Genomic DNA, 57,671 nt, shown 5'->3' on the forward strand with positions numbered 1-57,671 from the left:
ATGCTCACCATGACCGACAACGCCGTGCTCGTCATCCGTGACCTCGCCAACCAGCAGGACGTCGCCCAGGACGGCGGCGTACGCATCGCCGCCGACACCGAGGCCGGCTCGCTGAGCGTGGAGTTGGTGCCCGAGCCGGTGCAGGGCGACCGGGTGATCGACAATCAGGGCGCCCGAATATTCCTGGACGAAGATGCCGCCGAGTTGCTCGGCGACGCCTCGGTGGACGCCACAGTCGACGACGAGGGCATCATCCAGTTCGGCTTCACCGAGCGGCAGTAGGCTCGTCCGCCCGGGGGTCGGAATTCGACTGCACCGGCGTCGGCTCGGTGACTACGCTGCTCCGATGCTCACGCCGGCGCACCGCTACCGTTCCGACGACGAGGACAGCGCCCGCTGGGTCGGCTTCCCGTTCCGGGACGGCGACATCGTGATCAGCACCCGGTCCAAGAGCGGCACCACCTGGATGCAGATGATCTGCGCCCTCCTGGTGCTGGGCACTGCGGAGTTGCCGGCGCCGTTGAGCGTGCTGTCGCCGTGGCTGGACTGGTTGGTCGAGCCACGCGACGTGGTGTTCGACCGGCTGGCCGCCCAACCGCACCGGCGGTTCATCAAGACGCACACCCCGCTGGACGGGGTGCCGCTCGACGCGCGGGTGCACTACGTGGTGGTGGCCCGGCACCCACTGGACCTGGCGGTCTCGCTCTATCACCAGGCCGGCAACCTCGATCGGGTACGCCTCGCCGAGCTGACCGGCCAGCCGGCACCAACCGGGCCGCCGCGGCCCCGCCAACCGCTGGAGCGGTGGCTGGCGAGCTGGGTCGACCGGGAGGTGGATCCTCGTGCCGCGTTGGACTCGCTGCCCGGGGTGCTGATGCACCTGAGCGACGCCTGGGCCCGCCGGCACGAGCCGAACGTCGAGCTGGTGCACTATGACGACCTGTTGGCCGACCTGGGTGGTGAGATGCGCCGGCTCGCCGAACTGTGGCGTATCCAGGTCGCTCCCGAACGCTGGCCGGAACTCGTCGAGGCGGCCACCTTCGGGCGGATGCGGGAGCGCGCGGACCGGCTCGCCCCGGACACCCTCGGCGTGCTGCGCGACCGGCGGCAATTCTTCCGCCAGGGCGCCTCCGGCCAGGGCCGCAACCTGCTGGACGAGTCCGCGATGACCCGCTACCGAAAGCGAGCGGCGGAGCTGGCCCCGCCCGACCTGCTGCGCTGGCTACACCGCTGACCCCCCACCCTCACCCGCGACGATCTTGCAGTTTCGGTCGCCGAAACGCGTGAGATATCCCCTGTGCGGCGACAGTAGGTGCACGATCGCGGCGGGAAAGGGGTCGCACAACAGAGCGCGCGGCGCCGCTTCGACAGGTGTCGGAACGTCGCCGCGCTCTGGCCGTCTCCCACCATCGCAGCCGTTCGGCGGTACGCCGGCGGGGACCTGGCTCGACCGGCCGTTCGTGCCGGTCCGGTGTGACGATCCCCGGTCCGCTGGGATCCAAACCCGCGGACCGTCGGGAATTCCGTCATTCACGAGTCCCGGCGTCGTGCGGCGCAGGCCACCAGCGCCATCCGTCATACCCGGCGTGGCGCGCTGCCCGACGGGGTATGAGCCTGGTCATGGAGCATTTCACGATCGCGACCGAAGCCGAGAAGAGCCCGGATTTCCGGCGGGTGCTGTGGACCGGTGAGCACACCCAGTTGGTCGTCATGACCATCCCCGAGGGTGGGGAGATCGGCGAAGAGGTGCACGAGGACGTCGACCAGATCCTGACCTTCGTCAGTGGCGTCGGTGAGGCCCGGGTCGCCGGTTCGAAGCGAAAGGTCGTGTCCGGTGACCTGGTGGTCGTGCCGGCCGGGACCAAGCACAACTTCGTCAACACCGGCCCCAACCCGCTGGTGCTGTACACCGTCTACGGCCCGCCGGAGCACGCCGACAAGGCCGTACACCGGACCAAGGAGGAGGCCGACGCGGCGGAGGCGGCCGGCAAGGACGAGCCACCGACCTCGTGACCGCTCGGGCAGCGGTCTGATCCGGGCCGATGCGGGTACCCCCGGCGGGTGGAGCAGCAGCCGGCGATCTCCGACTACGGATTCCTCTCGGACTCCCGTTCGGGTGCGCTCGTCGGCAGGGACGGCTCGATCGACTGGTGGTGCCCGCACCGGTTCGACGGGGCCTCCGTGTTCGGGCGGCTGCTCGACCCGACCGCCGGGCACTTCCGGCTCGCCCCGGTCGGCGTCGGCGGCCCGGGGCACCGGGTGGAGCGCGCGTACCGGCCGGGCACGTTGGTGCTGCGCACTGTGCACCACACGCCGCACGGCAGCGTGGCGGTCACCGACGCGCTCGCCGCCGAGGCCGGCGCCCGCGCCCACGAGCTGGGGATGAACTCGCCCGCCGTGCTGATCCGGGTGGTCGAGGGGCTGTCCGGGCGGGTCCGGATGGGCCTGGATTTCGCGCCCCGACCGGAGTACGGCCTGCTCACGCCGTACCTGCACGAGCAGCCGGACGGCGGGGTGCTGGCCGGCGCCGGCCCGGTGGTGCTGGTGCTGCGCGTGCCGGGCCTGCGCCTGCGGGCGGGCCGCGACCGGGTGACGCACGAGTTCGAGGTGTCCGGCGGTCAGGTGGTCGGGATGGACGTGGCGTACGGTGCCGCCTACGGTGACCCACCGGCCCGACTGGACCCGGTGGCCACGCTCGCCGAGACGGGCCAGGCGTGGGACGCGTACCGGGACGTGCACACGTACTCCGGCCGGTACCCCGATCTTGTCCGGCAGAGCGCGACGGTCCTGACCGGCCTCACGTACGCCCGCAGCGGCGCGGTCGCCGCCGCACTGACCACGTCGCTGCCGGAGCAGATCGGCGGCGACCGCAACTACGACTACCGCTACTCCTGGCTGCGGGACTTCTCGTTCACCATGCGGGCGCTGTGGGTGGCGGCCTGCCCCGACGAGGCGTCCCGGCTGTTCGCCTGGGCGTCGCGCTCGATCGGCCGGATCGGCGACCAACCGGTGCCGGTGCTCTTCGGCCTGGAGGGCGAGCGTGACCTCTCCGAGCACCACTGTCACCATCTGCGCGGATACCGCGACAGCAGGCCGGTCCGGATCGGCAACGACGCGTGGCGGCAGCGGCAGCTCGACGTGCCGGGTGAGGTGATGTCGGCGGTGTGGCGGCTGCGCGACTATCTCGGCACGCCGTTCGAGGGCGAGCTGCGCGAGATGGTGCTCGGGTTGACCGAGCAGGTGGCGGAGACGTGGCACCTGCCGGACCGGGGCATGTGGGAGACCCGGGACGAGGAGCGTCACTACCTGTCGTCCAAGGTGATCTGCTGGCTGACGCTGGACCGGGCGGTGGGTCTCGCCGACCGGCTCGGGGAGAGGGCCGACCCGCGCCGCTGGGCCGGCGTACGCGACGAGATCCGCGAGACAGTGCTGCGCGAGGGCTGGAACGAGCGGATCGGGGCGTTCACCGGCGCCTTCGGTTCGGCGGAGCTGGACGCCTCGGCGCTGACCCTGCCCGTGGCACACTTCCTGCCCGCGACCGACCCGCGGATGCGGTCGACGATCGCGATGGTGGAGCGGGAGCTGGGCACCGAGGACGGACTGCTGCGGCGGTGGACGACCGATCCGGGCGGATTCCTGCTGTGCTCGTTCTGGTTGGTGGAGTGCCTGGTCATGGCGGGTGAGACGCCGCGGGCCGAGGCGCTGTTCGAGCGGGTGGTGGGGTACGCCAACGACGTGGGGCTGTTCAGCGAGCAGGTCGACCTGGCCACCGGGGAGCAGCTCGGCAACACCCCGCAGGCGCTCTCCCACGTGGGGCTGATCAACGCGGCCTGGCGGTTGACCAACCCGGACAGCTACTGAGTCACCCCACCACGGGTACGCCGGACACGTCGACGGTGTCCGGATACTTCAGCCCGGCACCGGTGTTGAGCACGACCACCCGCTCGCCGGCCCGGATCCACCCGCCGGCGCGCAGTTGCCGTGCCGCCGTGAGGCAGGCGGCACCCTCCGGGCAGAGCAGCAGCCCCTCGCGGGCCGCGAAGTCCCGGAGGTCGGCCAGGATGTCCGCGTCGTCGACGGCGACGGCGGTGCCGGAGGACTCCCGCAGCGCCGCGAGGATCAGCTCGTCGCCCAGCGGGGCCGGCACGGTGATGCCGAACGCCACGGTGTGCGCGTCCGCCCACGGCTGCGCCCGGTCCTCACCGGCGGCGAACGCCCGCACGATCGGTGCGCAGCCGGTCGACTGCACCGCCACCAGCCGGGGCAGCTTGTCGCCGACCCAGCCCAGCTCACGCAGCTCGTGCAGTGCCTTGTGGATGCCGATGAGCCCGACCCCGCCGCCGGTCGGGTAGATGATCACGTCGGGCGTCTGCCAGCCGAGCTGCTCGACGATCTCGTACCCCATTGTCTTCTTGCCCTCCAGCCGGTAGGGCTCGCGCAGCGTGCCGGCGTCGAAGATCGCCCCGTTCGACTCCGCGACCAGCTCGGCGACCCACCGGCCGGCGTCACTGATCAGCCCGTCGATCAGGCGCAGGTCGGCCCCCGCGGCGACGCACTCGCGCCGGCAGATGGCCGGGGCCTCCAGCGGCATGACGATTGTCGCGCCCATCCCGGCCCGCGCGGCGTACGTGGCCCAGGCCGACCCGGCGTTGCCGTTGGTGGGCATCGCGATCCGTTCGACGCCCAGCTCGCGGGCCCGGCTCACGCCCACCGCCGCGCCGCGCGCCTTGAACGACCCGGTCGGGACCAACCCCTCGTCCTTGACCATCAGGTCCGCGATGCCGATCTCGGCGCCGTACGCCGGGGCCCGCAGCAGCGGAGTCCAGCCCTCGCCGAGCGTCGTGACGTGCCGCGGGTCGCCGACCGGCAGGAGCTCCCGGTAGCGCCACAGGTCGGCCGGGCGCAGTCCGAAGCGTTCCGGGGTGAGGACCTCCGCCACCGCCGGCAGGTCGTAGCGGGCCAGCAGCGGGGACCCGCACTCGCAGAGGTTGTGCAGCGCGTCGGCGGCGTACTCCTTGCCGCAGCGCGGGCAGTCCAGATGGGTCAGGTACACGTCGCTCCTCGCCGTCAGACCGCGTCGATGCTCAACCAGCGCCGGCCGCGCCCCGGCACGCAATCCGGGTCCGACCGGTAGGTCACACCCGCATTCTGCGGCAAACCGGATCGGTGCGCTGGATGCCGGAGTGTCCGGTTCGCTCGCGGCCGGGGGCTCGGCGGGGTAGAACGGACCTCATGGACCTCACCGACCAGCCCACAGTTCTGCTTCCGGGCGACGTACGGATGCCCCTGCTCGGCTTCGGCACCTGGCAGGCCACCGGCCAGGCCGGTTACGACGCGGTGCTGGCCGCGCTCGACACCGGCTACCGGCACGTCGACACCGCCACCGTGTACGGCAACGAGCGCGAGGTCGGTCGGGCGGTGCAGGAGAGTGGGCTGCGCCGGGAGGACGTCTTCCTCACCACCAAGCTCCCGCCGAACCGGGTGGGCCAGGAGCGCGCGACGTTGGAGGCCAGCCTGGAGGCGCTCGGCGTCGACCAGATCGACCTGTGGTTGATCCACTGGCCGCCGTCGTCGCCGTCGGACAGCATCCCGCTGTGGCGTGAGCTGCTGGCCGCCCGGGACGAGAATCTGGTCCGGGCGGTCGGTGTCAGCAACTACAGCACGGGGCAGATCGACGAGCTGATCCAGTCGACCGAGGAGAATCCGGCGGTCAACCAGATCGAGTGGAGCCCGGCGCTGTACGACCGGCAGCGACACGCCGAGCACCGGGACCGGGGTGTGGTGCTTGAGGGTTACAGCCCGTTCAAGACCAGCGACCTCAGTGATCCGGTGTTGACCAGGATCGCTGCCGCCCACGGGGTCTCGCCCGCGCAGGTGGTGCTGCGGTGGCACATCGACCACGAGATCGTGGCGATCCCGAAGTCGGTGACGCCGGAGCGGATCACCGCCAACTTCGACGTCTTCCACTTCTCGTTGACGGCGGAGGAGATGCGCGACATCGACGCCCTCGGCGAGGTCTGACTTGGCGGTTTCCTTCAGAGGCTGATTCGGTGCTGAAGGGCATCGACATCGACGTTTATGACGGTATAACGTGCCCGTCATCACGTTCGTCGATGCGTTAGCACCCGCCGTCGCTGGAGGATCGTCATGGCCCGATCACCATCCATCCGTCTGCGCCGCCGCGGCGTGCTCGGCATCCCCGCCCTGGTGGCTGCCGCGCTGACCGTCGTCGCCCGGCCCACCCCGGCGAACGCCGCACCGAAGGCCGAGTGCCTGGCCGACCTGCTCCGCGAAGCCTGATGGCGACGATCGGATGGCTCGTCGACGTCCTGCGTGGCGCCGGGGTCCAGGTCGTCGTCGAGGGCGACTGGCTCAACCGGATGCGGCCCGGCTCGTTCGACCCGATCGGGGTGCTCTGGCACCACACCGCCTCGACCTCCAGCGCCAGCAACCCGCGCCCGGCGCTCGGCGTCTGCGTCAACGGCCGCTCCGACCTGCCCGGGCCGCTGTGCCAGGCCCTCGTCGACTACCACGGCGTCTTCCACGTCATCTCCGCCGGCCGCTGCAACCACGCCGGGGTCAGCGGCGGCAGCGGGCCGATCCCCGCCGGGGACGGCAACACGCTCATGATCGGGTGGGAGATCGACTACAACGGCGTCAGCCAGGAGATGACCGCCGCCCAGTACAACGCGTCGCTCGCCGCCACCGCCGCCGTGCTCACCCGGCTCGGCCGGGACGGCAGCCACGCCCGGGGCCACCGGGAGACCAGCACCACCGGCAAGATCGACCCGTCGTTCATCGACCTGAACGTCATGCGGGCCGACGTCGCGGCGCGGATGGCCGGCGGCACGGCATGGTCCTCCACCGTGGACAACACCACCACCGGTCGGTTCACCGCCAGCGCCAACTGGGGCGTGTCCACGTTCTCCAGCCAGCGGTACGGCGCCGACTACCGCTACGCCGAGCCGGTCGCGGCCAGCGACCCCGCCTGGTACCGGTTCAACGTGCCGGCGGCGGGCAGTTACCGGGTCGAGGCCTGGTGGCCGACGAACTCGGGCTACAACAGCGCCACCCCGTCATCGCCGACGCCGTCCGGCTCACCCGGGCCTGACCTCGGCCGCCCGCGCCTGACCTCGACCGCCCGGGCTTGATCGACTCGACTTTCTGAAAGTCGGGGAGTCCCGGGCGCGATGATGCCCCGACTTCAGGTAACCCGAGTGAATCATGACGGTGGCTGATGTCCAGTACCAGGATTTGTCGGACGAGAAGCCGAGGTGGGGCACTGTCCCTCCTGGTACTGCTGGTGACCGCGTGGTCAACCCCGCTGGGGTGACGTTCTCCGCCGGCCTTGGGCAATGGCGACGAGAGCGTCCACTATTCGGGATTGGCGGCGGTCGGCTTGTCATCGATATGAGCGCCTTCGCAGGTGGGAGGCGTGTCGACTCGTCAATTCGCAGACCTGTGAGTAGTCGAGCGGCCCGGGTCCGATCGGTGTGGGGCTGCTTTCGCCGCCGACGGCACTGGGGACCGCACGAGGCCGTGTGGCCCGAATGGAGTGCCGGGTGCGGTCTACTGTGGTGGTTGGATCTCCGCCTGCCGGGCAAATGTTTTTGGCCTTCGATTGTCGGGCAAATGGCGATTGACCAGGGCTGGCGGAGGGCCGCCGGTCAACCCGGTCTGAACAGGGAAGACTCCACTGTGTCACCGACAATGGCGAAATCGGTGGATTGCCACCTTCGTCCTCACTGTTTGTGACGCTACTTGTGCGTAGAGCGGACTTCTACCTACAGTCCCGATCGATATCAGGGACACACGGGGGAGGGGTTCGTGGCAGGTCGAAAGACTGCCACCGTTCGTTCATGCCTTGCGGCAGGTGTTGCCGTGCTGACGGCGGTCGCATTGGCTGGCATATCGGGCGAACCGGCGGAGTACCTCGCCGCCGGGCCCGATGGCGTAACGGGTGGCGTACAGAACAGGTCCGACGAGGCGGTCGCCGCACAGACCGCGCGAAGTACCGGCAAACCGGTGTGGGTCAAGAGCCTCACCTCCGAGACCACCGAGGTGTTCGCCCTGCCCGACGGGCAGTTCCGGGCAGAGCTGTCCCTCGGACCGACCCGGGTCCGCCGTGGTGACGACTGGGTTCCGGTCGACCTCACCCTCCGTCGCGATGCCGACGGCACCGTCCGCCCCGCGGCACACCCTTTCGACCTCACGATCTCCGGCCCTCGGCCGGACGGCACCCACGAGCTGGCAGTGGTCGGCAAGGGCGACGACCGGGTGGCGGTCAACTGGGCCGGTGCGTTGCCCGAGCCGCAACTGCGCGAGGACCGCGCCACCTACGTGGACGCGCTTCCCGGCGTCGACCTCGTTGTCCGGGCGAGCCGGGTCGGCCAGGAGACGCTGTTCGTGGTGAAGACCCGTGACGCCCTGAGTCGGGTTGCGAGGATGTCGCTGCCGGTGACGGGTCCCAACGTGGCGGACATCCAGCGCGGCGTGGGCGGCGACCTCGCCATCAAGGACGCGACGGGCCGCACCATCGCGAAGACCCCGGCGCTGAAGATGTGGGACGCGCGGGTCGACGCGCAGGGTGAGCCCACCAGCAAAGTGCCGGTCACCTCCGCCGTCGCCAAGGTCGCCGGAGCCGCCACGCGGGGTGGCCTCGCGCTGACCCTCACGCCGGACCAGAAGTGGCTCGCGGCACCGGAGCGGAAGTATCCGATCACCATCGACCCGCAGATCAACCCCCTCTCCACCACCTTCGACACCTTCGTGCAGGCCAACGAGAGCGTCGACCAGGACGGCGAGAAGGACCTGCGGCTCGGCAAGCTCGGCACGACCGGCCCGATCACCCGGTCGTTTGCCCGCTGGGACACGGCCGCCCTGGTCGGCAAGCAGATCAACTCGGCAACCATCTCGCTGTGGAACTGGTGGACGGTGGATTGCGCCGCACGGTCCTGGGAGCTGTGGACGACCGGCTCGATCGCCGACGACATCGTGTGGAGCAGCCAGCCGGCCTGGAACCAGTTGGAGAGCACCTCCACGGCGTCGGCCGGCTACGACGCGTCGTGCGACGACAACTGGGTCGGCATAACCGCCACCAGTTTCTTCCAACGGGCGGCCAACGCGGGCGACACCCGCGCGGACATGGGCCTACGGGCGACCGATGAGACCGAATCCAAGGCATTCAAGCAGTTCGGGTCCCGCAACTCCGGCGCCACGAGCGTGCCGAAGGCCGTCGTGACGTACAACTCGTACCCGGCGGTGACCGCGAGGTCGACGGCGCCGGCCACCAGTTGCGTGACCGGCTCCGGTCGCCCCACTGTCAACACGGTGACCCCGCAGCTCAAGGCCACCGTCTCCGACGCGGAGGGGACCGCCATGTCGGTCACCTTCGAGTGGTGGGCGATGAACGCCGACACACCGATCGGCTCGGCCGTCCTTAGCGGTGTCGGCAACGGGGCCACCGCCGCGACGACGGTCCCGGCCGGCGCCTTCGCCGACGGCGGCATCTACCGCTGGCGGGTCAAGGCGTCCGACGGCGTGACCGGCAGCGACCGCTGGTCGTCGTTCTGCGAGATGCAGGTCTACACCACAGCTCCACCGGCGATCGGCTGCACCAGCGGCACGGAGAGTGACTTCAACGGCGACGGCGTCGCGGACGTCGCGATCGCCGACCCCGAGGCCACGGCGAACAGCCAGATCCGCGCCGGGCAGGTGCACGTCAGCTATGGCGGCAGCTCCACGGTGCAGACCCTCCAGGAGGGCGTCGACAAGGTGCCTGGCGCGCCCGAGCCTGGTGACCGCTTCGGCACCTCGATCTCCTCGTACGACGCCAACAACGACGGCTGCACCGACCTCGCGGTGGGTGTCCCGTTCCAGGATGTCTCCGGCCTGCAGGACGCCGGCGTCGTGCTCGTTCTGCTCGGCTCGCCGGCAGGGCTGGCCAAGGGGCCGGACTCGCTGACCTATCACCAGGACGTCACGAACGTGCCGGACGCGGCCGAGGCCCACGACTGGTTCGGCTACGCGGTAGCCGGCAGTCGGACGGCCAGTGGCCAGTCGTACCTGGTCATCGGCGCGCCCGGTGAAGGCCTCGCCGCCCCGGTCACCGGCATCGTCCACTACATCCGGGGCGACGTGAACGTGGCGCTCAGTCAGGGTGCGGGCATCCCCGGCGTCGCCGAGACCGACGACCGCACCGGGTACGCGGTGGCGGCCTCCACGTACCACTGGGGCGTCAGCTCGCCGGGTGAGGCGATCGGCACCGAGGCGTTCGCCGGCACCGTGAACGTCTTCAGCCACATCCTGACCGGTGGGCTGCCCACGCACGCCGTCGAGCTCAACCAGGGCTCGCCGGGTTGGAATGCTGCCGAGGCGAACGACAACTTCGGTAAGTCGATCGCCATCGCACCGTATCGGCCAGTCGGATCACCGCAGGGCACCCCGGATTCGCTGGTGGTAGTTGGCGCGCCTGGTGAGGATGTTGAGCGCAACCCACCATACCGGCCGATATCGGACGTCGGCACGGCGGAGGTCTACCACGTCACCGCAGCCAACTCCATTGAGCTGGCCAGGTTGGTCAGGTTCGATCCACGGCAGCCAAACTTGGACTCCGGCGATTACCTGGGCGAGAAGGTCATGGTGGTGAACACCAACCCGGCAGTCGAGAGCACCAATTCGACGATGTTCATCGCGCTGGGCGTTCCAGGTTGGGACGGTTACGTCCCAACTGAGGACGGGCGCGTCGCCGTACGCGACGTCGGCCAGGTGTGGGTCCTTCCCGCGCTGTCCTCGACGAGCGCTCCGGTGAAGATCGAACGCAACGGGACGAGCCTGCCGGGCAACCCCCGCGTGAGCGAGATCGTCGGCACGTCGCTCGGGGCCACGTCGAAGCGGCTCCTGGTGGCAACCCCGTACGGCACCGACGCCGTCTACGGCTTCACCTGGTCGAACCTGGCCGGCGGGTCGACGGCGCCCACCGACACCTGGCAGCCCGGCGTGAACGGCTTCCCGGCCAACGTGAGCACGTTCGGGGCGGCGGTCAACTGATGAAGAACATGAATGTGCGCAGTTCAACGGGGGAGGACCTGACGGTGGCGCGTCGTACGAGAAAGCGGGGTCGGCTCTTCACGCTCGGCCTCACGGTCGGCCTCGCCGGCCTGCTGGCCGGCACCGCCTACGTGGCCGCTCCCGAGCCGGCCCCACCGACCACGCCGGTGGCCGCCCTGGAGACCGACCCGGTGCGCGACACCGAAGCCGAAGCACTGATCGCGGCGGCGGACCTCAACCAGCCCGTCGAGGTGCTCGCACAGCGCGGCGAGTACCGGGACGTCTTCGCCCAGCCGGACGGGACGCTCATCGCCAACGAGTACAACCAGGCGGTGCGAGTCCTTCGGGGTGACGCCTGGGTGCCGGCCAGCGCGGCGCTCGTGGTTCAGGCGGACGGGACGATCACTCCAACTGCCGCGCTGCTCGACATGCGTCTGTCCGGCGGTGGCACCACGCCCCTCATGGTGGTCCAGCGCGACTTCCGGGTCATGACGCTCACCTGGCCCAACTCCCTGCCCACCCCGACCATCTCGGGCGACCAGGCCACCTACCCGGAGGTCTTCCCCGACGTTGACCTGGTGGCCAACGTCACGGTCGAGGGCTTCTCCCACGTTCTGGTGCTGAAGACCCCCGAGGCCGCGAACCTGCCCGAGTTGCGGGACCTCCGGCTGGGAGTGACAGGGGAAGGGCTCGACATCGAAGAGACCGAGGAAGGTGGCGTGGTCGCTCTCGATCCCGCCACCGGCAACCCGGTGATGGAGGCCGACGCCCCGACGATGTGGGACAGCGGCAACCAGGAAGGCGGCGGCGAGGCCCAGCGCGGTTCCGCCGTAACCACCGAGCCCGCGGACCCGGGCGACGCTTCGGCCCGGGGTCCCGGGGAGGACTCGCGGGTGGCGAAGGTCGGCCTCGACTACACCCAGGGAACGCTGAGCCTCACTCCGGACGCCGCGATGCTCGCCAGCCCGGACACCACCTACCCGGTGTACGTGGACCCGGTGTGGCAGAGCAGCACCAACAGCGCCTGGGCGATGGTCGACAGCGGCTATCCGTCCGAGGAGTACTGGAAGTTCGACACCAACCGACACGAGCGCATCGGTCTCTGCCCGAGCTTGTGCAACAACTCCAAGGTCAAGCGCATCTTCTACCAGTTGGCCACACCGTACGCCGGCAAGGCCATCCTGGAGGCCAAGTTCCGGGTGACCCTGCAGCACGTCTACAACACCACCGCCCGCGCGGCGGCGCTCTACCTCATGCCGTCCGGGATCAAGTCCAGCACGAACTGGGGCAACCAGCCCGGCGGGTCGGGGTGGTCGGGTGCCACGCACCTGGCCAACAACTCGCCGACCAAGGTGCAGTCGTCGTGCACCTCGACGAACCAGAACACCGAATGGGAAGCCAAGGCCGCGGTCCAAACGGCGGTGAGTAAGGGCTGGAGCAGTGTCACGCTCGGTCTCCGGTCGGTCAACGAGAGCGACTCCACGCACACGAAGCGGTTCTGCGACAACGGCGTGCTCTCCGTCCGCTACAACCGGGCGCCGGTGATCGCGAACGAGTCCGAGCTGACGATGTCGCCCGGCGGCGGCTGCGTGTACGGCTCGGCCGCGCCCTACTCGGACGTTCCGCCGCGGCTCAACGCCGTCCTGCGGGACCCGGACCACTCGTCCGCGCACACCGAGCAGGTCAAGGCCGAGTTCAAGGTCACCTGGACGCCGGACGGTGGAAGTCTGCAGACCCGCAGCTACACCACGCCGTTGAAGGCCAGCGGCTCGGTGTTCAGCTACTACGTGCCGTCCGACATCGCGCAGAACGTGCCGATCTCCTGGGAGGTCCGGGCGAGTGACGGTGTGAGTTGGGGGCCCTGGAGTTCCGACGGCGCGCGTAACGTCTGCCAGTTCCTGTACGACACCACCAGCCCGAGCGCCCCGGATGTGGACTCGCCGGAGTATCTGCCCGATGACGCGGCCGACACCACTGCCGACTGTCTCGACGACGACCAGTGGCGCGGCTCCATCGGGGTCCAGGGCAGCTTCACCTTCGACTCGGCTGCCACCGACGTCGTGGAGTACCAGTACAACTTCAACGACAGCGCCACGGTGTCGGTCAAGCCGGCGACGAGCGGTGGCCCGGTGACGATCAAGTGGACGCCCGACAAGGAAGGGCCGCGCCAGCTCTTCGTGAAGGCGATCGACGTGGCGAAACGATCCAGCACTATCGCCACCTGCACCTTCCGGGTGGGTAAGCGTCCACCGATTGCGCAGTGGCCACTGTCGGACATCGCCACCGCCAAGGTGGCGAGCGACCAACTCGGCTCGCACGATGCCAAGATCGGTAGTGGCGTCACGTTCGGCGTGGCGGGGTCACTCGGCCCGTGGGACACGGCTGCCACCTTCGACGGCACGTCCAACGCGTACCTCGTCACCGAGAACTCGGTGGTGGGCACCGCCCGCAGCTTCTCTCTCACCGGCTGGTTCCGGGTGGACGATCCCAACCGGCGCCAGGTGGCGGTCAGTCAGGACGCCACCGGCGAGCCGGGCTTCAGCCTGGGTGTCGACCAGGGCAGCTGGTTCTTCCGGATGCCGACGAACGATGTCATCAACCTGGGTGAGTGGAGGGTGAACGCGGGTCCGGCGACCACCGCCTGGACCTTCGTCACGGCTGTCTTCGACGGCACGAACAACAAGATCTCCCTCCAGGTCGGTACGGGTGCCCCCGTGGTCAAGGACCGACGTTCACTCGTGGAGTCCCGTGGCGCCCTCCAGTTCGGCCGACACACCTACAAGGGCGGCGGATACTCCGACTTCTGGAAGGGCGCGATGGCGGACGTCTCCGTCTTCGACCGTCCGGTCGTCAGCGAGGACACGGCTGGCCTGGAGAAGCACAAGCTGGACCGGAAGGGCTACTGGCAGCTGAGCACCCAGGCCAACAAGTCCAGCCCAAACTATGACGCCGGTGGTGAGGCGCTGCGCCTCGGGCAGGAGAACACCCTCGTCCAGAGCAATCCGATCACCGGCATGATGGGCTCGGGTTACCTGCAGTTCCAGGGTCTCGCCGGCCAGTACGCCGAGACGACCACCCCGGTCGTCGACGCGGCGGGAAGTTTCACCATCTCCGCTCGCGTGCGGTTCACCAGCGGTTCGCAGAACCATCCGATGACGGCGATCTCCATCAAGGGTGCCAACAACAACAGCGTCGTGGTCCTTCGGGGTAATAACGATGGTCGCTGGGAGATGGCTGCCACCACCGACACCGGCAGCTCAGCGGTGTACGAGGCGACTCAGCACGAGAGTGCCCCTACCAAGATCGGAAAGGGCGACCACGTCGCGCTGGTCTACAACGGGTACAGCCGCGAGCTGCTGTTCTATCTCAACGGTCAGGCCCTTGGCTTCCAACTGGACAAGCCGCTGCCCGCCCTCGGCAACGTGCAGTTCGGCCGGTCCTTCGTGAACGGCGCCGAGCGGGAGAACCTGTCCGGGGCGATCGACGACATTCGGATCTACAACGGCGTCGCCGACAAGGTCAAGATCGACCGGACTCGCCTGATCGTCGAGCAGCCCAACCTCTGACACCACAAGCGTTGGGGCCGTCCTTGCGAGGGCGGCCCCGACGCCTCATGCCTTTTGTCCGACAACCCTGGGGAGGGTGGATGTTCTCCCGACTTCTGGGCACGTCCGGCGCGGTGCAGCGCCGGACAGTGCGACAGGTGTCCTGGGCGATGACCGTCGTGATGTGCGCGAGCGTCATCCAGGTCGTCAACGCCCCCGCATCGGCTGCCGCCGAGCGCAAACGTCCGACGGCGACCGACGTCGGCAAGACCGTTCCGAACCGTGCGCCCCTCGGCGTGAAACCGCGTACGGCCAACCCGGCCGCGGCGCCCGCCACGACCACGCCCGCCAAGGTCACCTGGCCGGCCGCGGGAGCCACCGAGATCGCGGTACCCGCCGCGCCCGCCCGCGCAGCCGAGCAGGCCGGCGCGCGTACCGCCGCTGGGTCGACGGCACGCGGACCGGCCGCGACCGGCAGGGCCGGCGGCCTCGCGGTCTCGGTGTCGGCCGGCGCCAACCCGGCGAAGAAGGCCGGCACGTCGCCGGCTTCCGCACCGGCGAAGGTACGCGTCGAGGTGCTCGACCGCGCGGCCTCCGAGCGGGCAAGGGTCGACGGCCCGCTGGTGCGGGTGAATCGCGCCGACGGCCAGCAGGGTGCCGGCGACATCCAACTCGGCGTCGGCTACGACGGCCTGGCCGGCGCTTTCGGCGGCGACTTCGGGTCGCGCCTGAAGCTGGTGAAGCTGCCGGACTGTGCGTTGACCACCCCGGAGAAGACCGGCTGTGCGGCGGAACCGGTGCCGACCGTCAACGACAGCGAGTCGCGTACGGTGTTCGCCACGGTGAGCGCGGCCGCGACGGGCGCGACCTTCGCGTTGGCCGCGACCGAGTCCTCCTCGCAGGGCGACTACGGGGCGACGAAGCTCGCCCCGTCGTCGAAGTGGTCGGTGGCGCCGTCCACCGGCGGGTTCTCCTGGAGCTACCCGCTACGAACACCCCCGGTTCCCGGTGGCGGCGCTCCGGGCATCAACCTCGCGTACTCGTCGCAGTCGGTCGACGGCCGCACCGCCACGACCAACAACCAGGGCTCCTGGCTGGGTGAGGGCTTCAACTACGAGCCCGGGCACATCGAGCGTCGTTACAAGTCCTGCGCCGAGGACGGCCAGGACCAGTACGCCGACCAGTGCTGGGCGTACGACAACGCCACCATCCTGCTCAACGGCAAGTCCACCGAGTTGGTCAAGAGCGGCGACACCTGGAGGTTCGCCACCGATGACGGCTCGAAGGTGGAGCGGTTCACCGGTGCGGACAACGGCGACGATGACGGTGAGCACTGGAAGGTCACCACGACCGACGGCACGGAGTACTACTTCGGCCTGAACAAGCTGCCGGGCTGGACCGCCAACAAAGAGGTCACCGGGTCGACCTGGACGTTGCCGGTCTACGGTGACGACGCCAAGGAACCGTGCAACAGCCCGAAGGACGGCTTCACCGCCTCGCACTGTAACCAGGCGTGGCGGTGGAGCCTCGACTACGTCAAGGACCGCTACGGCAACGTCAGTTCCTACTTCTACACCCCAGAGACGAACTACTACGCCCGGGGCAAGCGCACCGATGTCAACGGTGTGCCCTACCACCGCGGCGGCTACCTCAAGCGGATCGACTACGGGCAGCGACACAACGCGGTCTACACCACGAACGCTCCGGCCCGGGTGCGGTTCGACGTCAAGGAGCGGTGTCTGGCGACCGGCTCCATCGACTGCGACCCGCAGGATCTGAACACGACCACCGCGCCGTACTGGCCGGACGTGCCCTTCGACCGCAACTGCACCAAAGACACCAGGTGCAAGCCGGACCAGATCACGCCGACCTTCTGGACCCGGGCCCGGCTGACCGACATCACCACCGAGATCCGTGAGGGCAGCGGCTGGGCCCCCGTCGACACCTGGAAGCTCGACCACCAGCTCCTCGACAACGGTGACGCCTCCCGCACCCTCTGGCTGCACAAGATCACCCACACCGGCCTGTACGGCGCCGACATCGCCATGCCGTCGGTGGAACTGGGCAATCTCCAGCTGCCGAACCGGGTCGACCGGGACAACGACAATATCGGTCCGCTGGTCCGGCCCCGTCTCGCGACCGTCTGGACGGACACCGGTGGCCAGATCGACGTCAACTACGCAGATCCGGACTGCACCAAGAGCACGCTGCCGACCGAGGGCAACAGCACGCAGCGCTGCTACCCGGTCAAGTGGAACCCGTACGGCAGCGGCGATCCGATCACCGACTGGTTCTTCAAGTACGTGGTCTCCGCGGTCGTCGAGACCGACCGCACCGGTGGCGCACCGGACATGGTCACCAAGTACGACTACCGGGACGGCGCCGCCTGGCGGAAGGCCGAACCCGACGGGATCTCCGACCCGAAGGACCTCACCTGGAGCGAGTGGCGGGGCTATGGCAAGGTCATCGTCACCGTCGGCAACGGCCAGACCCAGACCACCAGGACCGAGTACCGCTATCTGCGCGGCATGCACGGCGACAAGATTCCGAACAGCACCGACACCCGGGACATCCGGGTGGAGGACTCCGCTGGCGTCACGCACATCGACTACGACGAGTTCTCCGGCCACCAGTTGGAGAGCACCGTCTACGACGGCGCCTCGGTGGTCAGCCGCAGCATCGCCACCCCGTGGCGGCACAACACCGCCACCGAGTCGCACAGCTGGGGTGCCAATAAGGCGTGGTTCACCAACACCTCGGTGACCCAGAACTTCGTGGCGCTCGCCACCGGTGGCTGGCGGCAGACCAAGAACATCTCGTCCTTCGACACGGATTTCGGTCGGGTCACCACGACCGAGAACCTCGGCGACGTCGACGTAACGGGCGACGAGGCGTGCAACACCACCACCTACGCGGACAACCCCAGCATCCACCTGTACAGCCTGGTGGCGCAGACCGAGTCGTTGTCGGTGGCCTGTGGCACCTCGCCGGTGGACCGGAAGACCCAGGTCATCTCCGACACCCGGACCCTCTACGACGGCAATGCCTTCGGGGTGGCGCCGACGCTGGGCAACCCCACGTCTTCGGAACGGCTGGCGAGCCACAACGGCACCACGGCCACCTTCATCACCGCCGCGTCGGGGACCTTCGACGCGTACGGTCGACCGCTCACCGCGACCGACGCGATGGGCAAGACCACCACCACCGAGTACACCGAGACGAACGGCCTCACCACCAAGGTGGTCGAAACCAACCCGCTCGGTCACGTCACCACCACCGAGTACGCCCCGGCCTGGGGCAGCCCGATCAAGCAGACTGACCCGAACAACCTGGTCAGCCAGTTGGAGTACGACGCGCTAGGTCGAATGGCCAAGGTGTGGATGCCGGACCGTACCGGCGCGACGGGGCTGAGCCCGAGCATCAAGTACAACTACCTGATCCGCACCGACAAGCCGGTCGCGGTCAAGACTGAGAAGCGGCAGAACGACGGTTCGTACAGCGTCGAGTACAAGCTGCACGACGGCCTGCTGCGGCCACGCCAGGTGCAGACCGAGGGGCCGAACGGCACCCGGATGATCGCGGATACCTTCTACACCGCGACCGGAAATCTGGACAAGACGTATGCGACCTACAACGCGGCCGGTGCTCCGACCGACGCCATCTTCCCTGCACGTAACGGCGAGGTCGACGGCCAGACGCTCTATGTCTACGACGGGGCCGACCGGGTCAAGGCGGAGATCTTCGCGGTAGCGGGCAACGAGAAGTGGCGCACCAGCACCACGTACGGCGGCGACCGCGTGTCGGTCGACCCGCCGGAGGGTGGCACCCCCACCACGACGATCTCCAACGCCATCGGCCAGAAGACTCAGCTGCTCCAATACAAGGGCGCCGGGCCAGCGGGGGCCTTCGACAAGACGGACTACACCTACAACCGCTCCGGCCAGCTCGCGACGGTCACCGATCCCGCCGGCAACGTCTGGAAGCACGAGTACGACCAGCTCGGCCGCAAGGTCAAGTCGATCGACCCGGATGCGGGTACGTCGACGATGAGCTACGACAATCTGGACCGCCTCACCAGCACCACAAATGGTGTGCAGCAGACGATCAGCACCACCTACGACGCGATCGGCCGGACGACCGCCACCTACCAGGGGGCGGCCGAGACCGGCGTACTCCTCAGCAGTTGGACCTACGACCTGGAGATGCTCGGGCAGCTCTCCATGACGAGCCGGTGGATCGACGGCGCCGAGTACGCCACCTACCACACCGGCTACGACGAGTTCTACCGGCCGCACGCCACTTTCTACCAGGTGCCCGAGCACGCCGGCGCCGAACTCGCCGGGATGTACAGCTTCGCGGCCGAGTACAACCTGGATGGCACCGTCGCAGCGACGGGCATGTCCGACGGTGGAGGCCTGCCGATCGAGAGCATCGCCTACACGTACGACGGCATGGAGCGGTTGATCGCGACCGAGGGCGACGTGCCGTACCTGACGGACGTCGACTACTCGACCACCAGTGAGGTCATCCAGACCGAGGCGAAGCTCGGCGCCAACAAGGTCTGGTCGACCTACGGGTACGAGCAGGGCTCCAAGCGCCTGACCAACCAGCGGTTGGACCGTAGCGGCGCGCCGGTCATCGACATCGACGCCCGCTACAGCTACGACGCGTCGGGCAACATCACCCAGATCGCCGACACTCCGTCGGGCACCCGGGACGTGCAGTGCTTCACCTACGACTACCTGCGCCGGATGGATCGGGCGTGGACGTCGGCAAGCACCGCCACCGACCCGTGCGCCGGAGGCCCGTCGACGACGGGTGTGGGCGGAGTGGCCCCGTACCACCACGCCTATACCTACGACGTGGTCGGCAACCGCAAGACCGAGTCGCAGTTCGCCGCCAACGGCACCTCGATCAAGGAGCGCGCCTACACCTACCCGGCCGCGGGCCAGCCGCAGCCGCACACCCTGCGCTCGATGACCGAGACGACGTCGGCGGGGTCGAAGCTCCACGAGTACGGCTACGACGCCGCGGGCAACACGACGCGTCGAACGAAGGTCGGCGAGGACCAGACCCTGAAGTGGGACGCCGAGGGCAACCTGGAGTCCGTCACCGACGCCGCAGGTAAGAAGACCAGCTTCCTGTACGACGTCGACGGCTCCCGGATGCTCCGCAAGGAGCCGACGGCGACGACTCTCTACCTGCCGGGCATGGAGATCCGGCTCGACCACACCACCAAGGCGACCGACGGCACCCGCTACTACTCCCTGCCGGGCGGCGGCACGATCGTCCGGAAGATCAACGGCCTGCACTACGTCGCGTCCGACCACCATGGCACGGGCCAGGCGACGGTCGACGAGAACGGTGCCATCGTGCACCGGCGGACCACGCCATTCGGTGAGGCCCGTGGCGGGAGCCCGGCACCGGGGCAGTGGCCGACGGAGAAGGGTTTCGTCAACGGCAACCAGGACTCGACCACGGGCCTGGTGAACATCGGCGCCCGCGAGTACGACACGGTCACCGGTCGGTTCATCTCCGTCGACCCGATCATCGACAACAGCGACCCGCAGCAGATGCACGGGTACGCGTACGCCAACAACAACCCGATCTCGTTCTCCGACCCCGACGGCCTCAAGGCGTGCTCCGACGACGCCTGCGGTCCCGGTGCCGACTACGAGGACATGTACGGCAACTACCACGACGTCAAGGGTCACAACGACGGTTGTGGTGGGTGCTCGGGGGCGTACGACCCGGACGAGCCGACCAAGAACGCCTGGAACAACCCCCGGGCCAGCGACGAGGACCGCCGGGCGGCGGCGGCTGCCGCAGCAGAGAAGGAGCGGCAGGCCCGCATCGCGCGGGCGAAGCAGAAGGTCCTGAACGCCGCCAAGGCTCTCGCCAAGATCATGATGGACGAGCTGGGCATAACCGATGCTCTGGACTGCTTCGTCAAGGGCGACATGGGTGGCTGCGTCAGCACTGCCATCAATATCGCTAGCTCCGCCATCGGTGGGGCACTCGGGAAACTCGCCGCGCGATACGGTGCGCCATGGAAGTGGAAGAAGTTCGCTAATCTCGCCACTCGCGCTAAGGGTCTCCTTGGTGAGTTAATTGACGGAGCGAAGACGCTCCTCAAGAAGGGTTGCCACAGCTTCGGGCCGGGCACGCTGGTGTTGCTTGCCGACGGGTCCGTGAAGCGTATCGAAGACATTGGCTTGAATGACCGCGTAATAGCTGCGGACCCCTTGACTGGGCGGGCAGGGTCAAGAAGTGTCGTAGCGACCCATGTGAACATTGACATGGATTTGACTGACCTTGCATTGAAAATGGCGGGTGGTCGTAGGGAAATTGTCCGGACCACTCAACACCATCCGTTCTGGAGCAGCGACCGACAGGGCTGGGTAGACGCCGGAGATCTTAGGCCGGGCGAGCGCCTCCTAAGCGTTAATGACCAAGCCGTAACGGTAGTGACTGTCAACTCTTACTCGGGCAAGAAGCGCATGTATGACCTGACGATCAAGGGCATGCACACGTACTTCGTGCTCGCGGGTAGCGCGCCTGTGCTGGTGCATAACTCGGGTGGAGACGACTACCTCTACCGTGGGGTACCGTGGGGCCACCCAGGTTATGACAACGCAAAGCAAGGCATCGCCCTACCCGTTGGTGGCCACGATGACCCCGCTCGCCACAATGGCGGCAACACTAATAGCGAGTTCACTTCGTGGTCCAAGGAACTCTCGATCGCGGATGATATTAGCCAGGAAGGTGGCGGTCCGGGCGTTACGATGCGAATCAAGTCTGGTAATTACGCAAGCCAACTGGTCGACAGTCCCGACATCTATGAGGAGGCCGAGGTCTTGGTGAAGGGTCCTCTCAGTGGGGCAGACGTCAAGATCAGCATGCTGGGCGAGTTCGGTCCTGCTTGTTCAGCGTAGAACGCCGAGGAGTTGCGCAGGTGGAAGATGATCCGGTCGGAGAAATCGTCTCAGCGCTCCGGCGATTCGGTGAGGCGCGTCTGGCTGACTCCGTCTCGAAAGGCTTAGTGGAGTACGAAAGTTCGAGCGTGAGCATCGAAGATCTTAGGCGAACGTACAGGAGGCGTGTGGAAAGGTTGCCGGATTCAAGTCCATCCGGCATAAAGGCCCGGGAAATACTGGATGCTGTCTCTGGGTCGGACTCCGAATCCGTCCAGATGATTCGCTTGAAGTCGCATGAAGGGCTCGACTCGATATTCCTTTATGATGAGTTGAACCAGCGCGTCATGTGCATATTGCCGGTTTCGGCTGAAGAGATGCGCTAACCCCCATCCCTCTGGGAGGCGGTGGCGGTAGTCCGAGCGTTTAAGCATTCCGCAGTCCGCATGCAAAGGGGCGAGCTGACGTCGACCGGTCATGAGTGAGCAGTAGGGGTGTGGCCAGACGGCACACCCCTACTTCTCATTTCCGGCATGGCCAGACACGCGATGAGGTGACCGCTTGGCGTCCAGCAGGAGGGTGCGTGGAGATCACTGGAGTGGACGAGCATTCGAAGGAGCGCGGATATGCGTTATTCGGACGGCTCCGGGCCAGTGGCGCTCTTATTTGAGCTTCGCTGAAATTGGTGGCAGAGGCAGGCGTTGCCGGCGAGGGTGGCGTGGGCGACTGTCCGCCGTCAGGCTGAAACCCAGGGGCTAGCGGGGACCGGTGACTGAATAAGGTCGGTGACGTTGGTCGGGGTCCTGCACCACCGGCTATTCTGGCCGTACTTCATCAACCGGGTGTGACCAACGAGAATGGGGGCGTGACCTGGTGGTCACGCCCCCGCTGTCACTGGCGGAGCCGGTTAGTTCCGGGAGCAGCTTGCCCCGTTGAGCGAGAAGTTGGTCGGGGACGAGTACGACCCGCTCAGCGTGCCCTGGTAGCCGAAGCTGGCCGTGCCGCCGGGCGCGATGGACCCGTTGTGGCTGATGTTGCGGGCGGTCACCGCAGACCCGCTCTGGCTCACCGTGGCGTTCCAGGCGTTGGTGACCTGCTGCCCGCCGGGCAGGCTGTAGTTCAGCGTCCAACCGTTGATCGCGCTCGACCCGGTGTTGCTGATCAGCACGTCGGCGGTGAAGCCGTTGTTCCACGAGTTGGCCGTGTACTTCACCGCGCACCGGGCGCCGCCCGGCGGGTTGGTCGGCGGCTGGCCGCCGCCGTTGACCGCGGCCGAGAACGACGTCACCGCGAGGCCGACGCCGCCCTGCCACGGCTCGAAGCCGGCCTGGATGCTGGTCAGGTACCAGGAATTGCTGATCGCGCCCCGGTTGCGGGTGTCGTTGATGAAGTCCAGCACGCTGAAGTTCAGGCTGGAGACCGCCGACGACGCGACGTAGGAGATGACGTTGTTGGAGCCGTTGCTGCCCCGCCAGACCTCCCAGGTGCGGCCGGCCAGGTTCGTGGTCCCGACGACCGAGCCGATGGGCTGGATCGGACCCTGCCGGTTGAGCCAGATCATGATCTCCATCTGGTTCACCCCGTCGCGCTTGGGCGACGGGTCCAGCCAGATGTCGTACGACGCGTTGTAGGTCGCCCCGCCGACGTAGCGGTAGGAGATGCTGCTGGTGGCACTGCTGATCTGGCTCACCTGCATCGGCAGGTTCGTGCCGGGGGAGCAGTTGGTGTAGTGACAACCGAAGAAGATCGAGGGGTACGCCGTCGGCGCGCCGTTGGTGGGGCTGCTGCCGTTCAGGGTGGTGATCTCGAAGCCGTTGCTGGTGGCGTTGATGCACTGCTGGGCGGTGGTGCCCCAGCGGTTGTTCTGCACCACGTACCGCCCCTGGATGACCGTCGAGCCGTACTGCTCGCAGATCTGGGTGTCGGCGGAGGCGGTGCCGCCGAAGGCCACTGCTACCAGCGAGCCGGCGAGCAGCAGGCCGGCGGCGGCCAGGGCACGAAGTTGACGTTTCATGACGCTCCTTGACTCGGCGCATGCCGGGCGCCGGATGTGGTGGGGTGGTGCGGGAGCGCTCCCACGCTCAAAGACACATTTACATGCCTGAAACTACTGCGCAACCGCACGCGGCAAAGTGAGGAATCGTGCGGATTGCCGTGCCCCACCGGACGGCTGTCGACGGGCTACCTGCTCACGGTCTCGACACGCCGGCGAGCGGCTCCGGACGGCCGATCGGCCCTGGCGTGCGTCGATCGCTCCGAGTAGCGTGTTGCCTCCAACGCGTTCCGCTCCCCCTCCGGAGGCGTACACCACCATGGGTGGCTCCCCCCTGCGCATTCTCGTCGTCGGCGCGGGCATCGCCGGCCTGGCCGTGGCCCGGGCCCTGCGCCTCGCCGGCTTCCGGCCCGACGTCACCGAGAAGCTGCCACCGGGGGAGTGCACCGAAGCCGGCCTCTACCTGCCCGGCAACGCCGCCCGCGCGCTGCACCGGCTCGGCCTGCACCACCCGGTCCGCCCGCTCGGGCAGGTGATCCACCGGCAGCGGTTCTTCGACGCCACCGGAGCGCGACTCTGCGAGGTCGACCTCGACACCCTGTGGGCCGGCGTCGGCGAGTGCCGGGCGCTACCCCGGTCCGACCTGCACCGGGTGCTGCTCAGCGGCGCCGGCGGCGCCGTCCGGCACGGTGCCGAGGTCCGCACCCTGGAACTGCTGCCGGGGGCGGTCGGGGTCACCTTCACCGACGGCACCACCACCGAGTACGACCTGGTCATCGGCGCCGACGGGCCACGCTCCTCGGTGCGCGCGCTGGCCGCGCTCGGCGGGCCGCCCCGCCCGGTCGGTCAGGTGGTCTACCGGGCGGTGCTGCGCGACGGCCCGCCCGTCACCGAGTGGACCGCCCTGCTCGGCCAGCGCTCCGGGTTCCTCATGGCGCCGATCGGCGCCGGGCGACTGCACCTCTACGCCGACGAGGCCGGCACGGCGGCACCTGCCGACCCACTGGCCCGGCTGCGCGACCTCTTCGCCGACTACCGCGGCCCGGTGCCGGAGGTGCTGGCGGCACTCGACCGGGTGCACGTCGGGATCACCGACGAGGTCGAGTTGGGCCGCTGGCACCGGGGGAGAGTGCTCCTGGTCGGGGACGCCGCCCACGCCACCGCGCCCACGCTGTCCCAGGGTGCGGCAATGGCGCTGGAGGATGCGGTGGTGCTGGCGGAGTCGCTGCGCGCCGCCGGCAGTGTGGAGGCGGCCCTGGTGGCGTACGAGAGTCGTCGTCGTCCGCGTACCCGATGGGTGCGGGACCGGACCCGGGACCGCAACCGGACCAGGGACGTGCCGCCGGCGCTGCGCGACCCGCTGCTGCGCGGGCGCGGCGGCCGAATCTTCGGGGAGCACTACCGGCTACTGCTCGGCCCTCTGTAGGCCCGTAGTAGATCGTGTCACGCCACCCCACGCGGCGCTGCGACCTGCCGGGGACTATCCTCCTTGCGGATGACGGCCCGCCGATAACCAGCGTGTGCCGAGCGGGACAACCGAGAACCGGAGGCCACTCGTGACCACCGTCGCACCCAAGCCGGTCGTGACCCGGCCCTGGCCGGTCCGGGAGCCGGTCAAGGGGTCGGCCATCGCGCGGCTGCTGCGAACCACGGACGCGAAGCAAATCGGGATCATGTATATGGTCACCGCGTTCGTGTTCTTCATGATCGGTGGCCTGATGGCCCTGATCATGCGTGCTGAGCTGGCCCGGCCCGGGCTGCAGTTCCTGTCGCCCGAGCAGTACAACCAGCTCTTCACGATGCACGGCACGATCATGTTGCTGTTCTTCGCGACGCCGATCGTGTTCGCCTTCGCGAACTACATCGTGCCGATCCAGATCGGCGCGCCCGACGTCTCCTTCCCCCGCCTGAACAGCTTCGCCTACTGGCTGTACCTGTTCGGCGGCACGATGGCGACCGCCGGGTTCCTCACCCCGGGTGGCGCCGCCGACTTCGGCTGGTTCGCGTACGCGCCGCTGAGCAGCGCCGAGCACTCGCCCGGCGTTGGCGCCAACATGTGGATCATGGGTCTGGCCATCTCCGGTCTGGGCACCATCCTCGGCGCGGTGAACATGATCACCACGGTGCTCACCCTGCGCGCGCCCGGCATGACCATGTTCCGGATGCCGATCTTCACGTGGAACATCCTGGTCACCAGCCTCCTGGTGATCCTGGTCTTCCCGCTGCTGGCCGCCGCGCTCTTCGCGCTCGCCGCGGACCGCATCCTCGGCGCCCACGTGTACGACCCGGCAACCGGCGGGCCGATGCTCTGGCAGCACCTGTTCTGGTTCTTCGGGCACCCCGAGGTCTACATCGTCGCGCTGCCGTTCTTCGGCATCATCAGCGAGGTCATCCCGGTCTTCTCCCGCAAGCCGATCTTCGGCTACAAGGGTCTGGTCGCCGCGACCGTCGCGATCGCCGCGCTCTCCATGAGCGTCTGGGCGCACCACATGTTCGCCACCGGCCAGGTGCTGCTGCCGTTCTTCAGCTTCCTGAGCTACCTGATCGCCGTGCCGACCGGTATGAAGTTCTTCAACTGGATCGGCACCATGTGGCGGGGCCAGGTCAGCTTCGAGACGCCAATGCTCTGGGCGATCGGCTTCCTGGTGACCTTCCTCTTCGGTGGTCTCACCGGTGTGCTGCTGGCCAGCCCGCCGATCGACTTCCACGTGTCGGACTCGTACTTCGTGGTGGCGCACTTCCACTACGTGCTCTTCGGCACGATCGTGTTCGCGGTCTTCGCCGGCATCTACTTCTGGTTCCCGAAGATGTTCGGCCGGATGCTCGACGAGCGCCTGGGCAAGGTGCACTTCTGGCTCACCATGATCGGTTTCCACACCACGTTCCTGGTGCAGCACTGGCTCGGCAACGAGGGCATGCCCCGCCGGTACGCCGACTACCTGCCCGGCGACGGCTTCACCACGCTGAACACGATCTCCACGATCGGCGCGTTCATCACCGGTATCTCCACGCTGCCGTTCCTCTACAACTGCTGGAAGTCGTACAAGACCGGTCCGGTGGTCGAGGTGAACGACCCCTGGGGTCACGGCAACTCGCTGGAGTGGGCGACCAGCAGCCCGCCGCCGCTGCGTAACTTCGACCGGATGCCCCGCATCCGCTCCGAGCGGCCGGCGTTCGACGAGAAGTTCCCGGAGTTGGCTGCCGGCGGCCAGAGCCTGGCCGGCCCGCCGGAGGGTGGCTCGAAGCCGCTCACCAGCGAGTCGGACGGCGGTGCCAGCTACCGCGAGGACACCGCAAGCGACATCGACCGGCACTGACGAGCAAGCCCAGCCGTACGACGGGCGCCGCCCCCGGAACCACCGGGAGCGGCGCCCGTCGCCCTGTCCGCCCCCGCGTCCGCGCGCCCGCGCGCCCGCGCGCCCCGCGCCCCGCGCCCCGCGCCAAGATCCGAGCAACTTCCCGGATATTGCTGCCTGCGGCGCGCGGGAGGCAGCAATATCCCTGATGTTGCTTGGATCTTGGCGCGGCCCTGCCGGCGGCCCGGCCCGGCCCCGAAAGGGCTAGGTGCCCGGAGTGACTGATGCCGGTGAGTCATCAAGATGACTGACCGGCATCATGCTCTTCACCATGCAGGTGGGCCGGATGCCGGCGGACATCCGACTAGCCGACGCCGCGCGGCACGCCTGGGCCTGACCAGGTCGGTGCGCCTCCGCCCGTCGACGCGCCGGCGGGAGATCTCTCGGGGCGGCGCGGTCAGCGGGCGGTGGGGGTGAGGTCGGCCTCGACGGGCGGCGTGGCGGCGGCCGCGGATGCGACCGCGTCGGCGGTGCGGCGGCGGCGTAGCTCGATCGGGAGCACCACCAGGGTGACGAGTGCGCCGAGTGCGCCGGTGACCACGAAGCCCCAGAGCGGCGCGGTGGCGTCGATGACCGCGCCGGCGAGTGGCGCGCCGATCGCGATGCCGACGGTGACCGCCGATCCGTGTAGGCCCATGGCCTCACCGCGGACGGCGGCCGGGACCAGGCGGCTGACCGCGTCGGAGGACGCCGCGATGGTCGGCGCGCAGAGGGCGCCGGCCGGGATCAGCGACAGGCACAGCAGCCACCAGTGCGCGCCGCCCAGTCCGACCGGGATGGTGCACAGGGCGAGTGCGGCGGTCAGTGCCAGCGGGGAGAACGAACGGCGCACGGCCCCGTAGGCGAACCCGCCGACCAGCGAGGCGACCGCCCAGATGGCCAGCACCGCGCCGGTCCAGCCGACCTCACCGCTGGCCCGCAGGACGGCGACCACCGCCACGTCGGTGCCGCCGAGCACCAGGGTCGCGGCGGCGCTGAGCGCCAGCACGGCGAGCAGTCGCGGCGTCAGCCACTCCCGGCGAGGCACCCGGCGTTGCGGACCGGTGGCCTCGGCGGCACCGCGGGTCGGCGGGTTGACCACCCACAGGGCGATCCCGGCGGCGACGATTCCGCCCCCGACCAGGTACATGGTGGTCTGCGCGGAGATCGCGGTGACCAGGGCCACCGCCAACGCCGGGCCGATCATGAAGGACAGTTCCACGGACATCGAGTCCAGCGCGTACGCGGGGCGGCGTTGATCCTCCGGAACCAGCGTGGCGATCGACTGCCGGACCACGGAGAAGATCGGCAGGGCCAGGCAGCCGGCCACGAAGGCCGCCGGCAGCAGCAGAGGGTACGGCAGGCCGGGCGCGGTGGACCAGAAGATCGCCTCGGCGACGGCGGTGAGCACCAGGACCGGGCGCAGGCCACGCCGGTCCACCAGTCGGCCCAGTAGCGGCCCGCCGATCGCCGCGCCCACGGTGACGGCGGTGCCCACCAGGCCGGCGGCCCCATAACCTCGATCGAGGTCGAGCACCACGTGGAAGGTCAGCGTCACCCCGGTCGCGGTGAGCGGGATGCGGGCGAGCACGGCGACCAGGAGCAGCGACCGCAGGCCGGGCAGGGCGAGCGCCTGCCGGTAAGGTTTCATGTTCACGTGGGTCCGTACCTCCGGCGACATCCTCGACCGGCGGCGGCCCGATGACCAACGAATTACGGTCTTATGCGGCAGTGATCACAGGCTCGCCGTGCAGGGTCACCCCGGCGCCGTCCATGGCACGCAGTGCCACGTCGGTGGTCGCCGGAGCGACGGCGGCGGTGAGTTCCAGCAGCACTGTGGTGGCGAACCCCTCCCGGGCGGCGTCCAGCGCGGTCGCCCGGACGCAGTGGTCGGTGGCGATGCCGACCACGTCCACCCGGTCCACGTCGTGCCGGCGCAGCCAGTCGGCCAGGCACTCGCCGTCGTCGGCGTGCCCCTCGAAACCGGAGTACGCCGCCGCGTGCTCGCCCTTGTGGAAGATCGCCTCGACCCGACCGGTGTGCAGCTCGGGGTGGAACTCCGACCCGCTGGTGCCGACCACGCAGTGCCGCGGCCAGGACTCCACGAAATCCGGCGGATCGCCGAAGTGCGCACCCGGGTCGACGTGGTAGTCCTTCGTGGCGACCACGTGCGACCAGCGGTCCGGCTCGGAGGCGAGCAGCCGGGAGATGCCGGCTGCCACGCCCGCGCCGCCCGCGACGGCCAGCGAGCCACCCTCACAGAAGTCGTTCTGCACGTCCACGATGATCAGAGCGTTTGCCATCGGGGGTCTCCCTTCGAGATCGGATCGAGCGGAAGGCTCAGTCGGCGGGTACGACGGAGACCGGCACCGCGGGGTCGCCGGCCGAGAGCTTCAGCCCTTCCCACGGGATGGAGATCAGGCATTCGCGCAGGTGCTCGCGCGACTGGTCGAGGGTGGGCAGCGACACCGGCTCACCCGCGACCACGAACGAGTGTTGGAGCATGCGGTCGTTGGGCTGCCGGTCCGGTACGCCCTGCGGCACGATGATCTCCTCGGTGGCGGTGCCGGTCGGCTTGTGCCGGCGGACCGCGACCTTCCGGCCGCCGATTGTCGCCTTGTGCTCGGAGCGCTTCACCACCGGCCGTCCCTCGACCTCGACGAGCTTGTAGACCAGCCCGGCGGTCGGCGCACCGGAGCCGGTCACCACTGCCGTGCCGGCACCGTACATGTCCACCGGTTCGGCGGCCAGTGCGGCGATCGAGTACTCGTCCAGGTCGCCGGAAACAATGATCTTGGTTTCGGTGGCGCCCAACGAGTCGAGCAGTTCCCGGGACTGTTGGGCGATCACCGCGAGGTCGCCCGAGTCGATCCGTACCGCCCGCAGCTCCGGCCCCGCGACCGCTATCGCGTTGCGGATGCCCTGGCTGATGTCGTACGTGTCGACAAGCAGCGTGGTGTCCTTGCCCAGCGTGGCGACCTGCGAGGCGAACGCCGCCCGCTCGTCGTCGTGCAACAGGGTGAAGGCGTGCGCCGCCGTGCCGGCCGTCGGGATGCCGTAGCGCGCACCAGCGGCGAGGTTGGACGTGAACCGGAAGCCGGCCAGGTACGCGGCCCGCGCCGCGGCCACTGCGGCCTCCTCGTGGGCCCGACGCGACCCCATCTCGATGAGCGCCCGACCCCGCGCTGCGGTCACCATCCGCGCGGCCGCCGCGGCCACCGCGCTGTCGTGGTTGAGCACGGAGAGCGCAAGCGTCTCCAGCACCACACACTCGGCGAAACCGCCGGAGACGGTGAGGATCGGTGAACCGGGGAAGAACAGCTCACCCTCGGCGTACCCGTCGATGTCGCCGGTGAAGCGGTAGTCGGTGAGCCAGGCCGCCGCCGCGTCGTCGACCACCCCGGTGCGCAGCAGGAAGTCGACCTCGGTGGGGTCGAACCTGAAGTCGCGGATCAGCTCGATCAGCCGGGCCGTCCCGGCGACCACGCCGTAGCGGCGGCCGCTGGGCAGCCGGCGGCTGAACACCTCGAAGACGCACCGGCGGTCGGCGGTGCCGTCCTTCAGTGCCGCACTGACCATGGTCAGCTCGTAGTGGTCGGTCAGCAGTGCGGGGCGGTTGATGCTCACGGCCCCAGCCTAAGGTTCAGGTCGCGTCGCCGCCCTCGTGGCCCGGGATCGCGCGCAGCGCGGCCCCCAGCTCGGCTCGGCCGGCCACGCCGAGCTTCGCGTAGATCCGCTGGAGGTGGTTCTCCACGGTGCGCGCCGAGAGGTAGAGCCGTTCCGCGATGGCGCGGCTGGGCGCGCCGTGGGCGGCGAGGCGGGCAACCTGCCACTCGCGTTCGGTGAGCACCGGTGCGCCCGCGTGCAGCGCCGGCGTCCGGATCAGGTCACAACCGCCGAGCAGACCCGCCAGGCGTTCCCGGGCGTCGTTGGCCGCCGTGGAGTGCTGCCGGCGCAACCGCTGCACGGCCTGGGAGGTGGCCTCGGCGGCATACACGGCCAACTCCAGAGCGGCGTAGTCCTCGGCGACCGCGAGCAGATCCGCGGCGGAGTCGGTCACCGCCGCGCGGGCGTGCCGGGCCAGCAGCGGCGGAAGCACCCCGTCGACCCGCTCGGAGAGCTCGGCCAGGCGCTGCGCCACAGTGCGCCGGCCACCATCGGAGCAGGTGGGCCCGACCGGCATGCCGGCCTGATCCAGCCGGACGAGATCGTGCAGGACGTGCACCTCGTGGCCGGCGAAGCCGTCCGCGCGCAGCCGGTCCACCAGGTCGCTGAGATGTTTGACCGCGCCCGGCAGGTCGCCCGACGCGGCGAGCGTCGCGCCGCGGGCCTGCTCCAGCCACGGGTAGAGCACCGCCATGCCCGGTGCGTGGGTGCGGTCCGCCTCGGCCATCGCCACGGCGGCCTGCGTGGCGTCACCGCGCAGTGCGGCCGACTGGGCTCGCTCGGCCTGGGCGAGACCGGCGTAGACCCGGCTGGTGGCCAACACCGCGCAGGCGCCCAGCGAGGCCCGGATCGCGGCGTCGCTCTGCCCGCGCAGCCGGGCCGCGTACGACTGGAGGATGGCCAGGTAGCCGGTGCCGAGCCGGAAGTCACCGGCGCCGGCGAGGTCGGCGAACTCGTCGGCCACTATCGCGTCGATCCCGGCCAGGTCTCCGGTCAACATGAGCCGGGTGCCGCGGGCCAGCTCCAGAGCCAGTTGCAGGTACGGCATGTCGGTGCGCCAGTTGGCGACGGCGGAGTGCACCTGGGCGATCGCCGTACCGCTGCGGGTCAGCTGGCCCTGTGCGGCCTGGACGTACGCGATGGTGCAGCGGGCCAGCTCGCGGGCGGCGACACCGGCGGCCGGCCGGTCCAACACCTGTTGACTGAGCCGGACCGCGGTGGTCGTGTCCAGTCGGTGCAGGCGCATGATCGCCTCGAAGGCGTGCACCCGGGACCGGTCCGCGGAGTCGCTGAGCTGCTCGACGCGGCTCGCGATCTCCTCCACTGTCGACTCCTGGCTCAGCCCCCAGTAGCTCACCATCCCGCGCACTGTCAGCCATCGGCAGAGCCGCCACTCGTCGCCGGGCTCGGGGGTCACCGCGTCGAGGACGTCGATGGCCTCGTCCGGCCGGTCGGCGAACATCAGGATGGTGGCCAGCAGTTCCGCAGCGTCGGAGCCGCCACCGGCGTGCAACGCGGCACGCGCCAGCCGGGTCGCCAGCGGCACGTCGTAGCGGGTGAACGCCTGGATCGCCGCGTCCAGCAGCAGAGCCGGGTCCTGTGCCGTCCCCGAGTCGAGGCGCCACACCGCGACCCGCAGCAGGTCGTCGCGGCGGCGCTTGCCGACCTGCTCGAGCAACTCCGCGAGGTGTGCCTGAAGTCGGCGGGTGCGGCTGACCGGGCAGCGGCGGCGCATCACCTCGCCGTAGAGCGGGTGGGCCAGCCGCACGTTGGTGCGCCGGTCGTGCTGGACCACGCTGATCAGCCCGCGCTCCTCGGCGGTCTCCACGTCCGACTGCTCGGCGGCCTGCCGCAGAAGGTGAAGACCGAGTGGTTCGCCGAACGCGACGAGCTCGACGACCGCGCGGACACCGTCGGTGAGTTTGCCGACCCGGGTGTCGATGAGGTCGGTCAGGTTGGGCGCCAGCTCCAGTCGCCCGGTCCACTTCCAGATCCCGTAGGTGCGTTTCAGCTCGGAGCTGCCGTTGGCGGCGTGCACCAGCTCCCGCAGCAGCAGCGGGTTTCCGGCCGACAGCCGGCCGAGCCGGTCGGCGGAGCCGGCATCCACCGGGCCGCCCAGGATCGCCGCCAACAGACCAGCGGTCTCCGCCTGTGGCATCGGGGTCAGCTCGACGTGCTCGACCAGGTCGTCGGTCCAGAGTGCGCGGATCGGCAGTGGGATCTGCTCGCCGTCGCGCAGGGTGCCGACCACTGTGGCGTTCTCCGAGCGGGCGACCAGGTGGACCAGCGCCGCCGAGGGCGGGTCGAGCAGGTGGGCGTCGTCGATGGCGAGCACGATCCGTCGACCAGCCGCCTGCTGTTGCAGCACGTTGAGCGCCCAGCGCAGGATGCCGGCGGGGGAGAGGCCCTGGGGTTGCTCGGCGGGGAGCACCTGCACCAGCCCGCCGAACGGCAGCGCCGCGGTGGTGGCGCTGGCCGCTATGGACCAGATCGCGAAGCGTTCGGTGGGCAACGCGTTCAGGCCCTCGCGCAGCAGCCGACTCTTGCCGATCCCGGCGCTGCCGCTGAAGAAGAGCCCACGACCAGCCTCGCCGGTCACCGCCGCCAGCAGGCGGTTGAGCTCGTCGGTCCGGCCGACGAACTTCCATCGACTCATTCGCGCAGCATATCGACCGAAATCCGTCCGCGCCCGTACCGTCACTCACCGAAGTTGAGTAGTCGCACAATTACCGGTGAGTATCCGAAGTGTTCCACCTGGTTGCCGGCCCGCACGTAGTCTTCCGGCATCCGGGTATCTTCACCGGATTTCGCAACCGACCGGGCGTCCGGTCGCCTGCCCCGGGAGGCCACCTGATGAAGCCGGGCCCTCTCCCCTCGGTCGACTCGTCGGACGACGTGGGCGGCCCGGTCGATCTGCCCAGCTGTGGTCCGCTGCCCTCCCGGGTCGGCGTGACCGGCCCGGCCCCGGAGGAGCCGCTCGGCGTTGTCGCGGTCGGCCCGGCCGGTGCCGAGCGACGCGCCGTGCTCGCCACGCTGCTCGGGCTCGACCCGGTCATGCTCACCGTGCCGGCCGGCAGTTGGCTGCTGGTGCGCAACGCCAAGGTGCCCACCCGGGCGGCGTTCGTGCCCGGCTACCGCCAGCCCCACTCCTACGGGGCAGACCGCAACGCGGCCGGCCCGGCGTTGGCCCGTCCACCCCGGCGGGTCGAGCTGAGTGTGCCCGAGCCGCTGCTGCGGCACTTCACCCTGATCGACTCGCCGGACACCGCCACGTTGGGCCTGGCCGGCAGGCCGGTGCTGCTCGATGCGGTGGGCCGGGCCGGTGCGCTGCTCTTCGTGATCGCCGCCGACCAGGCGTTCACCGCCGCCGAGCTGAACCTGCTCGCCGAGGTCGCCCCGACCTCGGTGGAGGTCGTCTTCGCGGTGACTCCCGGCGCGGCGGGTTGGGCCCCGCCGGCCGACGGCATGGCGACGACGGAGGACGCGGGGGCGTCCGTCCCGCCGGCTGCCGGTCGGGCGACCGAGGTGGACGCGGCCGCGGTGACCGTGGCGGCCCACCGCGCGGCGCTGCTGGCCGCGGTGCCGGCGCTGGCCGGCGCGCGGTGGTTCCCGGTCGACACCCACTCCGCCGACTCCGCCGCCGACCTGCGGCGGGCGTTGGTGGGTTGGTCGTCGAAGGAGGGGCTGCGGCGGGCCAGCGTCGACCCGCCGGTGCTGCCGGGGCAGCACGACCGGGTCGCGGTGGCCGCCGATCCGGGTGGCTGGTCCGAGCAACTCGACAGGCAGACCCGAACGTGTGCGCAGCGGATCCGCCAGCATCTCGCCCTGGAGTTGGCGAACATCCACCTGCGGGCCGTCCAGGAGATCGTGTTCGGGGTCGGTTGCGCGGGCCTACCGGACCTCCTGGATCGGGAGATGGCGGCGTTGTCGCTGTTGGCCACGGCCCAGTGCGACCAAGCGGTGCGCGGCATCATGGCCGACGCCGCGGCCCGGGTGCTCGGTGGGCCGCCGGTCGAAGGAGTGCGGCGGCGGATCGCCACCGCCGTGCGGTACGGCCTGGGCGATGATCGGCCCGGCCACGAGCTGGACAAGGTGCTTCTGATCACCAGCACGGCCGGGGTGGCCACGTTGACCGGCCAGGAGGCGATCGACGCCCTCGACAACTATCCGACCGCGTCCCGCGACGAGGTGCTCCCGCCGGTCGCGGTGGCGCTCTCCGGCGGGTGCTGGCAGCAGTGGCGTACCCCCGGCAACAACGACCACAGCGCGGCGCGGGCCTGGTCCCAGCGTGCGGTGCGGGAGGTCGAGCTGGGGTTGTCCCGGGAGGTCTCCCGACGGTTCGAGGTGATCCGCCTCTCGCTGGGCGCGGTGCTCTCCGATGCAGTCGATCACGGCATCCTGCTCGCCTGACGGCGTGGCCGCCCCCGAGTCCGGGGCCGCGCCGCCGCACGCGTCTGATGGTGTCCGGGGCGGGTCAGGGGTGTCCGGGGTGGGCGATCCGCGCCGGGCCGGCGTTCCGGTTCCTCGGTTCCGGGAAACCGGTGGCACGATGGGGGGTATGGCGGCTCCACAGGTTGCACCGGTCGAGACGCCGGACACTGACGAGGTGCCGGCGGCGGACCGGCAATGGGTGACGATCGTGTGGGACGACCCGGTCAATCTGATGACGTACGTGACCTGGGTCTTCCAGAAGCTTTTCGGCTACAGCCGGGAAAGGGCCGAGCAGTTGATGCTGGACGTGCACCACAAGGGCCGTGCCGTGGTCTCCACAGGTGCACGGGAGCGGATGGAGCACGACGCGTCGCAGCTGCACGCGTATGGGCTGTGGGCGACGGTGGACAAGTCGTGAGCATGTTCCGCCGCCAGGCCGGTCGCTACGTCGCCACCTTCGCCGTCGACGAGGTGCGGGTGCTGCGCAAGGTCGCCTCCGAGGTGGTTGGCCTGCTCACCGACGGCTTCGACCACACTGACCCGGTCGTCGGTCGGCTCTTCCCGGCGGTCTATCCGCAGGACGCTCCCGGGACGGCCGAGTTCCGTCGCTACACCGAGGGCGACCTGAAGACCTCGAAGATCGATCAGGCGGGGGCGATCCTGGCCGCGCTGCCGGATGACGCCGGCGGTGAGGTGCGGCTGGACGCCGAGGCGGCCGAGGCGTGGCTGCGGGCACTCAACGACGCCCGGCTCGCGATGGGCGTCCGTCTGGAGATCAAGGACGGCACGGACCTGGGCGAGGAGTTGGACGACGCGGTCGCTGAGGACCCGGGGTCCAGCCGGGTGTTCCAGCTTTCGGTCTACGCGTACCTCGGATATTTGCAGGAGTCGCTGCTCAACGCCTTGATCGACTAAGCGTGACCGGCACCACTTCGACCCGTGCCCGACAGGCGTTAGGCTGGTGGACGTGCTGAGCATCGACCGGGCGATCATCGACGCGATCGTCGCCCACGCGCGCCGGGATCACCCCGACGAGGCGTGCGGCGTGGTCGCCGGTCCCGTCGGCAGCGACACCCCGACCCGGCACATCCCGATGGACAATGCCGCGCGGTCGATGACCTTCTACGAGTTCGACTCGATGGAGCACCTGCGTGTGTGGCGGGAGATGGACGACCGGGACGAGGAGCCTGTCGTCATCTACCACTCGCACACCGCCACCGAGGCGTACCCGTCGCGGACGGATGTCTCCTTCGCCGGTGAGCCGGGCGCGCACTACCTGCTCGTCTCGACCCGCGAGCCCGACTCGGAGGAGATCCGGTCGTTCCGGATCGTCGACGGCGTGATCGCCGAGGAGCCGGTCCAGATCGTGGAGGCCGGGGTCGACCCGCATGCCGTCCAGTCCTACATGTTCGGGCAGAGCCCGGCGACTGTCGACTACGAGTGTTCCGGCCGCTGACCCGTCAGCCCCGCGCTCGTCTCGTCCCGTCACCGTAGGCACACCCGATCGAGGAGTCCGACATCATGGCCATTGAGGTTCGCATCCCCACCATCCTGCGCAGCTACACCGGCGGCGCCAAGGTCGTCGACGGCGCCGGCGACACCCTCGCCGAGCTGCTCACCGACCTGGATTCCCGGCACGGCGGCCTGCGTGGCCGGCTGATCACCGAGGCCGGCACGCTGCACCGTTTCGTCAACGTCTACGTGAACGACGAGGACGTCCGTTTCCTCGGCGCACTCGACGCCAAGCTCTCCGACGGTGACAGCGTCACGATCCTGCCGGCCGTGGCCGGCGGCGCGTTCGGCTTCGCCGCGGCAGCGGCGATCAGTTCGCACAGCGCCGCGGCAGCGGCGATCAGTTCGCACAGCGCCGCGGCAGCGGCGATCAGTTCGCACAGCGCCGCGGCAGTGGCGATCAGTTCGCACAGCGCCGCGGCAGTGGTGGCCAGCGGGCACGCCGCCGTCGCGGCTCGCTGAGGTCGGCCGCCATGGCGCGGTACGAAAGTCTGCTCGACGCCTGTGGGGGCACGCCGCTCGTCGGCCTGCCCCGGCTCTCTCCGGCGGTGCCCGACGGGGCCCCGCCGGTGCGGCTCTGGGCCAAGCTCGAGGACCGCAACCCCACCGGCAGCATCAAGGACCGCGCGGCGCTGTTCATGGTCCGGGCGGCGGAGGAGGCCGGCCGGCTCCGCGCGGGTGACACCATCCTCGAGCCGACGAGTGGCAACACCGGCATCTCGTTGGCGATGGTGGCCAAGCTGCGCGGCTACCGCCTGGTCTGCGTGATGCCGGAGAACGTCTCCACCGAGCGGGTCCAGTTGCTCCGGATGTACGGTGCCGAGATCATCTTCTCGCCGGCGGCGGGTGGCTCCAACCAGGCGGTCGTCACCGCCAAGCAGATCTCGGCGGAGCATCCCGACTGGGTGATGCTCTACCAGTACGGCAACGAGGCCAACGCGCGGGCGCACTACGAGACGACCGGGCCGGAGCTGCTGCACGACCTGCCCAGCATCACGCACTTCGTGGCCGGGCTCGGCACCACCGGCACCCTGATGGGCACCGGGCGCTACCTGCGGGAAAAGGTCGAGGGCATTCAGATCGTGGCCGCCGAGCCGCGCTACGGCGAGCTGGTCTACGGCCTGCGCAACATCGACGAGGGTTACGTGCCGGAGCTGTACGACGCCTCGGTGCTCTCCCGGCGCTTCTCGGTCGGCACCCGGGACGCGGTGCTGCGTACCCGCCAACTCGTGGAGGTGGAGGGCGTCTTCGCCGGCTTCTCCACGGGTGCCATCCTGCATGCCGCGCTCGCTGTGGCGCACGAGGCGGTCCGCGACGGTCGACGGGCCGACGTGGCGTTCGTGGTCTGTGACGGTGGATGGAAATACCTGTCCACAGGGGCGTACGGCGGGACGCTCGCCGATGCCGAGGACGCCCTGGAAGGGCAGCTCTGGGCCTGACCGAACAGGTCTTCCGGTACGGGCCGTCGACGTATGTCGACGGCCCGTACCGCATCCACCGCACCGTGAGTGTGTGTCACGTTCGTGACAACTTCCGGCGGATGATTCTTGCCGCGCGGTGCCCCAGCGTAGGCTGCGCAGCGTGACGTACGCGTCGGTAGAGATCATGGCTGAGGCAACGGCCGACACAGATGCTACTGACAGTGACAGCGAGACGACTCGATGCGACTGACCGTCCTGGGCAGCGCCGGCAGCTTTCCCGGCCCCGAGTCGCCCTGCTCGGCCTATCTCGTCGAAGCCGACGGCTTCCGGCTGCTTGTCGACTTCGGCTCCGGCTCGTTGTCCAGCCTCCAGCGGTACGCGGGCCTGCACGCCCCGGATGCCATCCTGCTGACCCACCTGCACTGCGACCACATGTTCGACGCCGTTCTGTACGTGGTCGTCCGCCGGTACGCCCCGGACGGCCCCTATCCGCCGTTGCCGGTGTACGCGCCCGCCGGCGCACCGGACCGGCTCAGCGCCGCGTACGGCGACGACGGCTCGGTGGAGGACGTCTACCAGTTCTACGCCCTCCAGCCGGGCACCTTCCCGATCGGCCCGTTCGCGGTCACCGTCGACCGGGTCAACCATCCCGTCGAGACGTACGGCGTGCGGCTGGAGCACGGCGGCAGGTCGTTGTGCTACTCCTCGGACACCGCGCCCTGTGCGGCACTGCTGCGGCTGGCGCAGGACGCCGACGTCTTCCTCTGCGAGGCCAGCTACCTCGATGGCATGGACAACCCGCCGGATCTGCACCTGACCGGCCGGGAGGCCGGCGAGGCGGCGACCAAGGCGGCGGTGGGTCGGCTTCTGCTGACCCACCTGGTGCCCGCCTGGGGCAGCGAGGCGCACACCCTGGAGTCGGCCGCCGGCGCGTACACCGGGCCGATCGACGTGGTCCGACCCGGCGCGAGTTACGACGTCTGACCCGCTGGGGCGGGTCGGGCCGCGGTGTTGTGCCGCATTGTTCGCCGCCTGGTCAGCGGGCGGTTGTCTGGCGCACCCGTGACACCCGCACGGTGTGGGCATGCGGATCGCCATCGTGACCGAGTCGTTTCCACCGGACGTGAACGGCGTCGCGCACTCCGTGGTGCGCACGGCGGAGCACCTGCTCGAGCGGGGCCACGAGCCGGTGGTCATCGCGCCCGCCCCGCCCGGTGCCGGCCGGCGGGGCCTCGACCGGCTGCCGTACCCGGTGGTGCGCATCCCCAGCGTGCCGCTGCCCCGCTACCAGGGTTTCCGGTTGGGCGTGCCCACCACCGCCCGGTTGACCGGCGCGCTGCTGTCGGCCGAGCCGGACGTGGTGCACCTGGCCAGCCCGTTCGTCCTCGGCGCACGGGCGGCCACGCTGGCCAGCCGGCACCGGCTGCCCACGGTTGCGGTCTATCAGACAGATGTGGCGGCCTACGCGCGGGCGTACCGGGTGAGCTGGGGTGAGGCGGCGGCCTGGCGCCGGCTCCGGGAGATCCACAACTCGGCGCAGCGGACCCTCGCCCCGTCCACCCGCGCCGCCGCCGACCTGATCGCCAACGGGGTGCAGCGGATCTGGCTGTGGCGCCGGGGAGTGGACGCCGTCCGCTTCGATCCGGCCAAGCGGTGTGCGGCGCTGCGGGAGCGGCTGGCACCCAACGGTGAGTTGCTGATCGGCTACGTCGGTCGGCTCGCCCCGGAGAAGCGGGTGGAGCTGCTGGCGGCGACGTCGCGGCTGCCCGGGGTGCGGGTGGTGGTGGCCGGGGACGGCCCGGCCCGCCGCCAGCTGGCCCGGGACCTGCCCCGGGTGACCTTCCTCGGCGTGCAGCACGGCGAGGAGCTGGCCCGGCTCTACGCCAGCCTGGACCTGTTCGTGCACACCGGACCGCACGAGACCTTCGGGCAGACCATCCAGGAGGCGCTGGCCTCCGGGGTGCCGGTCGTGGCGCCGGCCAGCGGTGGCCCGGTCGACCTGGTCGACCAGGGGGTGACCGGGCTGCTGGTGCCGCCGAACGACGGTGACACGCTGGCCGCCGTGGTCGCCGACCTGGCCGAGGACGCCGAGCGGCGGCGGGCCTACGGGTTGGCCGCCCGGGTCGCTGTCAGTCGGCGTAGCTGGGCGGCCGTCGGCGACGAGCTGATCGGGCACTACCACGCGGTACGCGTCGCAGCCGCCGTCGGCCTGCCGGCCGCGTCGTGACCGGGGCTGCCGGCGGGCTGCGGATCGTGCGGCTCGCCAACTTCGTGACAGCACGCTCCGGCGGCCTGCGGACCGCGTTGCGGCACCTCGGGGAGGGCTACCGGGCGGCCGGGCACGATCCGGTGCTGGTCATCCCCGGGGAGCACGCCGCCGACGAGTCGTACCCGTGGGGGCGGGTGGTCACGCTGCCCGGCCCGGAGCTGCCGGGCAGCGGCGGCTACCGACTGCTGGTCGGCCGGCGGCGACTGGCCCGGCTCCTCACCGACCTGGCACCGGACCGGTTGGAGGTCTCCGACCGGTTGTCACTGCGCTGGACCGGCCGGTGGGCGCGGGCGCACGGGGTGCCGTCGGTGATGGTGTCGCACGAGTCGCTGACCGGGCTGCTCGGCCAGTGGGGCGTGCCGGACCCGCTGCGCCGCCCGAGCGCCGACCGTCTCAACCGGGCCACCAGCCGGGCGTACGACCGGATCGTCTGCACGACCCGGTGGGCGGCCGAGGAGTTCGACCGGATCGGGGCGGACAACGTGGACCTGGTGCCGCTCGGGGTGGACCTGGACACCTTCCACCCGGACCGGGCCGACCCGCGGCTGCGCGCCCGCTACGCCGACCCCGGCGAGTTGTTGCTTGTGCACTGCGCCCGGCTGTCGCCGGAGAAGCGGCCGGAGTTGGCCGTGCGGGCGCTCGCCGAGCTGCGCCGGATGGGCGTACCGGCGGTGCTGGTGCTGGCTGGTGACGGCCCGCTGCGCGGCGCGCTGGCCCGTCGGGCGGCGGGACTGCCGGTGACGTTCACCGGTTTCCTACCGGACCGCGTCGCGGTGGCCGCGTTGCTGGCCAGCGCGGACGTCGTGCTGGCACCGGGTCCGGTGGAGACCTTCGGCCTCGCCGGGCTGGAGGCGCTGGCCAGTGGTACCCCGGTGGTGGTCAACGCGGCCAGCGCACTGCCCGAGGTGGTCGGCGACGCGGGCGTGGCCGCGTACGGCTCGGGGCAGTCGATGGCCGAGGCGGTGCGCCGCATCGTGGCCCGGCCGGAGGCGCGGCGGCGGCGTGCGGCCCGGGAGCGGGCCGAGGAGTTCGGCTGGCCGGCGGCGGTCGCCGGGTTCCTCCGGGTGCACGGCGCGGAGGTTCCCCGGGGCACCGCGAGCGAGGTGGATCGCCGGACCGCATAAGGTGCAGGGATGGCGCGACCTGACGGGCGAGGGCCCAATCAACTTCGACCGGTGACCCTGACCCGAGGCTGGAGCACCCATCCGGAGGGTTCGGTGCTCGTCGAGTTCGGCGGCACCCGGGTGCTCTGCACGGCGAGCGTCACCGAGGGGGTGCCCCGCTGGCGCAAGGGCTCCGGGCTCGGCTGGGTGACCGCCGAGTACGCGATGCTGCCCCGGGCCACCAACACCCGCTCCGACCGGGAGAGCGTCAAGGGCCGGGTCGGTGGCCGCACCCACGAGATCTCCCGACTGATCGGCCGCAGCCTGCGGGCCAGCATCGATCTCAAGGCGCTCGGCGAAAACTCGATAGTGCTCGACTGCGACGTGCTCCAGGCCGACGGCGGCACCCGCACGGCGGCGATCACCGGCGCGTACGTCGCGTTGCACGACGCGGTGACCTGGCTCGCCTCCCGCAAGGCGTTGGCCGGCAAGCCGGAGAAGGTGATGCACCGGTCGGTGTCGGCGGTCAGCGTGGGGATCATCGCCGGCGAGGCCCGGCTGGACCTCTGCTACACCGAGGACGTCGCCGCCGAGGTGGACATGAACGTGGTGTGCACGGGTGCTGGTGACTTCGTCGAGGTGCAGGGCACCGGCGAGGCGGGCGTGTTCGCCCGCGACCAGCTCGACAGCCTGCTCGACCTGGCCGTCGCGGGTTGCGCGGAGTTGGCCGAAGCCCAGCGGAAGGCACTCTCATGAACAAGGTCCTGCTCGCCACCCGTAACCGTAAGAAGCTTGTGGAACTCCAGCGGATCCTGGACGGTGCGCTCGGCACGCAGCGGATCGCCCTGCTCGGGCTGGACGACGTCGAGCCGTACGAGGAGCTGCCGGAGACCGGCCTGACCTTCGGCGAGAACGCGCTGATCAAGGCGCGGGAGGGTTGCCGGCAGACCGGGCTGGCGACCATCGCCGACGACTCGGGGCTCGCTGTCGACGCGCTCAACGGGATGCCGGGGGTGTTCAGCGCCCGCTGGTCCGGTCGGCACGGCGACGATCGGGCCAACCTCCAGTTGGTGCTGGACCAGATCGGCGACGTGCCGGACGAGCAGCGGGCCGCCTCATTCGTCTGCACCGTGGCGCTGGTGCTGCCCAGCGGCAAGGAGCACCTGGTCGACGGTCGGCAGTCCGGGCGGGTGCTGCGCGCCCCGCGCGGTGACGGTGGGTTCGGCTACGACCCGATCTTCCTGGGCGACGGACAGGACCGGACGAACGCCGAGCTGACCCCGGCGGAGAAGGACGCGATCAGCCACCGGGGCAAGGCGCTGCGCGAGCTGGCCAAGCTCGTCGCCAAGGTCCTGCCGCCCGCCGCCTGACGGGCGCGAGGTCCTGCCGCCCGCCGCCTGACGGGCGCGAGGTCCTGCCGCCCGCCGCCTGACGGGCGCGAGGTGCTGCCGCCCGCCGCCTGACCCGCGGCGGGCGGCAGCGACCCGACGGAGGTCAGCCCAGCGGGCCGACCTCCCGTTCGATGGCGGCGCGCAACTCCGGCCCGGCGACGACGGCACGGGCCGCCTCCAGCACCGGGGCGAGGAACACGTCCGGGCCGGGCTCGCCGGCCGCCGGGCCGAGCGCGGCGACGGCGGCCCGGCCGGCCGGGGACGGCTCCAGCGGCGCGCGCAGTTGCAGACCGCGTACGCCGGCCAGCAGCTCGACAGCCAGCAGGCTGGTGAGGTTGTCCAGCACGGTGCGCAGCTTCTTGGCCGCCGCCCAGCCCATCGAGACGTGGTCCTCCTGCATCCCGCTGGTGGGCAACGAGTCCACCGACGCGGGGGCGGCCAGCCGACGGTTCTCGGCGACGATCCCGGCCGCCGTGTACTGGGCGATCATCAGCCCGGAGTTGACACCGGCGTCGGGGGAGAGGAACGCCGGCAGTTCCCGGGAGCGGGTGACGTCGAGCAGCCGGTCCACCCGGCGCTCGGCGATCGCACCCACCTCGGCGGCGGCGATGGCGAGGAAGTCCGCCGCGAAACCGAGCGGCGCGCCGTGGAAGTTGCCCGTCGACTCGACCCGCCCGTCCGGCAGCACCACCGGGTTGTCCACCACTGACACCAGCTCCCGGCCCGTCACCGTGCGGACGAAGTCCAGGGTGTCCCGGGCCGCGCCGGCGACCTGTGGGGCACAGCGCATCGAGTACGCGTCCTGCACGGCGTGCGCCAGGTCGTCGCGGTGTGAGTCCATCACCCGGGAGTCCTGCAACAGCCGGTGGATGTTCGCCGCCGACGCCGCCTGACCGGGGTGCGGCCGGATGGCGTGCAGCTCGGGCAGGAACGGCCGCTCCGAGCCGAGCATCGCCTCGATGGCCAGCGCGGCCGTCACGTCGGCCATGGCGAACAGGTGCGCCGCGTCGTGGATGGCCAGCAGCAGCATGCCGAGCATGCCGTCAGTGCCGTTGATCAGCGCCAGCCCCTCCTTGGCGGCCAGCTCGATCGGCGTGAGCCCGGCGCCGGTCAACGCGGTAGCCGCGTCCTGGCGTTCGCCGTCGGGCCCGAGGACCCAACCCTCACCGAGGAGCGCCAGCGCGCAGTGCGCCAGCGGCGCCAGGTCACCGGAGGCACCCAGCGAGCCGTGCTCCGGCACCCACGGGGTGATGTCGTGGTTGAGCAGGTCGACAAGGGCCTCCGCGACCAGCGGCCGGACCCCGGATCGGCCCAGCGCGAGGGACCGCACCCGCAGCAGCATCATGGCCCGGACCACCTCGCGCGGCATCGGGGCACCCACCCCGGCGGCGTGCGAGCGGATCAGCGCGTGTTGCAGCTCGGCCCGCCGCTGCGGGGCGATGAAGGTGTTGGCCAACGCGCCGAACCCGGTGGATACCCCGTAGACGGGGCGGCCGGACGACTCGATGCCGTCCACGATGGCCCGGCTGGTCGCCATCGCCTCGATGGTGGCCGGGGCGAGGACGACAGTGGCGGTGCCGCGGGCCACCGCGAGAACGTCGTCGGCGGTGATCCCGGTGGGCTGGATGGTCACTGTCGTCATTGCGTTACTCCGTTGCGAATTACCTGGCGGATCAGGGGGACACCGGGCCGGTAGGCCAGGTGCAGGTAGGAGGGGGCGTCCAGCACGATCAGGTCGGCCCGCGCGCCGGGGGTGAGCACACCGACGTCGTCGCGGCGCAGGGCCCGCGCGCCACCGGCGGTGGCGGCCCAGACCGCCTCCGCCGGGGTCATCCGCATCTCGCGGACCGCCAGGGCCACACAGAACGGCATCGACGAGGTGTACGACGAGCCGGGGTTGCAGTCGGTGGCCAGCGCCACCGTGACACCGGCGTCGAGCAGCCGACGGGCATCCGGGTAGGGCGAGCGGGTGGAGAACTCCGCGCCGGGCAGCAGGGTCGCCACAGTGCGGGTGCCCGACCCGTCGCTGTGGGCCGTGCCGGCAAGCGCGGCCACATCGGCGTCGGACAGGTGGGTGCAGTGGTCCACGCTTGCCGCGCCCAGCTCCACGCCGAGCCGCACCCCGCCGCCGGGGCCGAGCTGGTTGGCGTGGATCCGTACGCCCAGCCCGGCGGTCTGACCGCTGGTCAGGATGGCCCGGGCGTGGTCGACGTCGAAGGCACCCCGCTCGCAGAACACGTCGACCCACTTCGCGTACGGCGCGGCGGCGGTCAGCATCGGCCCGCAGACCAGCCCGACGTACTCGTCCGGGCGGTCGGCGTACTCGGCGGGCACCACGTGTGCGCCCAGGAAGGTGGTGTCCTCGCTGGCCTCGGCGGCGATCCGCAACGAGCGGGCCTCGTCGTCGACGGTCAGCCCGTACCCACTCTTGATCTCCATTGTCGTGGTGCCCTGGCGCAGCGCCTCCCCGCGCAGCCGGCGCACTGTGGCCCGCAGCTCGTCGTCACTGGCGGCCCGGGTCGCGCCGACAGTGGTGCGGATGCCGCCGCCGGTGTAGCGCTCACCGGCCATCCGGGCGGCGAACTCGGCGGCCCGGTCCCCGGCGAAGACCAGGTGGGCGTGGCTGTCCACGAAGCCGGGCAGCACGGCCGCCCCACCGGCGTCGATCCGCCGGTCGGCGGCCGGGGCGGACGCGGACGGCCCGACCCAGGCCACCCTGCCCTCCTCGACCAGCACCGCGGCGTCGCGGCGGATGCCCAGCGGGCCCTCGCCGGCACCGTTGGTGACCAGCTCCCCGATGTTGTCGACAAGCAGAGTGCCGCTCATGCGGGTGTCACCGCCTCGATGGCGGCGGCCAGCTCGGCCGGCACGTCCACGCTCAGGTGCTGACCCTCGGCCACCACCGGGCGGCCGTCCACGAGCACCTGCTCGACGTCGCCCGTGGTGGCCGCGAAGAACACCCCCACCGGCGGTACGCCGGCGGTGCGGGCGCTGTCCAGCCGTACCGTCACCAGGTCGGCGCGTTCGCCCACGGCGATCCGGCCGGCGTCGGCCCAGCCCAGCGCGGCGTGCCCGGTGGCGCTGGCCGCCGTCAGCAGGTCGAGCGGCGCGAAGTGGCCGCGCCGGCGGGTCCGCAGCCGTTCGTCCAGCTCCACCGCGCGGGCCTCCTCGAACAGGTCGATCACGGCGTGGCTGTCGCTGCCCAGGCTCAACCGGATGCCCGCGTCGGCCATCCGGCGGGCCGGGCCGATGCCGTCGGCGAGATCCCGCTCGGTGGTCGGGCAGAGGCACACCCCGGTCCGGCTCTCACCGAGCAGGGTCAGGTCGGCGCTCGTCGGGTGGGTGGCGTGCACGGCGGTGGTGCCCGGCCCGAGGACGCCGTGCTCGGCGAGCAGCGCGGTGGGCGTGCGCCCGTGCACGGCCCGGCACTCGTCGTTCTCGGCGGGCTGCTCGGAGAGGTGCACGTGCAGCGGTGCCCGCCGGTCCCGGGCCCAGTCGGTGACCGTACGGAGCTGGTCGGCCGGGACCGCCCGCACCGAGTGCACAGCCGCACCGACCCGGACGTGCGGATCCGCCGGCCGGAACGCCGCCGCCCGCTCGGCCCAGCGGGCCGCGTCGCCGTCACCGAACCGCCGCTGCGGCCCGGCGAGGGCCCGACCGTCCACACCGGACGTCAGGTAACAGGTGTCCAGCAGGGTGAGTCGGATTCCGGCGTGCGCGGCGGCCTCCACCAGCGCCGCACCCATCGCGTTCTGGTCGGCGTAGGCGCCGCCGTCGGGCCGGTGGTGCAGGTAGTGGAACTCGCCCACACAGGTGATCCCGGCGAGCGCCATCTCGGCGTACACCGCGCGGGCCAGGGCCAGGTAGGTGTCCGGGTCCAGCCGGTCCGCGACGGCGTACATCCGGTCCCGCCAGGTCCAGAAGTCACCCCGCCCGCCGTGGGTACGCCCCCGCAGCGCCCGGTGGAAGGCGTGCGAGTGCACGTTGGCCAGGCCCGGCAGGGTCAGGCCGGGCAGCGGCCTGGCGTCGGCGTACACGTCGACCCCGGCCGGTGGCCTGCTGCCGGTGGTCAGCGGCGTCACCGCCGTGATCCGGCCGCCGTCGACCTCGATCAGCACGTCGGGCGTGGGTTCGGCGTGCTCGGGCAGCCAGGCGTACTCCGCCAGCCAGCGGGTCGGTGTCAGCGGCATGTCAGCTCCTGGAGCACCCGGGCCAGCGCGCGTACCCCGGCGGCGCAGTCGTCGTCGGTGGCGGCCTCGGCGGGGGAGTGCGACACCCCGGTCGGGTTGCGCACGAACAGCATCGCGGTGGGCAGGTGCGCGGCCAGCACCCCGGCGTCGTGCCCCGCGCCGGTCGGCAGCACCGGCGCGTCCAGCAGCGTGGCCAGCCGTTCGGCCAGGCCGCCGTCGAAGGCGACAAGCGGCGTCGCCGACTCCTCGGTGACAGTCACCACCGTACCGTCGCGGCGGGCCCGCTCGGCGAGCTTGCCCCACACCGCCTCGACCAGCCCGGCCAGCGTCTGCGGGTCGGCGGCCCGGGCGTCCAGCCAACCTGTCACCTTCGACGGGATCGCGTTCGTGGCGTTGGGTTCGACGGCGACCCGGCCCACAGTGGCGTGCGCGCCGCGCAGCCGGGCCTCCTTGTTGGCCGCCAACACCGTGAACGCGTAGGTGAGCATCGGGTCGCGGCGGTCGGCCATCCGGGTCGTACCCGCGTGGTTGCCCTCGCCCACGACGTCGAAGCGCCACCGGCCGTGCGGCCAGATCGCGCTGGCCACCGCGACCGGCGCGGCCGTCTCGGCCAGCGCGCGGCCCTGCTCGACGTGCAACTCCACGAAGGCGCCGAACCGGCCCAGCAGCTCCGGGCGGACGCCCGCCGGCCGGTCACCGAGCGCCTCGGCGAAGCTCACCCCGGCCGCGTCGCGCAGGCCGGCCGCGCGCTCGGGTGACAGCGCCCCGGTGAGCAGCCGAGACCCCAGACACGGTACGCCGAAGCGCGCACCCTCCTCCTCCACGAACGCGGCAAGCACCAGCGGCCGGTCGGGGGTGACACCGCGAGCACGTAGCTCGTCCACGGCGAGGAACGCGCTGACGATGCCGAGCGGCCCGTCGTACGCCCCGCCGTGCGGCACCGAGTCGAAGTGGCTGCCGGTCAGCACCGCGTCCGCACCCTCGGGGTCACCCCAGTGGGCGAAGAGGTTGCCGTTGCCGTCCTCGGTGACCGGCAGGTCGCGGTGCTCGGCCTGCGCGCGGAACCAGGCGCGCAACTCCCGCTCCGGCTCGGTCAACGCGTACCGCAGATAGCCGCCGCTGTCGGCATCGCGCCCGACCGGCGCGATCTCGTCCCACAGGGCCCGGAACCGGCCGGAAAGGTCGTCGTTCACGCTCTGCTCCTGTTGTTCGCGACCGCGGGGCTCCGCTGCGCCGCACTCCTCGCGCTCACGCGGATCCCTCGGCCATGGGCGTGCGCAGGCCGGTGCGGTCCGCGACGTCGCGGGCGATGTCGTAGCCGGCGTCCACGTGCCGGATCACGCCCATGGCCGGGTCGTTGGTGAGCACCCGCTCGATCTTCTGCCCGGCCAGGGCGGTGCCGTCGGCGACACAGACCTGCCCGGCGTGGATCGACCGGCCGATGCCCACCCCGCCGCCGTGGTGGATCGACACCCAGGACGCGCCGCTGGCCGTGTTGACCAGGGCGTTGAGCAGCGGCCAGTCGGCGATCGCGTCCGAGCCGTCGGCCATCGCCTCGGTCTCCCGGTACGGGCTGGCCACGCTGCCGGCGTCCAGGTGGTCGCGCCCGATGACGACCGGGGCGGAAAGTTCGCCGGAGGCGACCATCTCGTTGAACCGCACGCCCGCCCGGTCCCGCTCGCCGTACCCGAGCCAGCAGATCCGGGCCGGTAGGCCCTGGAAGGCGACCCGCTCGCCGGCCATCCGGATCCACCGGGCCAGCGGCTCGTTCTCCGGGAAAAGTTCCAGGATGGCCCGGTCGGTGGCCGCGATGTCGGCCGGGTCGCCGGAGAGCGCCGCCCACCGGAACGGGCCCCTGCCCTCGGAGAACAGCGGCCTGATGTACGCGGGCACGAAACCGGGGAAGTCGAAGGCACGCTGGTAGCCGGCGAGCTGTGCCTCCCCGCGGATCGAGTTGCCGTAGTCGAAGACCTCGGCGCCGGCGTCCAGGAAACCGGCCATCGCCTCGACGTGCGTCGCCATCGACGCGCGGGCCCGGTCGGTGAACTCGGCCGGCTTCGCCCGCGCGTAGTCCCGGGCGTCGGCCAGCTCCACTCCCACCGGCAGGTACGACAGTGGGTCGTGTGCACTGGTCTGGTCGGTCACGATGTCGATGGCGACACCCCGGCGGAGCAACTCGGGGAACACCTCGGCGGCGTTGCCGACCACGCCGACGGAGAGCGCACGCCGGTCCCGCTTCGCGGCGAGCACCCGTCGCACCGCGTCGTCCAGCGAGTCGGCGACCTCGTCCAGGTAGCGGTCGTGCGCCCGACGGTCAAGCCGGGTGCGGTCCACGTCGACGATCAGGCAGACGCCGCCGTTCATGGTGACGGCCAGGGGCTGCGCGCCGCCCATCCCACCGCAGCCGGCGGTCAGTGTGAGCGTGCCGGCCAGGGTGTTGTCGAACTTCTTGGCGGCCACCGCGGCGAACGTCTCGTAGGTGCCCTGGAGGATGCCCTGGGTGCCGATGTAGATCCACGAACCGGCGGTCATCTGCCCGTACATGGTGAGGCCGAGCTGTTCGAGGCGGCGAAACTCCGGCCAGGTCGCCCAGTCGCCGACCAGGTTGGAGTTGGCCAGCAGCACCCGGGGCGCCCACTCGTGGGTGCGCAGCACACCGACCGGGCGGCCGGACTGCACGAGCATCGTCTCGTCCTCGCGCAGGTCGGTAAGCGTGCGGACCAACGCGTGGTACGACGGCCAGTCCCGTGCCGCCTTGCCGGTGCCGCCGTAGACCACCAGGTCGTCGGGGCGCTCGGCCACCTCGGGGTCGAGATTGTTCATCAACATCCGCAGGGCGGCCTCCTGCTGCCACCCGCGGGCGGTGAGCTGGCTGCCCCGTGCGGCACGGACGGGCTGGGTCATCTCGGGTCTCCTCCGGTCATCCGCGGAACAACTGTCGGCGGGCCGCGGAGGCCTCGAACGCCTCCAGTCGGCGTTGCGTGTCGGCCGGCGCGGCGTCGCAGATCGCCTGCAACAGCACCATGGCCAGGGTCATCGGGGCGGTGTGCAGGTCGAAGACGAGCTGCGCGCCGACCGCCGCCGGCAGCACCACGTCGGAGTGCTCGGTGGCGGGGCTGACCGGTGAGTCGGTGATCGCCACGATGGTCAGCCCGGCGGCTCGGGCGTCGCGGAGCGCGTCCAGCGTCTCCCGGGGGTAGCGGGGCAGGACGAAGGCGAGCAGGGCCGACGCCCCGGCCTCGGCAGCCTGCTCCAGGCGGTCGGTGAGCAGGCTGCCGCCGTCGTCGAGCACCCGCACGTCCGGGTGCACCTTCGCCGCGAAGTACGCGAAGTACGCGGCCAGCGGCGCGGCGGCGCGTAGGCCGAGCACCGGCAGCGGGCGGCTGGACGCGAGCAACCGCCCGGTCTCGGCGATCCGGTCCCGGTCGGCGAGCTGACCGGCGAGCCGGTCCAGGTTGCCCATCTCGGCGCGTACCGCCTGCTGTAGCTCGTTGCCGGCGTCCGCCGATCCGGCCGGCGTCGCGACGGTCAGGTCCCGCAGCCGGCGGCGCAGCGCCGGGTACCCGTCGTGGCCGAGCGCGACGGCGAACCGGGTGACCGACGGCTGGCTGACCCCGGCCAGCTCGGCGACCTCGGCGGCGGACAGGTACGCCACGGCGGGGGCGTGCTGCACGAGGCAGTGCGCGATCCGGCGCTGGGTGGGGGTCAGCCGCACCCCGTCGAACAGGTCGAGCAGATCGGTGCCGCGCGCACCACTTTCATTCACCAGCCGACTCTATGCATGGAATCTTTCACCTGGCAAGGCGGCGTCCTCCGACGTGTCGGTGCGGTTCCGCGCCGTCCGGAGGGTGTGCGAGGGCACGCGCTGACGGGGCAGTCCGAACTCGGAGGTCATCGGTACTATCCGCTCGGCGAACGACGGAGGAGCGCGCATGCAGCCGGAAAGTCCCTACAGGTTCACCCGCGTGCTCGGCGGGTCTCTGGTGGGAAAGGCATGGGCCGCCGTCGACGGGCAGGAACGCCCCGCGACGGTCGTCGTGCTGGACGGGCCGGCGGCGACGGACCCACGCTGGCGCGAGGTCTTCGCCCAGGCCGTCGGGATGTTGTCCCAGGCCCCCGGCGGCCACCCCTACACTGAGGCCGACCTGACCTCGACCAACCCGTGGGTGGCGTACGAGGGCGACAGGCCGGACGTTCCGGAGCGACTGTTCCGACTCCTCCAGCAGGACTACCGGGCCGAGGACACCACAGTGTCGCTCGGTGATTCCATCGCCCCGGTCAGCGGCACCCCGGTGTCGGCGGGCGCCTGGAGCCAGGACCCGGCGGGTGCCGCCGCCCCGGGCGCGCTGGCCGAGACGACCCAGCAGGTCGCCCTGTACGCGCAGACGCCGTGGTCCGCGCAGTCGTCCCAGCCGGTCTCGGCGGCACCCTCGTCCGGCGTGCCGGTCCCGCTCGACCGCGAACCGTTCGGGATGCCCGGCCGGCGGATCGCGCCGGTCCAGGTCGTCCGGAAGCGCCCAGGCTGGCTTCCCCTCGTCGCCGGTGGCCTGGTGATCGCCCTCGTCGCCGGTGCCCTGGGGTACGCCATCGGCGGGTCCGGTGACGAGGAGAAGACGCCGTCGGAGACCACCGCCCTCTCGCCCTTCCGGGCGACCCAGTCCTCCATCAACAAGGCGAAGTTCATCGGCGAGCTGGCACCACTTGGCGAACCATGGCTGCCCGACGTCAGCGGTTGCGTGGTCTACAACGACGACGGCGGCCCGGAACTGCCACCGGACGAGGAGCGCCACGTCCACTGCCCGGACGGGGCACTGCAACTGCACTTCGTGCTCTTCCGGGGACAGGCCCAGCGGGACGCGGCGCGCGCATACCGCCAGGACCTGAACCTCGCCGCCGGTTCGCTTGCCCCGGGGCTGAAGGCGGCGACCCGCACGACCGGCGGCAAGACCGGCGTGCCCGGCAGCTACGTCGAGTACGCGCTCAAGGTCGAGACCGGCACGTACTGCGGCTTCTGGTGGAATCGGGATGACTCGAACGGCGTCCTGGTCATCGAGACGCCCTGTGAGGCCGGCATCGCGGGTAACTGGGAGGCGCTGCGAGACCTGTGGCGCCGGTACAGTTGAGGCCCCACGTGCGACGACCCGCTCTGGGCAGCGACGGCGATGGAGCCCGTCGTCCGTTGCCGGCGGCTGCTCCGTACGATCGCACGGTGCACATGGTGACTGACCGGTTCAACAGCCTGGGGCGTCCGGCACGCCTCGTCGCTCTGTGCCTGCTGGTGGTGGCGGTGGCGTTCCTGGTCCTGGGCAGGTGGGACCTCGCGCTCGCCATCGGCGCCGGTGCGCTGCTGGGGTGGGTGCTGCTGAAGCCGGTCCGGATCACCTGGGCCATCTTCGCGGTGGCCTTCATGGTCCCGGTGACCATCGACCTCGGTTACCCGACAAACCCGTCGTACACGCTGCTGCTGGTCCTCTTCGTCCTCGCCGGCTGGGGGCGGCTGCACCGCGCCGAACGGGACGGGTGGCCGCCACGACGGATCGGTGCGGCGCTGCTGCTCCCGTTCTGCGCCGTGCTCGCGGGCGTGCTGCACTGGCACGGCGTCAAGCCGGTGGTCGTCGGTGTCGCGCCACTGCTGTGTATCGGCGTGCTGGGCTGGCACCTCATCGAGGAGGCACGCCGTGACCCGAAGCTGATCCTGCGCATCGCCGAGGTGTTCACCTGGGTCAGCGTGGCCGTGGCCGCGCTCGCCAAATACCAGACCCTCACCGGCACCTGGCCGCTCTTCGACCAGTTCGCGTACGACTGGACGTACACGTCCGTGTTCGACCCGACCCGGGCGGCCGGGTTCTTCGGTCACCCGATCGTCTACGGATCCTTCGCCATGGCCATGGCGCTCGTGTCGCTGACCATCCGGGGCAGGTACTGGTACGTCCCCTTCACCGCCAACCTCATCGGGCTGGTGCTGTCCGGCACGCGGAGCGCCTGGGTGGGCACGGCCCTCGCGCTCGGGATCTGGCTGCTCCTGAACGTGCGGAAGATCGCCTGGCGTGGCGTGGCCACCGGGGTCATCATCACCGTGGTCGCCTTCGCCGCCGTCGCGGTCAATCCGTCGACCTTCCGGATCGGCACGTCCGAGCCGCCACCGACCTGGGTCAGCCCGACCGAACCGGGCACCAAGCCGTCGCCGAGTCCCTCGACATCCTCCGTGGACTCGGTCGGCGTGGCGGGAGCACGGATGTCCGACCCGGTGGGATCGGCAAGCGCGAGCGCGCGCTTCGAACGCATCGCCGTCGCCTGGGACGGCATCACCCGGGACTGGTCCACTGTCATCTTCGGCAACGGCCCGGAGTCCAGCGTGCGCTACCTGGAGGACGTCGGGATCGGCGACGGGCAGGCGCAGGTCTTCGACAACACCTACCTGACCATCTGGCACAACTTCGGCCTGGTCGGTCTGCTCAGCCTTCTCGGTCTCCTGCTGGCACTGTTCTGGCGTTCCCGGTCGCTGGCCGGTCGACTGATCATTGTCGGGTTCGCCGCGCAGATCTTCTTCTTCGACGTGTGGCTGTGGTTGAGCGCGGTGGGGGTGCTCCTCCTCGCCGTGGCCCTGGGCGCGGCGGAAGACCGACCGTGGCCGACCCTGCCGTTCCTCAACGGCCTTCGGAAGCGGCGGCCGCGGGCACCGGAGACCTCCGACGCGTCGACGCCGGGTTTCGCGGCGGCGGCATAGCCACCCCATCCGCACCGCACAGACAGAACGGAACGAATGACAGACCCCTCTGGTTCCCGCGCTCGAATGCTGTCGCTCGGCGGACGAATCGTCCGCAGCATCTGGTTCTTTCCGGCCATCCTCGCCGCCACGGTCATCCTGCTGACCGCCCTACAGATCAGCGGCTCGTCGCTGGGCATCTACCACAGCGTCCTGCACGGTGGGCAGCTGGACCCGGACACCGTGTTCAACAACCCGCAGGGGATCCGATCGGATGAGTGGTCGGTCAACACCCAAGTGACGATCGCGCAGGACGCCGCCGACTACCCGCGGATCAATCCGAACATCGGCAACGGCCAGGACGTCTCCCTGATCGTGGACGCTCCGTACAAGGAGTGGTCGGCGGTCTTCAAGCCCCACAACCTCGCGTTTCTGGTACTGCCGTTCGATTACGCTTTCGCGTTCAAGTGGTGGGTGATGGGCTTCCTCCTCATCGTCAGTTGCTACTTCTTCGTGCTGGCGCTGATGCCGCAGCAGCGTTGGCTGGCCGCCGGGGTGTCCCTGACGCTCTTCTTCACCCCCTTCGTGCAGTGGTGGTACCAGTACGGCACGCTCGGGCCGATCTACTACGCGTTGTTCGCGGCCACGGTGTTCATTCTCCTGCTGAGGTCGAGACGCCTGCTCCACGCGATCGGGTGGGGTGTGCTCCTGGCCTACCTGCTCGTCTGTTTCGCGCTCGTGCTCTATCCGCCGTTCCAGATCGCCTGCGCCCTGGCGGTGGCCGCCTTCGCCGTCGGCTACCTCATTGAGCAGGGGGGCGTGCTGGGGCGTCGACTGCTGCTGCGGCAGGTGGGTGTCGTCGTGGTCGCGCTCGCGGTCGCCGGCGCGGTGATCGGAGCCTTCGTCGCCACCCGGATGAGCGTGATCGAGACCATTCAGAACACCGCCTATCCCGGCCAGCGGGTTCAGCCGAGCGGCGGCTTCGCCATGATCCACCTGTTCTCCGGAAACACCAGTCTGGAAATGCAGTCCGGTGCGAAGGCCGCGCTTTACCAGATCCCGGCCAGCGGGTTGACCAACCAGAGCGAGAGCTCGAACTTCCTGCTGGTCTTCCCCTTCCTGCTGCTGCCGGGCCTCGTCCTGCTGTTTCAGTCGTACCGCGCCAAGCGCCGCATCGACTGGCCCCTGCTGCTCGTCTGTCTTGCCTTCCTGGGCGCACTGGCCTGGCTCGCACTGCCGCACCTCGACCTCGTCGGCAAGGTCCTCTTCCTGAAACTCGTGCCGCACACCCGACTGCTGATCGGCGTCGGTCTGCTCAACGTCATCGGTCTGATCCTGGTGGCCCGCCGCCTTCAGGACGAGCCGGCGTTGCGGCCCGGCCGCACGGTGATCATCGGGTACAGCGTCGTTGTGCTGGTGCTTCAGGTGCTGATCAGCCTGCACGTGCTGCGAGCGTTCCCGGGGTACCTGCACACGCTCGGCTTCCTGTTCTCGCTCGCCCCTGTGCCGTTGGTCGTCTACCTCGTACTGCGTCGGCACTTCACCGGGGCCGCGGCCGTGCTGCTGGCCTTCTCGGTCGCCACGACCGCCTTCATCCATCCGCTTCAACGCGGCACCGACGCATTGACCCGGACTCCGCTGTCGGAGACCATCCGGGCGTTGCACGTCGAGAATCCCAATGCGGGGTGGGCGGTCGAGGCCGGTTCGGTCCTGAGCTTCCCCTTCATGAACGGCGCCCGGTCGATATCCGGAGTCCAGGCCTATCCGCAGTTGGACCTGTGGCGCGCGGCGGACGAGCAGCGCGGTGAGGACTTCGTCTACAACCGGTACGCCCAGGTCAAGGTCGTGTTCGATCGGGACGCCGCTGCTCAGGCGCCGACCACCTTCAAGCTGGTGACGTCCGACCACTTCGAGGTGCACACCGAGCCGTGTGGGGCGTTCCTACGGCAGCAGAACGTGACGTACCTGCTGGCGGACGCACCGATCAACGAGCCGTGCCTGACACTGCGCGAGACGGTCCGCTACCCGGCTGCTTCGTTCCTCATCTACCAGGTCCGGTAGGAGCACACGAAAGGGCGGGCCGGGAAGACCCGGCCCGCCCTTTTCCGTTCGGTCAGGGGCGCGACACCCGTGCCACGCCCCGTCAGGCACCAGCGTGGGAGACGCGCAACTCCTGCGGGCCGGACGACGGGACCCGTTCGGCGCTCTCCACGCCGTCGGGCTGCTGCGTGCTGGGCGTGAGGCCCGACCCGGCCGCGAGGCGCCAGAACAGCAGGCGGGATTTCCCGGCGGCGGATCAGCAGTAGACCGGTGGAGCCAGCAGAACCGGAAGGTCGCGCCGAAGCGGAGAGGGAGCTAGCTGTTCCTCGGCTGCCCGGCTGGCGTGGGCACCGATCCTCCGCTTCCCAACTGGGTCGGCACCGACCTGCCGACCAGGCGTGCCGCCTGCGGGTTGCGCCGGGCGGCCGTCGGCAACCCGACCACGAACTCGGGGAACAGGCCGAAGAAGGTTCGGGCGCTCTGCAACTCCAGGGTGTGCGCCCGCGACCACTGGAACGAGTTGGTCGCACGGGCCCAGTGGTGGGTCCACCGCACGTCGCCGAGAAGCACCACGGGCATGTCGTGCCGCCACGCCCGCAGCCCCAGCTCGTGGTCCTCGTAGTAGAGGAAGAACGACTCGTTCCACCCGCCCATCGCGACGAAGTCCGCGGTGCGGGCCGCGACCGCCGCGCCCATCGCCCAGGCCACGTAGACGGCCTCGCCGGCATTGGCCACCACCCGGTAGTTGGCGTGCATCCGCGACAGCGGCCAGATCTTCCGGTTGCCCAACTTCGCGGTGGCGTACGGGAAGCCACGGCCGTTGGGTTGGGGGGTGCCGTCGGTCGCGAGCAGTTGGGGAGCGACAAGGCCGCCGTGCGCGTCCAGGTGGCGCTGCATCGTGGCGAGCCCGGCCGGCTCGACCTCCAGGTCGGGGTTGGCGAACAGCACGTACGCGCCGGCCGCCTGCCGGACACCGACGTTGTTGGCCTTGGAGAAGCCGACGTTCTCCGGCAGCCGGATCACCCGGGCGCCCAGCTCCTGCGCCACGGCGACCGAGTCGTCAGCGGAGTCGTTGTCGACGACGATCCACTCGTACGGCTTGGCGCCGCCCCAGCACCGCCGGAGCGTGTCGGCGGAGTTGTAGGTGACCGTCACGACGCTCCACGGGGTTCCTGCCATCACGCGCTCCGAACTCTCAGATAGCTGATCAGGGATGCAAAACCGAACCGCCTGCCCTTCCACTGCCGGCGGGCGGCGGGCCCCTCCACCAGGCCACGTCCCACGCCACGCAGGAAGGGGCGGAGCAGACCCTGACGGGCGCGCCGGGCGGCCAGCGCCAGGTGGGCCAGCGCGAGGACCGGTATCGCGACGAGCATCAGCGGCCAGGTGAAGGTCCGCGCGGCGACGAGGAGTCGATTGCGGGCCAGGAGGAACGCGCGGAATCCCTGGAGCTTGTTGTCGCCCTCGACGCTGTGGCCGCCGGCGTGCGGGAGCATGAAGTCCAACCGTCGGGTCCGCAGGCCCTCGGCGTACATGCGGAAGGCGAGGTCGGCGTCCTCACCCCAGGCGAACAGGTGCTCGTAGAACCCGCCGAAACGGTGGAAGAGCGCGGTGGGGAAGACGGCCGCGCCGCCGGACGGGCCGAGTGGCCCGCGCGGCACCGTCGCCGCCCTGTCGATGAACAGCGAGACCGGGTGCAGGTCGATGCCGACGAACTCACCGCCGTGCATGGCGAGACCCACAGCGATCGGGCTCTGCGGGTCCGCCGCGATGCTGGCGAACAGGCGGACCAGCGCGTCCTCCGGCAACCAGACGTCCGGGTTGAGCAGCAGCACGTGACTCGTCCGCACCGCCGCGACAGCCCGGTTGCAGCCCGCCGCGAACCCCGGGTTCGACGAGTCGGGCAGGTACTCGTACCGCTCGTCGTCCAGAGCGTCGGCGATGACCTTCGCGCACTCGTCCTCCGGCCAGTTGTCGGCGAAGATGAACGTCACCGGCAGGCCCTCGGCGGCGCGTACCCAGGTCGGGAGTGTCTCAGCGAGCATGTCGCTGGACCGGTAGAGGACGGTGACGATGGTCAGCGTCTGCGCCACTGGGGCACCCCTT

The 57,671-nt window shown here is 70.5% G+C and carries 39 protein-coding genes and 1 pseudogene; 26 read left to right on the top strand and 14 right to left on the bottom strand.

What is annotated here, in order from left to right; translation table 11 throughout:
- From AB0A95_RS19975 to AB0A95_RS19990, 4 genes are all read left to right on the top strand, one after another.
- A complete protein-coding gene (locus AB0A95_RS19975; RefSeq protein WP_357557249.1) occupies positions 1-282 on the top strand; it encodes an adhesin in 282 nt (93 codons plus the stop codon).
- 64 nt (positions 283-346) lie between these two features.
- Complete coding sequence (locus AB0A95_RS19980) at positions 347-1,234, top strand: sulfotransferase domain-containing protein (protein ID WP_357557250.1); 888 nt, start codon at positions 347-349, stop codon at positions 1,232-1,234.
- A gap of 386 nt (positions 1,235-1,620) precedes the next feature.
- The gene (locus tag AB0A95_RS19985) at positions 1,621-2,013 is read left to right on the top strand and encodes a cupin domain-containing protein (protein ID WP_357557251.1); all 393 of its coding nucleotides are present in this window, start codon (positions 1,621-1,623) and stop codon (positions 2,011-2,013) included.
- A 48-nt stretch (positions 2,014-2,061) separates the two neighbouring features.
- Positions 2,062-3,861, top strand: a complete 1,800-nt coding sequence (locus AB0A95_RS19990; protein WP_357557252.1) for a glycoside hydrolase family 15 protein — start codon at positions 2,062-2,064, stop codon at positions 3,859-3,861.
- 1 nt (position 3,862) lies between these two features.
- Here the strand turns inward: AB0A95_RS19990 and AB0A95_RS19995 are convergent, their stop codons facing one another.
- Entirely contained in the window at positions 3,863-5,053 is a 1,191-nt protein-coding gene (locus tag AB0A95_RS19995; protein WP_357557253.1) for a threonine synthase, read from the bottom strand.
- 179 nt (positions 5,054-5,232) lie between these two features.
- Between AB0A95_RS19995 and AB0A95_RS20000 the strand changes: the two genes are divergently transcribed.
- From AB0A95_RS20000 to AB0A95_RS20025, 6 genes are all read left to right on the top strand, one after another.
- The gene (locus AB0A95_RS20000) at positions 5,233-6,021 is read left to right on the top strand and encodes an aldo/keto reductase (RefSeq protein WP_357557254.1); all 789 of its coding nucleotides are present in this window, start codon (positions 5,233-5,235) and stop codon (positions 6,019-6,021) included.
- 126 nt (positions 6,022-6,147) lie between these two features.
- Positions 6,148-6,300, top strand: a complete 153-nt coding sequence (locus AB0A95_RS20005; protein ID WP_357557255.1) for a hypothetical protein — start codon at positions 6,148-6,150, stop codon at positions 6,298-6,300.
- Complete coding sequence (locus AB0A95_RS20010; protein ID WP_357557256.1) at positions 6,300-7,151, top strand: N-acetylmuramoyl-L-alanine amidase; 852 nt, start codon at positions 6,300-6,302, stop codon at positions 7,149-7,151. The genes AB0A95_RS20005 and AB0A95_RS20010 overlap by 1 nt, the downstream gene beginning before the upstream one ends.
- 676 nt (positions 7,152-7,827) lie before the next feature.
- The gene (locus AB0A95_RS20015; RefSeq protein ID WP_357557257.1) at positions 7,828-11,049 is read left to right on the top strand and encodes a DNRLRE domain-containing protein; all 3,222 of its coding nucleotides are present in this window, start codon (positions 7,828-7,830) and stop codon (positions 11,047-11,049) included.
- A gap of 44 nt (positions 11,050-11,093) precedes the next feature.
- Positions 11,094-14,615 (top strand): LamG domain-containing protein, encoded by a 3,522-nt coding sequence (locus AB0A95_RS20020; protein WP_357557258.1) that lies wholly within the window; start codon positions 11,094-11,096, stop codon positions 14,613-14,615.
- A gap of 80 nt (positions 14,616-14,695) precedes the next feature.
- Entirely contained in the window at positions 14,696-21,529 is a 6,834-nt protein-coding gene (locus tag AB0A95_RS20025; protein ID WP_357557259.1) for a polymorphic toxin-type HINT domain-containing protein, read from the top strand.
- An 886-nt stretch (positions 21,530-22,415) separates the two neighbouring features.
- Here AB0A95_RS20025 and AB0A95_RS20030 read toward each other — a convergent pair.
- Positions 22,416-23,522: a cellulose binding domain-containing protein gene (locus AB0A95_RS20030; protein ID WP_357557260.1), complete on the bottom strand. Its 1,107-nt coding sequence runs from the start codon at positions 23,520-23,522 to the stop codon at positions 22,416-22,418.
- Positions 23,523-23,820: 298 nt separating this feature from the next.
- On the opposite strand from AB0A95_RS20030, the gene AB0A95_RS20035 reads away from it, so the two are divergent.
- Together AB0A95_RS20035 and ctaD are read left to right on the top strand one after the other, a co-directional pair.
- Positions 23,821-24,927, top strand: a complete 1,107-nt coding sequence (locus tag AB0A95_RS20035; protein ID WP_357557261.1) for an FAD-dependent monooxygenase — start codon at positions 23,821-23,823, stop codon at positions 24,925-24,927.
- A 130-nt stretch (positions 24,928-25,057) separates the two neighbouring features.
- Positions 25,058-26,818: a cytochrome c oxidase subunit I gene (gene ctaD, locus AB0A95_RS20040; protein ID WP_357557262.1), complete on the top strand. Its 1,761-nt coding sequence runs from the start codon at positions 25,058-25,060 to the stop codon at positions 26,816-26,818.
- A 436-nt stretch (positions 26,819-27,254) separates the two neighbouring features.
- Here ctaD and AB0A95_RS20045 read toward each other — a convergent pair whose 3' ends face one another.
- Genes AB0A95_RS20045 through AB0A95_RS20060 form a run of 4 tightly spaced genes read right to left on the bottom strand, consistent with a single transcriptional unit; the run spans position 27,255 to position 33,158 of the window.
- Entirely contained in the window at positions 27,255-28,517 is a 1,263-nt protein-coding gene (locus AB0A95_RS20045) for an MFS transporter (protein WP_357557263.1), read from the bottom strand.
- Between the two features lie 40 nt (positions 28,518-28,557).
- Positions 28,558-29,139 (bottom strand): isochorismatase family protein, encoded by a 582-nt coding sequence (locus tag AB0A95_RS20050; protein WP_357557264.1) that lies wholly within the window; start codon positions 29,137-29,139, stop codon positions 28,558-28,560.
- Positions 29,140-29,176: 37 nt separating this feature from the next.
- Positions 29,177-30,463: a nicotinate phosphoribosyltransferase gene (locus tag AB0A95_RS20055; protein ID WP_357557265.1), complete on the bottom strand. Its 1,287-nt coding sequence runs from the start codon at positions 30,461-30,463 to the stop codon at positions 29,177-29,179.
- A 16-nt stretch (positions 30,464-30,479) separates the two neighbouring features.
- Positions 30,480-33,158, bottom strand: a complete 2,679-nt coding sequence (locus tag AB0A95_RS20060) for a LuxR C-terminal-related transcriptional regulator (protein WP_357557266.1) — start codon at positions 33,156-33,158, stop codon at positions 30,480-30,482.
- 197 nt (positions 33,159-33,355) lie between these two features.
- Between AB0A95_RS20060 and AB0A95_RS20065 the strand changes: the two genes are divergently transcribed.
- The 11 genes and pseudogenes from AB0A95_RS20065 (at position 33,356) to rdgB (ending at position 42,608) form a co-directional block, all read left to right on the top strand.
- The gene (locus AB0A95_RS20065; protein WP_357557267.1) at positions 33,356-34,912 is read left to right on the top strand and encodes a hypothetical protein; all 1,557 of its coding nucleotides are present in this window, start codon (positions 33,356-33,358) and stop codon (positions 34,910-34,912) included.
- Between the two features lie 148 nt (positions 34,913-35,060).
- Complete coding sequence (gene clpS, locus AB0A95_RS20070; RefSeq protein WP_139583456.1) at positions 35,061-35,351, top strand: ATP-dependent Clp protease adapter ClpS; 291 nt, start codon at positions 35,061-35,063, stop codon at positions 35,349-35,351.
- A gap of 2 nt (positions 35,352-35,353) precedes the next feature.
- Positions 35,354-35,848 (top strand): DUF2017 domain-containing protein, encoded by a 495-nt coding sequence (locus tag AB0A95_RS20075; RefSeq protein ID WP_357557289.1) that lies wholly within the window; start codon positions 35,354-35,356, stop codon positions 35,846-35,848.
- A gap of 52 nt (positions 35,849-35,900) precedes the next feature.
- Positions 35,901-36,389 (top strand): M67 family metallopeptidase, encoded by a 489-nt coding sequence (locus AB0A95_RS20080; RefSeq protein WP_357557268.1) that lies wholly within the window; start codon positions 35,901-35,903, stop codon positions 36,387-36,389.
- A 65-nt stretch (positions 36,390-36,454) separates the two neighbouring features.
- Positions 36,455-36,754, top strand: a pseudogene (locus AB0A95_RS20085) (MoaD family protein); the annotation flags it as partial.
- Positions 36,755-36,918: 164 nt separating this feature from the next.
- Entirely contained in the window at positions 36,919-37,884 is a 966-nt protein-coding gene (locus AB0A95_RS20090; RefSeq protein ID WP_357557269.1) for a pyridoxal-phosphate dependent enzyme, read from the top strand.
- 222 nt (positions 37,885-38,106) lie between these two features.
- Positions 38,107-38,850: an MBL fold metallo-hydrolase gene (locus tag AB0A95_RS20095; RefSeq protein ID WP_357557270.1), complete on the top strand. Its 744-nt coding sequence runs from the start codon at positions 38,107-38,109 to the stop codon at positions 38,848-38,850.
- A gap of 100 nt (positions 38,851-38,950) precedes the next feature.
- Positions 38,951-40,093, top strand: a complete 1,143-nt coding sequence (locus AB0A95_RS20100; RefSeq protein WP_357557271.1) for a glycosyltransferase family 1 protein — start codon at positions 38,951-38,953, stop codon at positions 40,091-40,093.
- Positions 40,090-41,259, top strand: coding sequence for a glycosyltransferase (locus AB0A95_RS20105; RefSeq protein WP_357557272.1), 1,170 nt, complete (start codon positions 40,090-40,092; stop codon positions 41,257-41,259). The genes AB0A95_RS20100 and AB0A95_RS20105 overlap by 4 nt, the downstream gene beginning before the upstream one ends.
- A 9-nt stretch (positions 41,260-41,268) precedes the next feature.
- On the top strand, positions 41,269-41,994 hold the full coding sequence (gene rph, locus AB0A95_RS20110; protein ID WP_357557273.1) for a ribonuclease PH: 726 nt from the start codon (positions 41,269-41,271) through the stop codon (positions 41,992-41,994).
- Positions 41,991-42,608, top strand: a complete 618-nt coding sequence (gene rdgB / locus AB0A95_RS20115; protein WP_357557274.1) for an RdgB/HAM1 family non-canonical purine NTP pyrophosphatase — start codon at positions 41,991-41,993, stop codon at positions 42,606-42,608. The genes rph and rdgB overlap by 4 nt, the downstream gene beginning before the upstream one ends.
- A 124-nt stretch (positions 42,609-42,732) precedes the next feature.
- Here the strand turns inward: rdgB and hutH are convergent, their stop codons facing one another.
- Genes hutH through AB0A95_RS20145 form a run of 6 tightly spaced genes read right to left on the bottom strand, consistent with a single transcriptional unit; the run spans position 42,733 to position 50,585 of the window.
- Positions 42,733-44,271 (bottom strand): histidine ammonia-lyase, encoded by a 1,539-nt coding sequence (gene hutH / locus AB0A95_RS20120; RefSeq protein ID WP_357557275.1) that lies wholly within the window; start codon positions 44,269-44,271, stop codon positions 42,733-42,735.
- Positions 44,268-45,455: an imidazolonepropionase gene (gene hutI / locus AB0A95_RS20125; RefSeq protein ID WP_357557276.1), complete on the bottom strand. Its 1,188-nt coding sequence runs from the start codon at positions 45,453-45,455 to the stop codon at positions 44,268-44,270. The genes hutH and hutI overlap by 4 nt, the downstream gene beginning before the upstream one ends.
- The gene (locus AB0A95_RS20130; protein ID WP_357557277.1) at positions 45,452-46,819 is read right to left on the bottom strand and encodes a formimidoylglutamate deiminase; all 1,368 of its coding nucleotides are present in this window, start codon (positions 46,817-46,819) and stop codon (positions 45,452-45,454) included. The genes hutI and AB0A95_RS20130 overlap by 4 nt, the downstream gene beginning before the upstream one ends.
- On the bottom strand, positions 46,810-48,012 hold the full coding sequence (locus AB0A95_RS20135) for an allantoate amidohydrolase (protein WP_357557278.1): 1,203 nt from the start codon (positions 48,010-48,012) through the stop codon (positions 46,810-46,812). The genes AB0A95_RS20130 and AB0A95_RS20135 overlap by 10 nt, the downstream gene beginning before the upstream one ends.
- Before the next feature lie 55 nt (positions 48,013-48,067).
- The gene (gene hutU, locus AB0A95_RS20140) at positions 48,068-49,723 is read right to left on the bottom strand and encodes a urocanate hydratase (protein ID WP_357557279.1); all 1,656 of its coding nucleotides are present in this window, start codon (positions 49,721-49,723) and stop codon (positions 48,068-48,070) included.
- A 16-nt stretch (positions 49,724-49,739) separates the two neighbouring features.
- A complete protein-coding gene (locus tag AB0A95_RS20145) occupies positions 49,740-50,585 on the bottom strand; it encodes a MurR/RpiR family transcriptional regulator (RefSeq protein WP_357557280.1) in 846 nt (281 codons plus the stop codon).
- 166 nt (positions 50,586-50,751) lie between these two features.
- Here AB0A95_RS20145 and AB0A95_RS20150 point away from each other — a divergent pair, with 166 nt between their 5' ends.
- From AB0A95_RS20150 to AB0A95_RS20160, 3 genes are all read left to right on the top strand, one after another.
- On the top strand, positions 50,752-51,942 hold the full coding sequence (locus AB0A95_RS20150) for a hypothetical protein (RefSeq protein WP_357557281.1): 1,191 nt from the start codon (positions 50,752-50,754) through the stop codon (positions 51,940-51,942).
- A 92-nt stretch (positions 51,943-52,034) separates the two neighbouring features.
- Positions 52,035-53,546 carry an O-antigen ligase family protein gene (locus AB0A95_RS20155; protein WP_357557290.1) on the top strand — a complete coding sequence of 504 codons (1,512 nt, stop codon included), beginning with the start codon at positions 52,035-52,037 and terminating at the stop codon, positions 53,544-53,546.
- A gap of 36 nt (positions 53,547-53,582) precedes the next feature.
- Complete coding sequence (locus AB0A95_RS20160) at positions 53,583-55,586, top strand: hypothetical protein (protein WP_357557282.1); 2,004 nt, start codon at positions 53,583-53,585, stop codon at positions 55,584-55,586.
- Between the two features lie 294 nt (positions 55,587-55,880).
- On the opposite strand, the gene AB0A95_RS20165 is transcribed toward AB0A95_RS20160, so the two are convergent.
- The gene (locus tag AB0A95_RS20165; RefSeq protein ID WP_357557283.1) at positions 55,881-56,744 is read right to left on the bottom strand and encodes a glycosyltransferase; all 864 of its coding nucleotides are present in this window, start codon (positions 56,742-56,744) and stop codon (positions 55,881-55,883) included.
- Complete coding sequence (locus tag AB0A95_RS20170) at positions 56,744-57,658, bottom strand: glycosyltransferase (RefSeq protein WP_357557284.1); 915 nt, start codon at positions 57,656-57,658, stop codon at positions 56,744-56,746. Before AB0A95_RS20170 ends, AB0A95_RS20165 begins: the two co-directional genes overlap by 1 nt.
- Positions 57,659-57,671 lie beyond the last annotated feature (13 nt).

This window comes from Micromonospora sp. NPDC049230 (assembly GCF_040647875.1).
Lineage (GTDB): Bacteria > Actinomycetota > Actinomycetes > Mycobacteriales > Micromonosporaceae > Micromonospora.

Bases quoted from the DNA above. Each gene is read 5' to 3' on its own strand.
- AB0A95_RS19975 (WP_357557249.1), top strand. From the start codon at position 1: ATGCTCACCATGACCGACAACGCCGTGCTCGTCATCCGTGACCTCGCC.
- AB0A95_RS19980 (WP_357557250.1), top strand. From the start codon at position 347: ATGCTCACGCCGGCGCACCGCTACCGTTCCGACGACGAGGACAGCGCC.
- AB0A95_RS19985 (WP_357557251.1), top strand. From the start codon at position 1,621: ATGGAGCATTTCACGATCGCGACCGAAGCCGAGAAGAGCCCGGATTTC.
- AB0A95_RS20000 (WP_357557254.1), top strand. From the start codon at position 5,233: ATGGACCTCACCGACCAGCCCACAGTTCTGCTTCCGGGCGACGTACGG.
- AB0A95_RS20005 (WP_357557255.1), top strand. From the start codon at position 6,148: ATGGCCCGATCACCATCCATCCGTCTGCGCCGCCGCGGCGTGCTCGGC.
- AB0A95_RS20010 (WP_357557256.1), top strand. From the start codon at position 6,300: ATGGCGACGATCGGATGGCTCGTCGACGTCCTGCGTGGCGCCGGGGTC.
- AB0A95_RS20025 (WP_357557259.1), top strand. From the start codon at position 14,696: ATGTTCTCCCGACTTCTGGGCACGTCCGGCGCGGTGCAGCGCCGGACA.
- AB0A95_RS20030 (WP_357557260.1), bottom strand. From the start codon at position 23,522: ATGAAACGTCAACTTCGTGCCCTGGCCGCCGCCGGCCTGCTGCTCGCC.
- AB0A95_RS20035 (WP_357557261.1), top strand. From the start codon at position 23,821: ATGGGTGGCTCCCCCCTGCGCATTCTCGTCGTCGGCGCGGGCATCGCC.
- AB0A95_RS20045 (WP_357557263.1), bottom strand. From the start codon at position 28,517: ATGTCGCCGGAGGTACGGACCCACGTGAACATGAAACCTTACCGGCAG.
- AB0A95_RS20050 (WP_357557264.1), bottom strand. From the start codon at position 29,139: ATGGCAAACGCTCTGATCATCGTGGACGTGCAGAACGACTTCTGTGAG.
- AB0A95_RS20060 (WP_357557266.1), bottom strand. From the start codon at position 33,158: ATGAGTCGATGGAAGTTCGTCGGCCGGACCGACGAGCTCAACCGCCTG.
- AB0A95_RS20065 (WP_357557267.1), top strand. From the start codon at position 33,356: ATGAAGCCGGGCCCTCTCCCCTCGGTCGACTCGTCGGACGACGTGGGC.
- clpS (WP_139583456.1), top strand. From the start codon at position 35,061: ATGGCGGCTCCACAGGTTGCACCGGTCGAGACGCCGGACACTGACGAG.
- AB0A95_RS20075 (WP_357557289.1), top strand. From the start codon at position 35,354: ATGTTCCGCCGCCAGGCCGGTCGCTACGTCGCCACCTTCGCCGTCGAC.
- AB0A95_RS20090 (WP_357557269.1), top strand. From the start codon at position 36,919: ATGGCGCGGTACGAAAGTCTGCTCGACGCCTGTGGGGGCACGCCGCTC.
- AB0A95_RS20095 (WP_357557270.1), top strand. From the start codon at position 38,107: ATGCGACTGACCGTCCTGGGCAGCGCCGGCAGCTTTCCCGGCCCCGAG.
- AB0A95_RS20100 (WP_357557271.1), top strand. From the start codon at position 38,951: ATGCGGATCGCCATCGTGACCGAGTCGTTTCCACCGGACGTGAACGGC.
- rph (WP_357557273.1), top strand. From the start codon at position 41,269: ATGGCGCGACCTGACGGGCGAGGGCCCAATCAACTTCGACCGGTGACC.
- rdgB (WP_357557274.1), top strand. From the start codon at position 41,991: ATGAACAAGGTCCTGCTCGCCACCCGTAACCGTAAGAAGCTTGTGGAA.
- hutH (WP_357557275.1), bottom strand. From the start codon at position 44,271: ATGACGACAGTGACCATCCAGCCCACCGGGATCACCGCCGACGACGTT.
- hutI (WP_357557276.1), bottom strand. From the start codon at position 45,455: ATGAGCGGCACTCTGCTTGTCGACAACATCGGGGAGCTGGTCACCAAC.
- AB0A95_RS20130 (WP_357557277.1), bottom strand. From the start codon at position 46,819: ATGCCGCTGACACCGACCCGCTGGCTGGCGGAGTACGCCTGGCTGCCC.
- hutU (WP_357557279.1), bottom strand. From the start codon at position 49,723: ATGACCCAGCCCGTCCGTGCCGCACGGGGCAGCCAGCTCACCGCCCGC.
- AB0A95_RS20150 (WP_357557281.1), top strand. From the start codon at position 50,752: ATGCAGCCGGAAAGTCCCTACAGGTTCACCCGCGTGCTCGGCGGGTCT.
- AB0A95_RS20155 (WP_357557290.1), top strand. From the start codon at position 52,035: ATGGTGACTGACCGGTTCAACAGCCTGGGGCGTCCGGCACGCCTCGTC.
- AB0A95_RS20160 (WP_357557282.1), top strand. From the start codon at position 53,583: ATGACAGACCCCTCTGGTTCCCGCGCTCGAATGCTGTCGCTCGGCGGA.
- AB0A95_RS20165 (WP_357557283.1), bottom strand. From the start codon at position 56,744: ATGGCAGGAACCCCGTGGAGCGTCGTGACGGTCACCTACAACTCCGCC.